The sequence below is a fragment of the Shewanella fidelis ATCC BAA-318 genome (genome assembly GCF_000518605.1).
GTDB lineage: Bacteria > Pseudomonadota > Gammaproteobacteria > Enterobacterales > Shewanellaceae > Shewanella > Shewanella fidelis.
The window spans coordinates 230,686-284,874 of the sequence record NZ_JADX01000004.1 but is presented as its reverse complement, the minus strand read 5'-3'; the positions used below and the strand labels follow the sequence as shown (position 1 = coordinate 284,874).

Annotated in this window: 39 protein-coding genes and 1 pseudogene (1 of these 40 only partly in view); 18 read left to right on the top strand and 22 right to left on the bottom strand. The window is 42.8% G+C overall.

Features of this window, described 5'->3' with window-relative positions; genetic code table 11:
- Positions 1-409: 409 nt before the first annotated feature.
- On the top strand, positions 410-853 hold the full coding sequence (locus L884_RS0101140) for a SufE family protein (protein ID WP_028765758.1): 444 nt from the start codon (positions 410-412) through the stop codon (positions 851-853).
- A gap of 6 nt (positions 854-859) precedes the next feature.
- On the opposite strand, the gene L884_RS22555 is transcribed toward L884_RS0101140, so the two are convergent.
- Positions 860-1,297 (bottom strand): HNH endonuclease, encoded by a 438-nt coding sequence (locus tag L884_RS22555; RefSeq protein ID WP_051435482.1) that lies wholly within the window; start codon positions 1,295-1,297, stop codon positions 860-862.
- A gap of 205 nt (positions 1,298-1,502) precedes the next feature.
- On the opposite strand from L884_RS22555, the gene L884_RS0101130 reads away from it, so the two are divergent.
- On the top strand, positions 1,503-2,696 hold the full coding sequence (locus L884_RS0101130) for an AAA family ATPase (protein WP_028765757.1): 1,194 nt from the start codon (positions 1,503-1,505) through the stop codon (positions 2,694-2,696).
- A gap of 45 nt (positions 2,697-2,741) precedes the next feature.
- Here L884_RS0101130 and L884_RS21530 read toward each other — a convergent pair.
- The 4 genes and pseudogenes from L884_RS21530 to norR all read right to left on the bottom strand — a co-directional run.
- Positions 2,742-3,032 (bottom strand): annotated as a pseudogene (locus L884_RS21530) (PH domain-containing protein); the annotation flags it as partial.
- Positions 3,033-3,495: 463 nt separating this feature from the next.
- On the bottom strand, positions 3,496-5,445 hold the full coding sequence (locus tag L884_RS0101115; protein WP_084221378.1) for a peptidase U32 family protein: 1,950 nt from the start codon (positions 5,443-5,445) through the stop codon (positions 3,496-3,498).
- Between the two features lie 124 nt (positions 5,446-5,569).
- On the bottom strand, positions 5,570-5,887 hold the full coding sequence (locus tag L884_RS0101110) for a cupin domain-containing protein (RefSeq protein WP_028765755.1): 318 nt from the start codon (positions 5,885-5,887) through the stop codon (positions 5,570-5,572).
- A gap of 24 nt (positions 5,888-5,911) precedes the next feature.
- Positions 5,912-7,513, bottom strand: coding sequence for a nitric oxide reductase transcriptional regulator NorR (gene norR / locus L884_RS0101105; RefSeq protein ID WP_028765754.1), 1,602 nt, complete (start codon positions 7,511-7,513; stop codon positions 5,912-5,914).
- 257 nt (positions 7,514-7,770) lie between these two features.
- Here norR and hmpA point away from each other — a divergent pair, with 257 nt between their 5' ends.
- Entirely contained in the window at positions 7,771-8,973 is a 1,203-nt protein-coding gene (hmpA, locus tag L884_RS0101100; protein WP_028765753.1) for an NO-inducible flavohemoprotein, read from the top strand.
- 95 nt (positions 8,974-9,068) lie between these two features.
- Here hmpA and L884_RS0101095 read toward each other — a convergent pair whose 3' ends face one another.
- The 3 genes from L884_RS0101095 to nagB all read right to left on the bottom strand — a co-directional run bounded on the left by L884_RS0101095 (position 9,069) and on the right by nagB (position 11,317).
- The gene (locus tag L884_RS0101095) at positions 9,069-9,740 is read right to left on the bottom strand and encodes a nitroreductase family protein (protein ID WP_028765752.1); all 672 of its coding nucleotides are present in this window, start codon (positions 9,738-9,740) and stop codon (positions 9,069-9,071) included.
- 62 nt (positions 9,741-9,802) lie between these two features.
- A complete protein-coding gene (locus L884_RS0101090; protein ID WP_037410138.1) occupies positions 9,803-10,339 on the bottom strand; it encodes an SRPBCC family protein in 537 nt (178 codons plus the stop codon).
- A 186-nt stretch (positions 10,340-10,525) separates the two neighbouring features.
- Positions 10,526-11,317 carry a glucosamine-6-phosphate deaminase gene (gene nagB, locus L884_RS0101085; protein ID WP_028765750.1) on the bottom strand — a complete coding sequence of 264 codons (792 nt, stop codon included), beginning with the start codon at positions 11,315-11,317 and terminating at the stop codon, positions 10,526-10,528.
- 252 nt (positions 11,318-11,569) lie between these two features.
- On the opposite strand from nagB, the gene L884_RS0101080 reads away from it, so the two are divergent.
- Positions 11,570-12,154, top strand: a complete 585-nt coding sequence (locus tag L884_RS0101080) for a pseudouridine synthase (RefSeq protein WP_037410137.1) — start codon at positions 11,570-11,572, stop codon at positions 12,152-12,154.
- Between the two features lie 320 nt (positions 12,155-12,474).
- Here L884_RS0101080 and L884_RS0101075 read toward each other — a convergent pair whose 3' ends face one another.
- From L884_RS0101075 to prfB, 4 genes are all read right to left on the bottom strand, one after another.
- Positions 12,475-14,922, bottom strand: coding sequence for a putative bifunctional diguanylate cyclase/phosphodiesterase (locus tag L884_RS0101075; protein ID WP_028765748.1), 2,448 nt, complete (start codon positions 14,920-14,922; stop codon positions 12,475-12,477).
- Between the two features lie 450 nt (positions 14,923-15,372).
- Positions 15,373-17,277, bottom strand: a complete 1,905-nt coding sequence (locus L884_RS0101070; RefSeq protein ID WP_028765747.1) for a hypothetical protein — start codon at positions 17,275-17,277, stop codon at positions 15,373-15,375.
- 374 nt (positions 17,278-17,651) lie between these two features.
- Positions 17,652-19,157, bottom strand: coding sequence for a lysine--tRNA ligase (gene lysS, locus L884_RS0101065; RefSeq protein ID WP_028765746.1), 1,506 nt, complete (start codon positions 19,155-19,157; stop codon positions 17,652-17,654).
- A 12-nt stretch (positions 19,158-19,169) separates the two neighbouring features.
- Positions 19,170-20,268 (bottom strand): peptide chain release factor 2 gene (gene prfB / locus L884_RS0101060; protein WP_169731767.1). Its coding sequence is split into 2 segments (ribosomal slippage): positions 19,170-20,192 and positions 20,194-20,268, totalling 1,098 coding nucleotides; the frame shifts between segments, so codons are not numbered across the junction.
- An 866-nt stretch (positions 20,269-21,134) separates the two neighbouring features.
- Between prfB and fdhF the strand changes: the two genes are divergently transcribed.
- Positions 21,135-25,430, top strand: a complete 4,296-nt coding sequence (gene fdhF / locus L884_RS0101055) for a formate dehydrogenase subunit alpha (RefSeq protein ID WP_028765744.1) — start codon at positions 21,135-21,137, stop codon at positions 25,428-25,430.
- Positions 25,431-25,508: 78 nt separating this feature from the next.
- On the opposite strand, the gene chrA is transcribed toward fdhF, so the two are convergent.
- Entirely contained in the window at positions 25,509-26,699 is a 1,191-nt protein-coding gene (gene chrA / locus L884_RS0101050; RefSeq protein WP_028765743.1) for a chromate efflux transporter, read from the bottom strand.
- 209 nt (positions 26,700-26,908) lie between these two features.
- Positions 26,909-32,011 (bottom strand): S8 family serine peptidase, encoded by a 5,103-nt coding sequence (locus L884_RS23360; protein ID WP_028765742.1) that lies wholly within the window; start codon positions 32,009-32,011, stop codon positions 26,909-26,911.
- 209 nt (positions 32,012-32,220) lie between these two features.
- Here L884_RS23360 and L884_RS0101040 point away from each other — a divergent pair, with 209 nt between their 5' ends.
- The 4 genes from L884_RS0101040 to L884_RS0101025 are packed head-to-tail and all read left to right on the top strand — an operon-like array spanning position 32,221 to position 35,426.
- On the top strand, positions 32,221-33,057 hold the full coding sequence (locus L884_RS0101040; RefSeq protein ID WP_028765741.1) for a MipA/OmpV family protein: 837 nt from the start codon (positions 32,221-32,223) through the stop codon (positions 33,055-33,057).
- Complete coding sequence (locus tag L884_RS0101035) at positions 33,047-33,508, top strand: DUF3019 domain-containing protein (RefSeq protein WP_028765740.1); 462 nt, start codon at positions 33,047-33,049, stop codon at positions 33,506-33,508. The genes L884_RS0101040 and L884_RS0101035 overlap by 11 nt, the downstream gene beginning before the upstream one ends.
- On the top strand, positions 33,508-34,215 hold the full coding sequence (locus L884_RS0101030) for a response regulator transcription factor (protein ID WP_028765739.1): 708 nt from the start codon (positions 33,508-33,510) through the stop codon (positions 34,213-34,215). Before L884_RS0101035 ends, L884_RS0101030 begins: the two co-directional genes overlap by 1 nt.
- Positions 34,212-35,426: an ATP-binding protein gene (locus tag L884_RS0101025; protein WP_028765738.1), complete on the top strand. Its 1,215-nt coding sequence runs from the start codon at positions 34,212-34,214 to the stop codon at positions 35,424-35,426. The genes L884_RS0101030 and L884_RS0101025 overlap by 4 nt, the downstream gene beginning before the upstream one ends.
- Here L884_RS0101025 and L884_RS0101020 read toward each other — a convergent pair.
- On the bottom strand, positions 35,423-36,610 hold the full coding sequence (locus L884_RS0101020; protein WP_028765737.1) for a glycerol-3-phosphate dehydrogenase/oxidase: 1,188 nt from the start codon (positions 36,608-36,610) through the stop codon (positions 35,423-35,425). The genes L884_RS0101025 and L884_RS0101020 overlap by 4 nt on opposite strands.
- Positions 36,611-37,165: 555 nt before the next feature.
- On the opposite strand from L884_RS0101020, the gene L884_RS0101015 reads away from it, so the two are divergent.
- The 3 genes from L884_RS0101015 (at position 37,166) to L884_RS0101005 (ending at position 39,977) form a co-directional block, all read left to right on the top strand.
- On the top strand, positions 37,166-37,582 hold the full coding sequence (locus L884_RS0101015) for a hypothetical protein (RefSeq protein WP_028765736.1): 417 nt from the start codon (positions 37,166-37,168) through the stop codon (positions 37,580-37,582).
- Positions 37,583-38,018: 436 nt separating this feature from the next.
- Entirely contained in the window at positions 38,019-39,446 is a 1,428-nt protein-coding gene (locus tag L884_RS0101010) for a TlpA family protein disulfide reductase (RefSeq protein WP_028765735.1), read from the top strand.
- Positions 39,447-39,779: 333 nt separating this feature from the next.
- Positions 39,780-39,977 (top strand): hypothetical protein, encoded by a 198-nt coding sequence (locus L884_RS0101005; RefSeq protein ID WP_028765734.1) that lies wholly within the window; start codon positions 39,780-39,782, stop codon positions 39,975-39,977.
- Here the strand turns inward: L884_RS0101005 and L884_RS21525 are convergent.
- The 4 genes from L884_RS21525 to L884_RS0100985 all read right to left on the bottom strand — a co-directional run bounded on the left by L884_RS21525 (position 39,974) and on the right by L884_RS0100985 (position 44,773).
- The gene (locus tag L884_RS21525; RefSeq protein WP_051435480.1) at positions 39,974-41,128 is read right to left on the bottom strand and encodes a GGDEF domain-containing protein; all 1,155 of its coding nucleotides are present in this window, start codon (positions 41,126-41,128) and stop codon (positions 39,974-39,976) included. The genes L884_RS0101005 and L884_RS21525 overlap by 4 nt on opposite strands.
- A 95-nt stretch (positions 41,129-41,223) precedes the next feature.
- Entirely contained in the window at positions 41,224-42,798 is a 1,575-nt protein-coding gene (gene ahpF / locus L884_RS0100995) for an alkyl hydroperoxide reductase subunit F (RefSeq protein WP_028765733.1), read from the bottom strand.
- 277 nt (positions 42,799-43,075) lie between these two features.
- Complete coding sequence (gene ahpC / locus L884_RS0100990; protein WP_028765732.1) at positions 43,076-43,645, bottom strand: alkyl hydroperoxide reductase subunit C; 570 nt, start codon at positions 43,643-43,645, stop codon at positions 43,076-43,078.
- 384 nt (positions 43,646-44,029) lie between these two features.
- Positions 44,030-44,773 carry a spermidine synthase gene (locus tag L884_RS0100985; RefSeq protein ID WP_028765731.1) on the bottom strand — a complete coding sequence of 248 codons (744 nt, stop codon included), beginning with the start codon at positions 44,771-44,773 and terminating at the stop codon, positions 44,030-44,032.
- A gap of 286 nt (positions 44,774-45,059) precedes the next feature.
- Here L884_RS0100985 and L884_RS0100980 point away from each other — a divergent pair, with 286 nt between their 5' ends.
- Positions 45,060-45,584, top strand: coding sequence for a DUF3332 domain-containing protein (locus L884_RS0100980; protein ID WP_028765730.1), 525 nt, complete (start codon positions 45,060-45,062; stop codon positions 45,582-45,584).
- A gap of 65 nt (positions 45,585-45,649) precedes the next feature.
- On the opposite strand, the gene L884_RS0100975 is transcribed toward L884_RS0100980, so the two are convergent.
- Positions 45,650-46,387, bottom strand: coding sequence for a dienelactone hydrolase family protein (locus L884_RS0100975; protein WP_028765729.1), 738 nt, complete (start codon positions 46,385-46,387; stop codon positions 45,650-45,652).
- Between the two features lie 139 nt (positions 46,388-46,526).
- Complete coding sequence (locus L884_RS0100970) at positions 46,527-47,513, bottom strand: 2-hydroxyacid dehydrogenase (RefSeq protein ID WP_028765728.1); 987 nt, start codon at positions 47,511-47,513, stop codon at positions 46,527-46,529.
- A 443-nt stretch (positions 47,514-47,956) separates the two neighbouring features.
- On the opposite strand from L884_RS0100970, the gene L884_RS0100965 reads away from it, so the two are divergent.
- The 5 genes from L884_RS0100965 (at position 47,957) to asnC (ending at position 50,666) form a co-directional block, all read left to right on the top strand.
- Positions 47,957-48,367 (top strand): hypothetical protein, encoded by a 411-nt coding sequence (locus L884_RS0100965; protein WP_028765727.1) that lies wholly within the window; start codon positions 47,957-47,959, stop codon positions 48,365-48,367.
- Between the two features lie 4 nt (positions 48,368-48,371).
- On the top strand, positions 48,372-48,893 hold the full coding sequence (locus L884_RS0100960; RefSeq protein ID WP_028765726.1) for a class I SAM-dependent methyltransferase: 522 nt from the start codon (positions 48,372-48,374) through the stop codon (positions 48,891-48,893).
- A 50-nt stretch (positions 48,894-48,943) separates the two neighbouring features.
- Complete coding sequence (locus L884_RS0100955) at positions 48,944-49,234, top strand: hypothetical protein (RefSeq protein WP_028765725.1); 291 nt, start codon at positions 48,944-48,946, stop codon at positions 49,232-49,234.
- An 88-nt stretch (positions 49,235-49,322) separates the two neighbouring features.
- Positions 49,323-50,000, top strand: a complete 678-nt coding sequence (rluA, locus tag L884_RS0100950; protein WP_028765724.1) for a bifunctional tRNA pseudouridine(32) synthase/23S rRNA pseudouridine(746) synthase RluA — start codon at positions 49,323-49,325, stop codon at positions 49,998-50,000.
- Positions 50,001-50,204: 204 nt separating this feature from the next.
- Positions 50,205-50,666, top strand: a complete 462-nt coding sequence (asnC, locus tag L884_RS0100945) for a transcriptional regulator AsnC (protein ID WP_012275918.1) — start codon at positions 50,205-50,207, stop codon at positions 50,664-50,666.
- 64 nt (positions 50,667-50,730) lie between these two features.
- Here the strand turns inward: asnC and L884_RS23355 are convergent, their stop codons facing one another.
- Positions 50,731-54,189 carry the 3' portion of a S8 family serine peptidase gene (locus tag L884_RS23355; RefSeq protein WP_028765723.1) on the bottom strand. The gene runs 351 nt beyond the window's last position, so 3,459 of the gene's 3,810 nt are visible here — the last part of the coding sequence; the start codon falls outside the window, past its right edge — the gene reads right to left on this strand; it ends in the stop codon at positions 50,731-50,733.

Genomic DNA, 54,189 nt, shown 5'->3' with positions numbered 1-54,189 from the left:
CTAGGTCCTACTTAATGCAGGTTCTAGGAAAAGCAGGTTCTAGGAAAAGCAGGTCCTAGGTAGAGCAAAGATAACAGCCTGAGGCTTTTGGCTTTGGCTTTTAGATTTTCCTAGCAGGGCTTTAGCCCGCCCTCTAAGCGAAGCGCCCTAGGGCCTAGGTCCTACTAAATGCAGGTCCTAGGCAGAGCAAAGATAACAGCCTGAGTTTTTAGCTTTTGGCTTTTGCCTTTTGGCTTTTAGCTTTTGGCTTTTGCCTTTTGGCTTTTGGCTTTTGCCTTTTGGCTTTTAGCTTTGGCTTATCCTAGCAGGGCTTTAGCCCGCCCTCTGAGCGAAGCGCCCTAGGGCCTAGGACCTTGTAGAAAGCTAAACACGTTTTTATTTATTTAATTAATTCAATTTAGGTCATTTAATGAGTCAGCCAGTTCAACCCGCTAATGAACAGTTTTTAACTGCAACCCTTGATAACGATCTACAAGCGACATTAACGCTATTTGAGCAAGCTGGAAACTGGCAAGAACGTTACCGCCAGATCATGTTACTCGGTAAAACACTGCCTAAACTTGATGAGCAGCTGCGTGTCGAAAGCGCTCAAGTGCGCGGCTGCGAGAGCAACGCTTGGCTATATCACGCAGAAATTGATGGCTTACATTACTTTATCGCCGATAGTGATGCTCGCATTGTAAAAGGCTTAATCACACTGCTATTAATTGCGTGTAATGGTAAAACCAGCGCAGAGATTAGTGAGTTTGAACCTAATGAGTTTTTCGCAAAATTAGGTCTTGCCGGCCAGCTGAGCCCTTCTCGCACCAATGGTTTGCTGGCATTGGCTGATGCGATAAAGGCCGTGGCTTAACCTGCTTTAGTTACGCCACTTGGTCTCAGAATAATTGGATTTCCCCTTATTACATGCCTCACATAAAATCTGCAGATTCTGAATATCCAAAGCTAACTGTGGATATTTAGAGCGCGGTTTTATGTGATCAACGTGCATTGTGGCACCTTGCGCCGGCGTAATGCCGCAACAGGCACAGCGGTTTCCATATAACTCAAACGCCTGTACCCTTAACTTTAACCACTTGCCAGACTGATAAAAATCTTGTTTTGACTCAGTAAAAGGTAACGCCTGCCAATCATCATAACGCTCAGGCGCATTACCGGGAGCAATCAAAATTGCATGACTGTCGATACCTTGATGCTGATTAGACTTCAGCCATTTCCATATCGCTTTCAATGCGCCATTTTCTGTCTTATAAGACTTACTTCGCCTTGTTTCTGCTTGAAACGTTACCGACCACATAACCAATTCCTTTTATGTTTTAACCATCTTTGCTTGCGAACAAGTCACCACAGTAAACTCATTCAGCCGCTCATCCTCGAAAACTCTATGTTGCTCAGGTAAGATAAGCGCGTTATCAACATTAAGCTTTTATCTTGTAGCCAGCAACAGATCATACGGCAGGCAACTATTAGCGACTGCAATCACTAACAGAAATGAGCTCATTATGCTGACCACTTTAGCCATTCAAAATTATCGTTCTCTCCGCGAGATAGTGATCCCTCTATCACGGCTAAATTTAGTCACTGGCGCCAACGGCAGTGGTAAATCTAACCTCTATAAAGCGCTGCGTTTGCTGGCACAGACTGCTCAAGGTGGTGTGGTAAATGCACTTGCTCAAGAAGGCGGCCTAGATTCAAGTTTTTGGGCTGGGCCTGAACATATCTCTAAGCGCATGCTTACAGGAGAAGTCGAGGTCGAACCAACGGTACGCCAACAAGTTAAACGCCTAAAACTGGGATTTGCCAGCGATGAGTTTAGCTATTTAATTGAGCTAGGGTTACCTAAACCTGACTCCACCACCCTATTTGGTTTAGATCCACAAATTAAGCGCGAAGCGATATGGGTTGGAGAGCTTTACCGCCCTGCAACGGTATTACTCGAGCGCCGCAGTGCTTTAGTCAAAACGCGAGCCGATAGCGATCCAAGCAGTAATAGTCCTGCTGGCTGGCACACCCTGAATGTACAGATGCAACATAGCGACAGTATTTTTACTGAGCTTGCTGATCCTCAGCGTACCCCCGAAGTGATCCGCTTACGAGACAGTATCCGAGCTTGGCGTTTTTACGATCATTTTAGAAGTGATAGTGATGCGCCAGCACGTAAGTCACAGCTCGGCACCCAAACGCCTGTATTGCACCACGATGGCAGAGATCTCGCCTCAGCGATTCAAACAATTTTTGAAATAGGTGATAGAGAAGGTTTTGATAATGCCATTAGTGACGCATTCCCTGGCGCTCATGTGGTGATAGCCTATGAGTCTAATGGCAGCTTAAGTATTCAGTTTCATCAACATGGGCTACTAAGGCCATTATCCGCATCTGAGTTATCTGATGGCACCTTAAGGTATCTGTTATTAGTTGCTGCGCTATTAACCCCTAGACCTCCAGAGCTAATGGTACTCAATGAGCCAGAAACCAGCTTACACCCAGATCTACTGCCGGCACTTTCACGCTTAATCATAAAAGCTTCAAGCCATTGCCAGCTTTGGATTGTTTCCCATGCCAATCGACTGATTAACGCCTTAAGTCAGTTTGAAGATTGCAATATGATTGAGCTAGATAAGCAGTTAGGCCAAACAGAAATTGTGGGCCAAGATATATTGAGTAAGCCCAGCTGGCACTGGCAAAATCGCAGCTAATGCATTTGCAGCATCACTGCGATTGGTTATAAGTTTGTGGAGCGCTTATAACGACATATTTGCGATGGTCTTTTGGATCCCCACCACATCTGTACCACGCTTAAGCTCTTTAATTAATGGATCTTTCTGACCTGAGATCCATATCTTCAACTCGGCATCCATATCAAAGGTGCCTGCTGTTTCCACCTCAAAGTGGGTAATCGACTTATAAGGCACTGAGTGGTAGCTGACCTTTTTACCTGTCACACCTTGCTTATCAATTAAGATAAGGCGCTTATTGGTAAACACGAACATATCGCGAATAACCTTATAAGCCAAGGCTAACGACTCATCATCTGCCATAACATACCAATTAGCATAAAGATTTGATCGCTCAGCGAGAATTTAGCGGCACTGAGACAAGGTCATTAAGTGCTCCTGCTTAAATGACATTCGCTGCATCCATGCAGCTTGCAACGAGTGAAGAGCATAGTAGAACTAGGTTCAAGCTTCCTCTTTATAATCAAGAGTCGCAGGATCAGCGCCGCTAAAACTCGCCATTCTGGAGCGTTTTTGGCTGCCTACTTCTGCGTTGAATAACTTCACAAGGGAACAACCATTCTTTCAATTATTCGCCTTGAATTAGTTTGCCAAAAACGCTCTGAGTAGATCAACTTCTTATACTAATTGGTATTTACTCTTGGGTTAACTCATCTAGGTTAACCTCAGATGCATTACCCATCAGCGAATCTAATAATCCCATTGCTATTTTCCTTAATAGTTTGAGAGCGTTAAATTAGCTCGCTGATGTTAAGCGAAGCTAATCGGCTGTACGAACTTGTCGGTTTTCACCTACCACCATCATTTCACATTTCGGACAGTCAAACACTAACTTAAGTACGTCTTTACCTATTTCTAATATCATAGGCTCGGCTTTAATCCCCGGCACCTCTTTTGGACAAAGGTTAAAGTTAAAACGTAAACAGTGCTTAGTCACCATTAACGGCACATCTTCACTAATACCGTTCTTCTCATAGGTATCTTGAATTTCAATGACACCATGACGCTGATAAAACGCTTTCGCCTGCTCGTTGGCAACATTGCCTAAGTAGCTTAAATGCTTAACCGGATAAACCGCATCTTGGTTATACTTCCATGCTTTAGGACGCACATAATCATTAACACGTGCTTGTTCTAGCGCGGTAACTGTATCTCGGCGAAGGCCATTTAATAGTGAGGTAGGAATAAACCAAGTCTCACTGGTTGCAATTGAAATGTTATGGGCTTTAAAGTCTGTGCTACCCAACTTTGCTAACTGCTTACGTAAACCTTGTTGTGCTTTTTCAACATCAGTCGCTGCGGTTTTCTCTATGACTAATGACTGAGTTGCTGTGTGGCCATAAACGTCTGTCATGGTCAGCGACACACCGTCATCAGTATCAGCTAGCACCAAATCAACCCCAATAACCCGCTTAGCAGACTCTTTAGCCAATATGGTTTCAAAGGCTTGATTGTGGTTACGATAAATTGTCATCCCCACTTTCAGCTCTTTAGGCATACGGGTAACAAACAACTTTAGACCTTCAGCGCGGTTTACACGCAAGCCTTTTAGCTTGTCATCAGATTGTTTCGCCTCAGCATAATCGCTTGGGAAGAAACATAGACCGTCACCGTTGTTGAAGGTTTCTGTTGAACTGACTTCGATGAAGTCTTTACCAATCCGTTTAACCGTTGCCACCTCTTCACCAATATACTTTGGAGAGCGGAAGTCATTCATCCCTTGACTACGTTCATGCACGAAGTAATCTGTTTTGCCGCGGTTAAAAGTCTTTTCAGGATCTGGGGTAAAAGTATGTTCACAACGGCCATGAGATGAAGCGACAAATTCAGGGCGACGGGCAATAATGGCATCGAGTTGTTGCCGATAATGCGCAGTCACGTTTTTAACGTAGCTGAGATCTTTTAAACGTCCTTCAATTTTAAACGAGCGCACGCCCGCATCAATCAAGGCTTCTAAATTGTCAGTTTGGTTATTATCTTTAAGGGAGAGTAAATGCTCATTTTGTGCTAAGACATCACCTTGGCGGGTCTTTAAATCCGCAGGCAAACGGCACATCTGCGAGCACTCGCCACGATTAGCGCTGCGATTGCTAAATGAGTGACTTAAGTTACATAAGCCGCTAAAGGCTACACATAATGCGCCGTGGATAAAGAACTCAATCTGCATGTTAGTTTTTGCGGCAACATCGCGAATTTGGCTTAAACCTAACTCACGAGCAAGTACCACTTGCGAAAAACCAACTTGCTCTAAGAAAGCCACCTTTTCAGGGCTACGATTATCCATTTGTGTACTGGCATGCAAGGCAATTGGTGGTAAATCGAGTTGCAATATCCCCATATCTTGCACAATAAGTGCATCTGCGCCGGCTTCATATACTTCCCAGATAAGCTTCTGCGCCGCTTCTAATTCGTCGTCCATCAAAATGGTATTGATAGCAACAAATACTTGGGCATGATATTGATGAGCAAAGCGACAGAGACGCGCGATATCCTCGACGCTGTTACCCGCTGTGGCACGTGCGCCAAATGCAGGACCACCTATGTATACTGCATCAGCACCATGGCGGATCGCTTCTATACCGTAGTCGGCATTTTTAGCCGGAGCCAACAGTTCTAAACGGTTATTTTGCATCTCTAGTGGAGGTTGCACCGTATCTGCAGACTTGCCGCCGAGCTTATCGCTAGGAGTATAGATGCCAACATTGCTCATAAAAATCACTCAAAAAGGGTTAACACAAATATTTTGGGCGAAGATTATAGCAAAAGCAGTCAGCTTTGGCGTTAGCTAATATAAAATCAATTTTTAACCAACTCATGATTACTCTTAATCGCGGTTAATAGTGAACCGCTAACCAAATAGTCTCAACTTCTTCGCTGGTCCACGCCACTCGATGTTTAACGTGAGCGGGGATATTTAGATGCTCTCCCACTTGCAGAACAACGCATTTGCCATCAATAAATTCAAGTCTGGCCGCCCCTTGCATAACCATCACCCACTCACTTCGTTTTTGGTCGTACCATTGTCCTTGTGGTGTAACATGGGCTTTTGAGACAATTCGCTCAATCAATAACTGCTCTGTTTTAACCAAAGGCTCAAACACCTCCAGGGTTAAATCCACAGGTAAATCAGTTAACAGATTATTTTTTTGCATCAGCTCCTCCCAACGCTAAGTACACTATGATAGTTCGATGCGTTTGCTGATCCTAATTCCCAAACGTTTGGCTAAACGATTTAAGTTTGCTCTATCTATTTGTAAACGTTTAGCCGTGGCGGACCAATTGCCATTTTGCTGGGTTAAGATCTGCAAAATCAGTTGCCGCTGAAAATCCTCAGTTTGCTGCTTTAAATTAATCTCCCCTTGAAGCTGAGCATGGTCGCAAACAGTCAGTTGTGAATTATCAACTGAGGTGCTATTTGGCGCTTGTGAACTGTTATCGCTAGCTAGCATTAACGCCAAATGAGCTAAGCCTATGCGGATAATCGGTGAACGGCTATCGTTTCTAGCCCGCAAAGCCGCGCGGCTTATCACATGCTCTAACTCACGCACATTACCCGGCCAGTCGTAATCATTTAGCACTTTCATTGCATTATTAGCTAACGTCAGTTGCTGCATACCTAACTTGCGCCGCGTAGTTTCAATAAAGTAACCGCATAGCAAACTAATATCGCCATCACGCTCCCTAAGGGGCGGCACAATAACCGGGTATACACTTAAACGATGGTAAAGATCGGCACGGAAAGTTCCTCGCTCAACTTCATCACGTAACTGCCTGTTGGTCGCTGCAATAATCCTTACATCAACATATTCCACATCATCCTTACCGACGACTTGGATCTCTTGATTTTGTAATACCCTTAACAACTTACTTTGCGCCGCCAATGGCAACTCGCCAATTTCATCTAAAAAAATAGTGCCGCCACTGGCGAGGTTAAACTTGCCGGTTCTTGTGCGCTCGGCCCCCGTAAACGCACCTTTGACGTGGCCAAATAGCTCACTTTCAATTAAATTCTCTGGCAAGGCCGCACAATTAACATAAACAAGGGGTCCTTGGCTGCGTCTAGACTGGCGGTGCAATGTACGAGCAACCAGCTCTTTACCTACACCGGTTTCCCCTTCAATCAATATTGAAAAGTTAGACGTTGCTACCATCTCAATTTCTTGTTTGAGTTTAAGCATACTAGGGCTCTCGCCTATTAGCTCACCACCATCCTTAATTAGCGCTTCATGAGTTAATTCGGCAACCACTTGTTGATTGTGTTTGGAGTGTTGTTCGAGCTGCTGCAGCAACATGGCGGTTTTTAGGGTCGCAGCAGACATAGCTGCTATCATGTCTAAAGTGCGGTTGGGGATGTCATCAAAAACGTTGGGCACCATGCTATCAAGGGTTAACACCCCTATTAGTTTACCGTCTGACAGCAGAGGTAGCCCCATACAAGCATGTACCGGTAAATCTCCCTCATGTGCCAACAATAAGCCATCATAGGGATCTCCAAGTGGACAGTCTGCGGCAAAGCGCAGTGGCGTCGTGGAATGACAGATCTGTTGAAAACGGCCATGTGCAGCAATCTCAAATCGTCGACCTAAGGTTTCTTTCGTTAGTCCCTGCAACGCCAATGGCTTTAAATAGTCACCTTGAACATGCAGCAGTACCACTGCATCACACGCAACAGCTTGACGCACTGTACTGAGCAAGCGTTCAAACCTATCTCCATCCGTTAAGCTGTTTGTTAAATTTAATGCCAGCTCAATTAAAGCTGTAGAAGATATTTCGCTCACTGGCGCCAACCTTATTTCTCTATGCTAAACCGCTCGTTTACTTGAGCTTAGCATAGCCACTCTAGAAACAACAAAAACGACCAAAAGAGTCTTTATGACTACATGACAAAAGAGTCATTTTGACTACACAATAAAGATTAACCCCTTAAAAAACCCGTATAAATAACTTTTTATAACTTGGCACACTTCTGGCTATATAAGGTCAAGACCTACGCGTTCGCAGCCGCGAAGATACATAATCAATAAAGGATATTTAGATGTTATCTGCAAAACATATCAGCACAGTAAAAAGCACTATTCCACTACTTGAGTCAGCAGGCACTGCGATTACCGAGCACTTCTATAAGCGCATGTTTAAGCACAATCCTGAGCTTAAACATATTTTCAACTTAAGCCACCAACACTCTGGCGGCCAACCCGCTGCACTTTTCAATGCCGTTGCTGCCTATGCCAAAAATATCGATAATCTAGGGGCGCTAAGCGGTGCTGTAGAGCGCATTGCTCATAAGCATACTAGCTTTAACATTCAAGCTGAGCATTACCCTATTGTTGGTCACCACTTATTAGAAACACTGCGCGAATTAGCTCCCGATGCCTTTACCGCTGAAGTTGAAGAAGCTTGGGCTGCAGCATACGGCGTGCTTGCCGGGATCTTTATTGACCGAGAAGCCACGCTATACCATAGAAATGAAAATACACTTGGTGGTTGGAAAGGAGCACGTCAATTTGAGGTTGTCGCAAAAACAAAAGAGTCTGATCTGGTAACCAGTTTTACGCTTGCCCCAACAGATAAACAAGCTGTTATCGACTTTGAGTCAGGACAATATCTCGGCATTAGTGTGGCGCCCATTAATCATGACTATCAAGAAATTCGCCAATATTCATTATCAGATAAACCGAACGGTAAACAATACCGTATCTCCGTCAAGAAAGAAGCTGTTGGCGTACCCGGCGTAGTGTCGAATTATCTACATGAACAGGTAAATATCGGCGATAAAATTGACGTTTATCCGCCAGCAGGAGACTTCCACTATGAAGAGCGTGAAGCACCAGTAGTGCTTATCTCTGCAGGCGTTGGCGTCACTCCAATGCAGTCAATGTTAGAGATGCTTGCCGCTAAATCTTTTGCCAAACCTGTGTTCTATCTTCACGCCTGCGAAAGTGTTGAGCAGCATTCATTTAATCAAAGAGTTGAGCAATTAGGATTGCAACTAAACTTACAACAGCATACTTGGTATCGCGACATAGCCAATGCTGATGAAGCTATCGCAGCAGCCAACATACATCAAGGTTTTATGAATCTTGCCGCGCTTAAAGACTCATTGCCGCTAACTGATGGCGACTATTACCTATGTGGTCCTGTGGCTTTCATGCAGTTCGCTAAGCAGCAGTTACTAGAGCTCGGTGTTAGTAATGAGCGCATTCACTATGAAGTGTTTGGCCCACACGCTGATTTATAATTAACATCTAAAGATAATATCGACAATCTAAAAACGGACGTCAATTGGCGTCCGTTTTGTTGTATATCGACTATCGCATTGACGATAAAACTCAGTTAAATAAAGTCACAGATCTCGGCTAGCGACTTTTTCTGTAGGGCGTGCTCTGGCACAGTGGCATCTTCACTCGGATAACCGGCAATGATTAGCATATACGGTCGCTCATTCGCATTATCACGACCACACACCTTACTTAAAAACGACATAGGTTTAGGTGTATGAGTTAAGGTACCGAGTCCTGCATTGTGCAACGCTTGAATTAAAAAGCCAGTCGCAATACCAACTGATTCATGTACATAATAATTGGTCTTTTGCTCACCCTCTTCCTCTGAACGCTTTTTGCTAAAAATAGCGATTAGCCAAGGAGCATGCTCAAGGTAAGGTTTGTCGGCATTAGTCCCTAACGGTTTGAGAGCATCAAGCCACTCTTCACCAGCTCTTCCCGCGTAGAAAGCTTGCTCTAACGCCTCCGCCTCATGACGAATTTGTGCTTTTATCTCAGGGCTGTTAATCGCAACAAAATGCCAAGGTTGATGATTGGCACCATTTGGGGCTGTACCTGCTGCTAAAATACATTTTTCGATGATTTCACGGGGCACGGCTCTATCGGAAAACTTTCGTATAGAGTGGCGACGCTGTACTTGTTGATAATTTAGCTTGGCACGCTCAAGCATTTCATCTTGCGGGTATTCAATAAAATCATTCAGTGGGTGATGAGCTTCTGTCATGGTTTACCTTCAATTTATTGTCGCATTGCTATTCCAACGTTCGCATGGCAATTAATCACTAATTACTGCGTCTCTAGTACTGTTTTTAATTGGTTTAATCCTTGATTTAAGTCGTTACTTATCATGCCTTCAAAATCCATAAACAGGAACATCAAATTCATCGGATAATCAAGATGACCATCAAAACCCCAGATCACTTGTGTTTGGTTCGCTGATAACGCTTGAGTTTCCATAAAGGCTAAATCTGTTGACTCGAACGGTCTGAAAAACCTCAGTTCATAATCAATACGCTTACCTTCATCAATTCGCATAATTTCTTGCTCGCCAGCCCCGACATCCTCTTTGTCACTCTGCCAACCAGCAACAAAGCCAACGGTTCCATCTGTGCCACGATAGTGTTTCTCCATGGCTGGATCCATCTGCGCCCAAACGCTAAAGTTATCTTGATTTTTAAGCTGTTTTACATAGGCAAACACTTGTGCAACCGGTTTATCGATAATAACTTGGGTTGTAACTGAATAAGTTTTATCGACAATTAGTGCTACTACAAAGGGGAGTGCAATAATCACTAGAACGAATAGTAGAAGCTTCTTTAGCATAATAATTACTCTTAATTTCAAGCCTGCATAACCTAATTAGGTTATGCAGAAGGTAAGTTAAGAATAAACATATTATTAACATAATGACAGTCTGCATCATAAGAGCTGGAATGAATGCTTTTATAAAAAAAAAAAAAGACAAGCAATGCTTGTCTTCTATTTGGTAGGAGTAACAGATACTCGCGGTTATAGGCCTAGTCTAGCCATCAACTTTTGATTCTCTGCTTCAATGTGCTTGTAGAAGTCACTATCGGTAAGTTTTGAAGCTGCTGCTTCATCAATCACTAATACCGCGTCTTGATGTAACTGCAAAGCAGATGCTGGGCATGCTGCAGTTAATGCGCCTTCGACAGTCGCTTTAATCGCATCCGCTTTAGCCTCACCAGTTGCTAACAAGACCACTTTTTTTGCATCTAAAATCGTGCCAATACCCATGGTAATTGAAAGGTGTGGTTGATATTCCCCTGCTTCAAAGAAACGTGCATTGTCATCAATAGTAGCTTTAGTTAGAGTTTTAACTCGCGTGCGTGACATTAAGCCTGATGAAGGCTCATTAAAGCCGATGTGACCGTTGCGACCAATACCTAACAATTGAATATCAATACCGCCAGCAGCCTTAATCTGATCTTCATAACCTTGGCATGCTGCAATAGGGTTCTCTGCATCTCCTGGTGGTACGAAAGTTTGCGCTTTATCGATATCGACATGATCAAAAAGCTGCTCATTCATAAAGTAGCGATAGCTTTGTGGGTGTGTCCCCTCTAAGCCAAGATATTCATCGAGATTAAATGTCGTGACCTGATTAAAAGAGATCTGCTTTGCCTTATTAGCCGCGATTAAGCCTTGGTAAAGTGATACTGGTGTCGATCCTGTTGCTAAGCCTAATACTGAATCAGCCTTCTTTTGCAGCTGCTTAATAAAAATATTTGCGCCATATTCTGCCACTGACGCACTGTCTTTTAATATTACGATTTGCATAAATTTGATCCAATATCTGTGACGCTACCAACCACAGTAAGCTAACTTCGCTTTACTGTTCAGTAAACCTATTCCTGCCGCCAGATTTAACTAAATTCAACTAAAAACAGCGGTAACCATTTAACAATTAACATAACTATAACCTTAAATGACAACGCTGTCATTAGCTATTAAATGATCAATCTATAGTGAATGTTCATATATAAGGCTAAAAGGTATAATCAACTTCACCATTAACTAGGTATAACCTACATGCCCGAAGCCACCTCTGTACAACATAGCCATTTTGTTATTTATAAACCTTACGGTTATTTAAGCCAGTTTGTGCCTGAAACGCGTAAAAGCAAACCTGTGCTGGCACAGCTATATCACTTTCCTGATAAAACCATGGCAATTGGTCGGCTTGATCACGACTCTGAAGGTCTATTACTGTTAACCACCGATGGCATGCAAAGCCACCTTATTCGCAGTAAAAACGTTGAAAAAGAATACTATGTTCAAGTTGATGGCAAGGTAAGTTCTGCTCAGTTATCGCAACTGCAACAAGGAGTTGAAATTGGTGTTAAAGGCGAGAAATATCAAACCCTCCCCTGTCGAGTTAACGTGTTAACAACTGAGCCAAATCTGCCTGCTCGTGGTAAAAAGATCCGCGATCCGCGCCATGGTCCCACCAGTTGGTTATCTATCACCATTAGTGAAGGCAAGAACCGCCAAATTAGGAAAATGACTGCAGCAGTGGGCTTACCAACCCTTAGGCTGGTTAGAGTGAGAATTGCGCATATACAACTTGGCACAATGCAACCTGGTGATGTAATACCAATCAGTATAAGAATTTGATCTACTCAGAGCGATTTTTGGCAAACTAATTCAAGGCGAATAGCTGCAATAATGGTTATTCCCTTATAAAGCTAATCAACGCAGAAGTAGGCAGCCAAAAACGCTCCAGAATGGCGAGTTTTAGCGATTCTGATGCTGTGTTAACGAGCTTAACCGTAGAACAACTATGCTCTTCACTCGTTGCCTTGCCTCAAAACCGCTAAACTCTCGCTGAGTGACTAAATGTTTATACTGATTGGTATAATTACTGGGTTTAACATTGGCAACGATTAGCGTTTTATCGCTGCCAACCTATTGAACTAAAATAAACTAATCAACCACTAATGCTGCAGCAAAAACTCGCTTAAGTTTTCAGGCAATTGTGGCCGGCTGTAGAAATAGCCTTGCACTTCATCACAGCCACAACCTTTTAGGAAATCCACTTGCGCCTGAGTTTCGACGCCTTCAGCGACCACCCGCAAATTTAAAGCATGCCCCATGGCAATAATCGCTTTCGCTATCGCGGTATTGTGAGTATCCAACGGCAAGCCAGCAACGAAAGACTGGTCGATTTTGAGCTTATGGATCGGCAGTTTTTTTAGATAGCTCAGTGACGAATACCCGGTACCAAAATCATCAATTGAAAGCTCAATCCCCATGTGACCTAGTTTTGCAAGATACTGACTGACAAGCAATTGATCAGACATCATGCCGCTTTCAGTAACCTCAAGCTCTAAGCAATTAGCTGGCAAACCTGTTTGCTCAAGTATGTCAGCTACTTCAGCAACAAAGCTTCGGCGCTGCAATTGCTGACTTGCGACATTAACTGCTACACGTCCGAAATGAACACCTTGCTCCCGCCAGCTTTGAGCCTGCTTGCAGGCGGTTTTCAATACCCAGTTACCAATATCTTGAATTAAACCTATCTTTTCTGCCAAAGGAATAAAAACCGCTGGTGAAATGCTACCAAGCACAGGATCATTCCAGCGCAGTAATGCTTCAAAGGCAACTGGTTTTCCTGTTTTAAAGCTAATCTTTGGCTGATATACCAGATGAAAGGCATTGATAGATAAAGCATCATGTAATGCACTTTGTAACTTGAGTTTAGCTGCCGACTCTTGCGTCAATGACTCAGTATAAAAAGCATAATTATTGCGGCCATCATGCTTAGCTCTATGCATGGCAATTTCGGCGTTAACCATCAAACTACTAGGGGTTTGCCCATCATCGGGACAGATAGCAACACCCATACTCGCGGTTAGTCGAGCTTGTCCATGTTCGCCTAGCGTGAATGGTTTATCAAAGACTTGTCTGAGTTTATTAACACTCAATAGCATCATGTCGCTATTATTTATATTAGACAATGTCACAGCAAACTCATCACTGCCTAGTCTGGCGATGGTGGCTGAGTTATCAAGCTCACGTAAAAAACGCTGGCTTAGCTCTAGCAGCACTTTATCCCCGACAGGATAACCATAACTTTCATTGATCTGTTTAAAGAGATCGACATCAATATAAACTAGACCCAGTCGAGTATGGGTCTGTCGTGCCTGTTTTAGTTCTTGAGCTAAGCGTGTGCTGAGACCCATTCGATTAGGTAACTTAGTCAAAGGATCATGGAATGCGACCTCTTCTAATTCAGCTTCATTTTGTTTCTGCACCGAAATATCATTAAAGACGGCTACAAAAAAGCGGATCTTTTTATCGTCGTCATAAACTGAGCTGATATTGAGAATTTGCGGAAAAATCGCGCCATTTTTACGCCGATTCCAAATTTCACCATGCCACTTACCTTCGGTAAGCAAATCACTCCACATCTTGCTAAAAAACGCCTTACTATGGCGACCAGAATTGAGTAGTCGTGGATTTTGGCCAAGTAATTCATCTTTGCTGTAGCCTGTGATCTCCTGAAATGCACCATGAGCATTAATAATCGTGCCCTCGATGTCAGTAATAATCACACCTTCAACTGCGTTTTCAAACACTCTAGATGCCAGCTCTAGTTGATCTTGCGCGGCCTTATGTGAGGAGATATTACGTGATACTCCAATCACCCCAGCTAGCTCACCATTGGCTTCAAAAATCGGTAATTTAGTCGTTTCTAACCAGGACTCAACATTACCGATATCTAAGCCTTCACATTGACCAGCAGAGATCTCAATGCCTTTAATAATCGCTTCTTCATCTGTAGTAACAAAATGATTAGCTAATCTAGGTTCGAAAAGCTCATGATCTGTGCGGTTTAGAATATGCTCTCTACTGCGGCTCCACGCCAGTTCCACACTGTGATTAACCAAAACATAGCGCCCGCTAGCATCTTTCATCCACACATGTTCTTTGATGCAATCTATAAACTGCTGCAAACTGACGGGGGCTTCAACAGCATCAAGCTTTCTGGTTTCACTTTGCTTAAGTCGAAATACACGATAGCTATCAGCCAAGTCACGCTCAAAACTCTTTTTAAATGCAGTTAATAGACGTTGATTATCTAGGGTTAGCTCAGGTGAGCATAAATATAGATAGCCATATAATGCGCCGCCTGGCCAACATATCGCTGCAATACTTTGATTATTTATACCAACTTGCCAGTTAGCATTTTTAAATACTTTACGCTTGGAGCTTAAACAATCTCGTGTTTGCTTAGATAACTGACACCCTACAACGAGCTCCAGCGTATCGACTTGATTAACTCTCCATAATCCGGCCCCGCAGCTGGCTATTCGTGCCAGCGTATCAATAGATAGCTGCCAGTCATCCCGTTGCGTTTGCGTTATTTCAATATTAATCAAGTTCGTGTCCTAAAACTGCATGATAAAGCTAAATAGTATCAAGCGAGTAAAGCGTCCTTACTCACTGAACTCTGTAAAGAGGAGAATGGAAAAAGTGTTTAATCCGACGACACACTAGTGTTTTTAGGTATAAAAATAAAGTTAAAGTTCGAAAACTGTTATATAGAATGAGTTGTGAGCCCAGATGCATGACTAACAAAACCCCTTTTTATTTCACAACTAATTTCCCCATACCCATTAGTAGCGACTCATTTTTGTAATTACTTAAAAAACCTATCAGGACAAACTGACAAGCAGACAACAATACGCAGCTACTAACCTAATATTACAAACAAAAACCAGTTAAAAAATGGAGCCTGTTCTCAATACAAAACAAAATAATTCTGTGTAAAAAAAGGAGCACGTTAGTGCTCCTTATTAACTTCAGTTCAATTTCACATCACTCTATACTTAAGCCGGAGTTGGCGCCTTAGTATCTTCTTCAGCTTGTTGACGCAACAGAGCCGCTGCCTGCTCTTCTTGCTCTGTGATAGCCAACTTATCTTGAGATTGCATCGGTATGGCTCGAGACTGCTCGTTGATCTCATGGATCTGAGAAGCATTACGCAGATCGCGCTCACTGGTAATTGCTGCAATCGACTCACGGTCTTTAATAAAGCTCACTACATCGCGACGAATACTGTCTAACGATTGCTCATCCTTATGCATCTCCAAAATATAACGTGGATGCTCTAAGTTTCTCATCCCTGTTGCCGCAAAAGTACTCGATACCGCTTGAGTCACAACAACCCATGGCGTGATACTTGAGCGCACTAGTGTGTTTTCTGAGCGAGTAGAATCGTGTATTCCCGTACCTGTTGAAATGCGAGACTCAGTGAAGGTACCTTCTACTTTCATATAGATAAGCTGACTTACGAACTGCATTTCAGCAAAAAACAGATGGGCACCATTCGCAAGCATATGCGCAAAAGCACGCAGTAAAATGCCCACCAAGGTTAGATGAATAATCGTACCTGACATGTCGCTTAGGCTATTAATTTGTTCAGGTGTAGACTGCTCAATAATCACATCCAGCGGCACACCACCAACAAAGTTATATAAATCGACAACACCAAAAGCCAGCCAAACTGTGAGTACTGATGCACAGACAAATAAGGCATTACCTAAAATAAGACTCAGCATACGCACAGAAGTAAACGCAGCCCCTAATTCCATAGCCTTAAACTTAGGTTGGATCTCTTGTAACATCTCACCGAAGAAATTGCCTTTACCTTCAACTTGCTCATTAAGCTTAGGCTCTAGTTCTTGGTAAACTCGGTTTGGTACTTCCTTATAACGGCGGTTAGCCATCACTAAGTTATCAAGGTTAATGAAAATCTCATTCGGATGAATTGATTCCTGCCAATTATCTCTAAGCTCTGATACTTCAACTTTTGGATCAGTCAATGCCATACGCTTAAAGATCATCATACTGATCAGCGCCGAGCTAATAATGGCCGCTACAACGATTGTGATGAAATACGCCCAAGCGTGAAAGTCAGGCAAAAATTGCAGCATTTGCTGTAATTGAGCCATGCTAACGCTTGTTACTTGCATAAAGTAAGCAAGCCCTGCTGCTAACACCACTGGCAATACAATAGCAGTAGCAATCACCTTAGCTAACTCTTTGGTACCCATTGATGGAATGTTACGATCGGCACTACGAGCAAGAGCACGGCCAGCTGAACGCCAAACACCTATCAGATAAAGTGTCAGTAAAATCGAGTAAATTGGGAAGGCAAACTCACCAATTTCGCCGGCAAACCCTGCCAAAGAAACAAATGCCGTTAACGCATAAGCGACCAACGCCAAAACAGTTTTTACCCAAGCGCCAAATAAACGCTGCGCCATATTACGCACCGGATAAGGCATAAAGGTTAACTTAGGAAAAATAGTATGCACTAAACGAGCAAGGAAACCCTGCGGCTCAACAAATGTGGCATTTTTACGACCAACAAGCATCTCGATTAAGCGCTGTTTAGTATATGCTACATATCCTGACTCTTGCTCGGCAGATGTCGTTTCAGAGCGACTATGGTTATACGCTAGCGACGTTGGGTGATTACGCCCAACAAAGTAACGCAACATCGCAATAATACCCTGGGTGGTAATTTTAAGGCCACTGCCCAACAAAAATAGGCCAAATACCACTAAAATCCAGCCAACAGCAGCGCTGTCTCTAACGACTGCAGCCGCTTCAATAAGTAAGTAGACACCAAGTACTGTGGTGACTAAGCCACGAAGACTTGTAACGGCCCCCTCTTTTTTAAACGGGTTTTTGAGCCCTATGTCGATCGATCCATAATCAAATGCCATCGTCTTACTAACTCCAATATCACATTAACAATAGTAATACTAAAGTTTACAAAACACATCGACAAGAATAAACCCCATTAATAAAAGGTTTACAATTTTATCAATAAAACCAATCAATATGAGAAGTTGATCGACTCAAAACGATTTTGGCAAGTTATACCAATCAGTAAAAAATTTGCTCTACTTCGAGCAATTTTTGGCGAACCAATTCAAAGGGAATAACTGCAATTTATTCCAATCACCCCAGAAGTAACGCGTCAGCATAGCGGTCATATTTTTATACTAAGGATGGCGGTTTAGAGCTGAAAATAAAAAACCAGCCGATTGGCTGGTTTTTATTAGCGATACCGTTTAACGGTATCAGTCCTGCAAAATTAGTTCGCTTGTGGGCGCATTGCTGGGAATAGGATCACGTCACGGATTGTGTGCGTGTTAGTAAATAGCATCACTAAACGGTCGATACCAATACCTTGACCCGCTGTTGGTGGTAAGCCGTGCTCTAGTGCAGTAATGTAGTCTGCATCGTAGAACATTGCTTCGTCATCACCCGCATCTTTAGCATCAACTTGAGCTTTGAAACGGCTATCTTGATCTTCAGCATCGTTAAGCTCAGAGAAACCGTTTGCCACTTCACGGCCACCGATGAAGAACTCGAAACGGTCTGTAATGAAATGATTTTCATCATTACGACGCGCCAATGGAGAGATATCCGCTGGGTAGCCAGTAATGAATGTCGGTTGCATTAGCTTAGGCTCTGCAGTTTCACCGAAGATCTCTTCAAGTAATTGACCACAAGTCCAGAACTTCTCAATTGTCATACCTAGGCTCTTAGCCAAGTCACGCATAAACTCAACGTCTTTAACTTCTTCATAAGTCATAGACTGAATAGTTGCGTTGTCTGGGTTGTACTTCTTGATCGCATCCAACATGCTTAGACGAGCATATGGGCCGCCAAAGTCAACAGTGTGCTCACCGTATGGAAGTAGCGGAGAACCACAAAGCTCAGTAGCGATAGAGCTTAGCATCTCTTCTGTTAGATCCATTAGATCTTCGTAATCAGCATACGCCATATAGAATTCCATCATAGTGAATTCTGGGTTATGACGTGGCGATAAACCTTCGTTACGGAAGTTACGGTTAATTTCGAACACACGCTCAAAACCACCAACCACTAGACGCTTAAGGTATAGCTCAGGTGCAATACGTAGATACATTTCGATATCTAGTGCGTTGTGGTGAGTGATAAATGGACGCGCTGAAGCGCCACCTGGGATGCTGTGCATCATAGGTGTTTCAACTTCCATGAACTCTTTTTTCACCATGAAGTTACGGATAGCGGTAACCACTTTCGAGCGCATTACGAATGCTGCACGAGAGTCTTCGTTAACGATAAGATCAACGTAACGTTGACGGTAACGCGTTTCTTGGTCAGTTAGACCGTGGAACTTTTCTGGTAGCGGACGCAATGCTTTAGTTAGCAATTGGTACTGCTCCATGTTCACATATAGATCGCCTTTACCTGAAAGGTGTAGCTGACCAGTCACACCGATGATGTCACCGATATCTAGACCTTGGAATTTTTCTTTCAGATCTTTTTGAACGTCTTTACCTGCGTATGCTTGGATACGACCGCTCACATCTTGGATAACCAAGAATGGACCACGCTTAGCCATTACACGACCAGCGATTGAACGCTCGATGCCCATGCCTTCAAGCTCTTCTTTGGTGTGATGACCAAACTCAGCTTGAATGTCTGCCGCTTTATGTTTTCGATCGAAGTTGTTCGGGTGACCGTTTGCTGGGCAGTTCGTACGGATGTGCTCTAATTTAGCACGACGTTCTGCAATTAACTTGTTCTCGTCTTGGATTTGTTCAGTCATCTTCTTCTCTCGTTAAAGGCCAGATTTCAGGCTAGCTTCAATAAACTTGTCCAGATCGCCATCTAACACGCTCTGGGTATTTCGGTTTTCAACGCCGGTACGTAGATCTTTAATACGCGCATCATCAAGCACGTACGAACGGATCTGACTGCCCCAGCCAATATCTGACTTGGCATCTTCTGCGGCTTGCTTATCAGCATTCTGTTTCAGCATTTCTAGCTCATACAGCTTTGCTTTTAACTGTTTCATTGCCGAATCACGGTTCTTATGTTGTGAACGGTCATTCTGACATTGCACAACTGTGTTAGTCGGTAAATGGGTAATACGAATTGCCGACTCAGTTTTGTTAACGTGCTGACCACCCGCGCCTGAAGCACGGTAGGTATCAATTCTTAAATCCGCTGGATTGATATCAATCTCAATCGAATCATCAATTTCTGGGTAAACGAATACCGAACAGAAAGACGTGTGACGCTTACCAGAAGAGTCAAATGGCGATTTACGCACTAAACGGTGAACACCGGTTTCAGTACGCAGTGAACCAAAGGCATACTCACCAGTAAACTTAATAGTGGCACCTTTTATACCCGCTACGTCACCCGCAGTCACTTCAATCAGTTCTGGTTTGTAGTCATGGGCTTCGCCCCAACGTAAAAACATACGCAGCACCATGTTAGCCCAGTCTTGAGCCTCTGTACCGCCTGAACCTGATTGAATATCTAAATAACAATCTGATGCATCATGTGGCTTTGAGAACATACGACGGAACTCAAGTTCCTCAAGGCGTTTCTCTAAACCTTGTAATTCAGTGGTGGCGTCATTGAAGGTTTCTTCATCATTTTCTTCAACGGCAAGCTCGAGTAGTCCCTCGATATCTTCTAGACCACTGTCCATATCGTCGATAGTTTTAACTACCGCTTCAAGTGCTGCACGCTCTTTACCTAAAGCTTGAGCGTTATCTGGATCGTTCCAAACTTCAGAGCTTTCAAGCTCTCGGCTAACTTCTTCTAGACGCTCACTTTTAGCATCGTAGTCAAAGATACCCCCGAAGAAGGTCGGTACGTTCAGCGAGCTCCTTGATTTTGAATTTTACTGGATTTACTTCAAACATGATTTTATCAACTTTTAATTGCTAAGTTATTTACTAAGAATTCGCTTATAGCCCACAGCCTAAACCGTGACGACTATGTGGAAAACCCGCTATTTTAACCCATGCTGAGATTGAAACCTAGCGGCAAAAGCGCATAAAACAGCAAATTTATTCAACAATGGTATCTTGCACAAGAAAAAGCTAATCATCTTACGCAAATAACGGCAAAGCATAGCTAAAAAACCTTTATTAACTGTTACTTGTAGTAGCACATTTGCAGAGGCCGTATTGTTTACAGCAATGGATCATTGCAATATTCAACCTGCCGAGAGCAACACTAAATTCATTGCTTTAAGCTGCTTAGATCAATTTCTGTCTATTTTACAATGTTAAGCGATTAACTTTGGCAGTTTTAGCGAAACAAGCAACGCTTTACCACAAGCAGTAGTGCGTCAGATCACACCTAAAACCACAAAAAAACCTAGTTAGCAAAAAAGCAATTATATCAATAACATTAGTCAACTAACATGCTATAGATTTGCAATTTAACGCTCCACTTAGCACTAAACACTCGTAAAAAAGATACCAAGCAGATTAACCGTCAATGACTTACAGCCTCACAGTACCAGCAAAAACAATAACCAGATCACACCAACACCACACAATATCAACCAAGTACGCAATTTAGCGGCATTTGTGAAGCAAGCTGCAATTACCGCCAAAACTTAAGCTGCATTTTCTGCGTAAAAAAAGGCCACAGGTATACTGCAAAATATAACTATTTCGCCAAGTCCATTTCTCTGCAAATGCTGATCTTACCGCCAAAGCTTACCAAGCAACTGAGCGGCAATAATCAAGCTGCGACCCTATAATTAAAGGCCCATGCGATGAAACAAATAATAATTGATGGCAAAATCCTTTTAGCTAATCAACAAGACACACTGCTCGATGTCGCACTTAATGCGGATATCGCCATTCCCAATCTTTGTAAAAGCCCTGCAAGCTCGCTGGTGCACGATAGCAAACAGCATTGTAACCTGTGTCATGTAGAGCTGATTGACGCTGATAACAACATCACCAATGTACGCGCATGCGATACTCGGATCAGCGACATCAGCGCACAAAATATTGAGGTTATTACTCAGTCGGCTGCATTAAGTAAACAGCGTAAAGCCGCGCTACACAATATTTTGTCGGATCACTTTGCAGACTGCGAAGCCCCATGCCAAACGGCCTGTCCTGCTGGGGTTGATGTACAATCTTATCTGTACCATATTGCTCAAGGCGACCACACAGAAGCGGTTAAAGTTATTAAGCAGACCTTACCTCTGCCACTGTCAATTGGCCGTGTCTGCCCTGCTTTTTGTGAAACTGAATGCCGCCGAGGTCTGGTTGACGAGCCTGTGGCTATCCGCCAGTTAAAGCGCCACGCCGCCGACTTAGATCTTGAAGATGCCAATCCGTACGTACCGCCTAAAGCGCCAGCGAGCGGCAAGAAAGTCGCCATTATTGGTAGTGGCCCAGCTGGTATATCTGCAGGTTACTACCTATCGAACGGCGGCCATGACGTCACCATTTTTGAATCCATGCCACAAGCGGGCGGCTGGTTACGTTACGGTATCCCTGAATACAGACTACCTAAAGCCATCCTTGATAAAGAAATTGATTTGCTTTGCAAAAACGGCCTGAATATCGCGACTAATACTCGTCTAGGTCGAGACATTCACCTCAATGGGTTACTCAACGATTTTGATGCCGTTTGCTTAGCGATTGGTGCGCAAAAAGCCGTACCGATGAACTATCCGGGTATTGAGCTTGAAGGCTGCTATTTAGGTGTGGATTACCTAAAAGATTACTGCACTGAAAAACAATTTAGCACAGGCAAAAAAGTCGCTGTTATTGGTGGTGGTAACACAGCTATTGACTGTGCTCGCACAGCCAAACGCGATGGCGCAGATGTAACATTGGTTTATCGTCGAACTCGCGATGAAATGCCAGCAGAGCCTTATGAGATCCACGAAGCTGAGCAGGAAGGAATTAAGTTTCACTTCCTAACCAATCCAATTGAAAACCACAGCGATGGCAACGGCCGAGTTGCTATGGTGACTTTTGAAATAATGGCACTTGGTGAGCCTGACAGCTCTGGCCGTCGTAGCCCAACACCGACTGGAGAAACCTTCACTGAAGCTTTCGATACGGTGATCCCAGCTGTATCACAAACCCCTGATATGGACTTCTTAGATCATCCACAAAGCCAGCTTGCCACTGGTGAAGTTGCGCTCACACGCTGGAATACCTTTGAAGGTTGTGAACACACTATGTCAGCGGGACAATCTGCTGGCCTTGATAAATTGTTTGTGATTGGTGACTCACGCACCGGCCCAGCCACAGCTGTTGCTGCGGTTGCCGATGGCCGTAAAGCGGCAGATGCGATTGAAAAGCTACTAAGCCAAGGCTTAACTTGTGAGCTAGTGAAACAGCCTTTCAACTCGACTAAAGCCAATAAAACAAGCAACTTAAAAGCAATTAAAGCCGATACGCTTTACCCAGACACTAAAGCACAAGCACGCAGTGTTATGCCAGAGCTTGATAAATTACAGCGAGCACTTAACTTCAGTGAAGTAGAGCTTGGTTTTGCCGCCGATGAGGCCATGAAGGAAGCCGCACGTTGCCTTGAATGCGCCTGCCAAGCAAACACAGATTGTAAACTACGCGATTATGCTACTGAGTATAAAGTCAAAGCCAGCGAGCTGGATCTTAGTCAAGCACAACAATTTAGCGTTGACACTAGTGCACCATTTATCACCTTTGATGCTAACCGTTGCATTAGCTGCGGTGCTTGCGTTGAAACCTGTAAAGGTGCCAGCGGCCACAATGCGATTTCATTTGCTAAAGATCATTACCAAGCACTACCCACTTCTGGTGACGGCTTAGCTGCAACTGATGAACGCAAAGCACCACGTGTAGGCTTTAGCGTCAGTATGAATGATAGTGACTGTGTGCAATGTGGTAACTGTGTGCAAGTATGCCCTACAGGCGCATTGGTTGACTCAAGAGATAAGACCCAAGGCTTAACCGCTGCGCAGAAAGCGCCGCTTAAAACCGTATCGAGCATTTGTACCTATTGCGGTATTGGTTGTCGCATCAACCTGCATGTTGATGAGCAAAAAAACAAAATCCGTCATGTTAGCGGTGATGTGTCCTCACCAGTTAACCAAGGTATGCTATGTGTTAAAGGTCGCTTTGGTTTTGACTTTGTTGGCAGTGACAAACGCTTAACCACACCGCTCATTCGTAAAAATGGTGAGCTAGTTCCAGCGAGTTGGGATGAAGCGATTGCCGTTGTTGCGCAGCGTTTTGCACAAATCAGGCAAGTATACGGTAATAAATCAATTGCCGGTCTTTCGTCAGCAAAAGCCACTAACGAAGATAACTATGTTTTCCAAAAGTTCTTCCGTAGTGTGATTGGCAATAATAACGTCGATCACTGTGCGCGCTTATGTCACGCTTCGACGGTAACCGCGCTACGTGAAAGCTTAGGTAGCGGCGCAATGACCAACGATATCCCAAGTATCAAAGATAGCGACCTTATCTTTATTCTTGGCTCAGATACGGAAAGCGCCCATCCGATTATTGCCTCGCGTATCAAACATGCTATTAAAGAATACGGTGCAAGATTAATCGTTGCCGATCCTAAACGGGTATCCATTGCTGATAAGGCAGAGCTTTATGTTGCTCAACGTCCCGGTTCAGATGTGATGCTCATCAATGCCATTATGCAGCAGATCATTAAAAACGATTGGCATGATCTCGATTATATTCAGGCACGGGTTGAAGGCTTTAGTCAGCTTTATGATGAGGTCATGAGCCCAGATTACAGCCCTAAAAATGCAGAGTTAATCACAGGTGTCAGTGCCAGCGACATTATCAAAATGGCGAAAATGATTGGTACCGCAGAAAAAACCGCGGTCTACTATGCCATGGGCGTGACTCAGCATACTTCAGGTCACGATAATGTTACCGCTATCTCTAACCTGCAATTACTGTGTGGCAACATTGGCGTAAAAGGCGCGGGGATCAACCCACTGCGTGGCCAAAGTAACGTACAAGGCGCTTGCGATATGGGCGCATTGCCAAACTACTTTAGCGGTTACCAGAAACTTGACGATCCGTTAGTGCAAATGCGCTTCCGTGAAGCCTGGGGTAAAGAAGATCTTTGTGCTGATATTGGCTTATCTGCTACAGAAATGATGCATGCACTAAGTCATGGCGAATTAAAAGGTCTATATGTAATGGGTGAAAACCCAGTACTCAGTGATCCAGACCAAAAACACGTACTACAAGGCTTAGCTGCGGCGGAATTTGTCGTAGTACAAGATATCTTCTTAACTGAAACAGCAGAGCTTGCCGATGTTGTGTTACCTGCAGCCGCCTTTGCTGAAAAGCTAGGTCACTTCACCAATACTGAGCGCCGTGTACAACAGCTCCTGCCTGCAGTAACGCCGCCGGGACAGGCAAAAAATGATTGGCAGATTGTTCAGCTGATTGCTAACCAAATGGGTGAAGATTGGCACTACCAATCTGAAAAGCAAATTTGGCATGAGATCACCGATGTGACACCGCAATACCGTGGTATTACTTGGGCTGTTATCAACAGTGAAACCGAAAATGGTCGTCAGGGTTTACAATGGCCATGCCCTGCTGAAGGGCATCCGGGTACACCCATTCTACATACTAGCCAGTTCACTCATGGTAAAGGCAAAATGCGCGCGGTGCATTATCGACTCCCAGCAGAAATGCCTTGTGATGAGTACCCATTAATCCTTTCAACGGGCCGCCTACTTGAGCAGTTCCATACAGGCACTATGACCCGTAAAACAGAAGGGCTTAATCAACTTGGCGAAGCTAAGGTAATGATTTCGGTATTTGATGCCGAAAAGCTAGGGATCAATAATGGCGATATGCTCAAACTCAGTACTCGTCGTGGTGAGATTGAGATAAAAGCCTTCGTCACTAAACGCGCTCAAGCTGGCGTATTGTTTTTGCCGTTCCACTTTGCTGAGTCAGCCGCTAATAAGTTGACCAACAATGCACTTGATCCTGTGGCGAAAATCCCAGAGTTTAAGGTCTGTGCAGTTAAAGCGGAAAAGGCCGAAGTAGCACAAGAAGCGGTCACAAGCTAAGGCTTACTTAAAACTTAAAAAAGGCCGTAAGAGCATACTCTTACGGCCTTTTTATATCTCTCTATTTTATAAAGAAGGTTAGCTAACAAACGCCCCGATTAACGCACCTGTGACGCCAAAGCCTGCGACCAAGAAAAAGATATTTGGCTTAAAGGTTTTAAATATGCCAAAACCTAATACTACTAGCGCCATATCAATTGGCGATAACACTGCACTGGTAAAAATAGGCGTGTAAAGCGCGGCTAACAAAAAGCCCACCACACAAGCATTAACCCCGGCTATGGCTCCAGTCACTTGCGGCTTAGCACTTATTGCATGCCAGCTTTTTAGGGCCACCAGCATCAATAAAAATCCTGGAAGAAAAATGGCTAATGTCGCGACTAACGCGCCAATTAACGGCTGTTCAATCCAGATCTCAGCACCCAAAAAAGCCGCCAATGCAAACATTGGCCCAGGTACCGCTTGGGCTAAGGCGTAACCCGTTAAGAACTGATCATGACTAATACTGTCACCAACACTTTGCTGCAATAGGGGTAGTACAACATGGCCACCACCAAATACCATGCTTCCCACTTGGTAAAATTGGCTAAATAGTTGCGTAAGGTTAGTAATGTTACTTTGGCTTGATAAACTGATTGCCACCAATGACGCTATCAGTAAACCAGCAAATAAACTTAACCAAAAGAAATTCAGCTTAACTGGCTGTGATAATGGAGGAGCACTGGCATCAACTTCTGAACCCGCCGCTGATGACAAATAGTGGCGACCAACCAAAGCCGCCGCTATCAGCAAGCCAAACTGCATCAGCATAGATGGTTGCAGCAAAATGATGACACAGCTGAACATCATTAATAATTTAGCCTGTTTTCGCTGGCAAAACTGCTTAAACATAATCCAAATCGCATCGGCGACCACCACTACCGCAAGTAACTTCAAACCGTGAATAATACCTTGGGTAAATGAGTAATCTAGCCACTGACTACTGGTTACAGCCAATAAAAACAATAAGATGAATGAAGGTAGGGTAAAACCTAAAAACGCCGCAATACCGCCAAGTAGGCCACCACGGTGATAACCAATCGCAAAGCCAACCTGACTCGAGCCCGGCCCGGGCATAAACTGACTTAGGGCAACTAAACTGCCGTAGTGTTTATCGTCTAACCAATTGAGTTCTTGGACAAAGGTTTGCCTAAAATAACCTATGTGCGCAGCAGGGCCACCAAAAGAGACTAAACCGAGGGAGAAGAAACGTAGAAATATCTGCAGCATACCAACACCTTATGGGAAAACGGGTTAAGTATATTACCGATATATGACAGAAAAATGAAAACGCAATAAATGATACCAACAACTTTAATACCAATTAGTATAAAGATTTGGTCGCTCAGCGAGAATTTAGCGGCTCTGAGACAAAGCAATGAGTAAAGCCCCTCAAGTAAGGTAAACCAGCCTAAAAGCTGGCTTACCTTTTCCTTAGTCTATTGTACGCTCAGTTTTCTTCTTACTAATAGTGGTACAGCTAGCAACAGTAAAAATACTCCTATCGCACCACCTTTGTTAGAGGCTGGTTTTTCGGGCTCAATTTCAGCCCCTGTATTTTCATCAATGCCATCACTCAATACCGTCAGCATAAAACTCTGACTCGCTGCATCACTTGGATTATCAATATCAGCAACTGTAATAGTGACCAGTGTTTCTCCGTCAAAGTCCTTTACCGGCGACAATGTCAATATTGCACCAGCTTCATGACCATTAACGGTAAACTCAACATTTTCGCCAGTAGCCGTGATCTTATTCGCTGTATTTTTCTCATCAACAAATAAAATTTGGATGTCGATAGAACCATCTTCGTCAACTATCATGTCATCAAAAGCACCTAAGGTTATATTACTGCTTACCTCTAATGCATGAGACATCTCAATATCAGCCATTCCTTCAACTTTCGAGATTGCATTGACGGTCAAATCTTGTCCAGCCGTTGCAGCGCCTAATTGAATCCAAGCTGTTACTTCAAATTGAGAAGACTCCGGGCCAACATAGTCATAGCAAACCACAAGATCTTCCGTTAATTGAGTGTCTAGATTTTCAAAGGCGTACTCTGTACCTAAGTAGCCTCCGATTAACGGGCCATAGGTAGAGTTAGGCCCTTTAAAGCCTTTTAAGCCCACGACTCCTCTTCCATCCCTCGTGCCCCAATCGATATCTTTATAGGCCATAAACAGTTCATACTCACCTTGAACAAAGCTAGTATTTACATTAAATATCACTTGGTAATCGATATTATTATCTAATGGCTCAAAACTACGAGACGCCATTGAATATTGGTAGTCTTTCGCATTGCCAAAATCAATAATACCAACACCACTTGCTGTAGAAGCAAGTGATACACCTGTGTCATGGTTTAAGCCCACTGAAAATACTGAACTACGATCTGCACCATCGTAACTCCAGCCACGCCATATCGGTGCAATAATGCTATGAGGGAAACCTTCAAATGGTAAACGATAATATTGAGGGAAAAAGGTACCTCCCCCCTGCAAATCGATCCAACCATTACCGTGAATACTGAGTAAACTCTGATTCAAACCACTGGTTTCATTATTATTGTATAGCTGGTAATTACTATAATTACCGTTAAACATGACACTCGTTGGGATCACTGTCCCTTTACGATAAGTGACATTCCCTCGCTCATCAAAGCCACTAAACAAAGGGGAAATACCAAACTCTTTAAGTGAAATGTATCCGCCGGGATTAGCGTTACCAACATCTGGAGTTCGACACATTAGATCGTCAACATTGGTCGTAATATTATAATCTGGAGCAGTCATTGAGGTATCAGGCTGAACACCTGAGATCATCAGTTTATCCCCCTCAACGACTATACTTTCCACATTGTCACTCGATGCAAAAATATTTTCATCGGATAATTTAATCGACTCAGGGAAAGTTGCTTCGATTACAAACTCACGGTCCGCACCTGAGTTATTAGCCAAAACCTGGAATGTATACGGAATAATATCGCCACTCTTGGCAGCGGTTTGCGGCACATCAAGACTAACCTTATCTTCTCCGCGCTCAATTCTTAGAGGAATATGACCAATATTACCTTGGTTTACGGCAGAGCTTCCGATATCCAGCATGCTATAGAAAATATCACCTTTTTCCATAGGCAACTCCCAAGCGAAATCAACATCAATAGGCGTAACACCGTCACTACTCGGAATATTAACTGAAATGCCAGTATCAACGTCGTTTAATACCACACCATAACTTGCAGCAAAAGTCTCTTCTGTACCTGTAGCCTTGGCATTATAACTATCATAAAAAATTGCCCAGTATTTCCCAGGTTCAGGATCGGTAAAGTCACAATAGTTATTTAATGCTATATGGTTTGAAACACATAAAATTTCCTCATAAGGATCTGCTACACCATTACCGTTATAGTCTTTACCGACATAAAGGCTTGTATTACCGGCATCAAAGGTTCCCTCAAACTCAGAAGCGATCAGGCCTTCACTATGCATAATAAAGCGCTTGGCATTTTCAGGAACATCTACCCAAATAACGTGAGTGGCTTCATCTAAAATATCGGAATCTGCATCTTCCCCTTTTCCACTTTTCTTCCAAGGAAAAACTCGATCATCATCTCGAATCACTGTAAATGTTTCATAATTAGCTTTAACTGCAGTATAAGTTGTGCCGATCGGCGCTTCCGCTTCGGGCATCACCATCTGTTGTAACCTATAGGAATCCCTATTTTCATGGGCAACTATATTTAAGTTTCGTGGTAAATCCCCATTATCATTTTGAAAAACAATCGGCCAATGAGCCAATGGGATATCTTGGTCATCCGCTTCGAACAAGATATTAGCGTGAAACTCTGCCTCTCCATTACTGAAAATATCTTTAGTCTCATCAACCGATGCTTTCACAACTATGGTTTGAGTCTCACCCGCTTTTAACGTAAATTCGCTTGGGATAACCTCAATATTAATGCCACCATTTTGCTCTAACTGACCGTTCATGTCGTAAGACCAAACCTTTGCTTTAGTACTTGAAGCAGACCATGTCGCATCCTTAGTCGCCTTAATAGTACGGATCCATTGACACTGAGGCTTACACTCAAAATCAACTAAATTTGGCATATTCAACTTATGGGGAACACCTCCATTATTGGGATCTGCCGCCATGAAGTTTTCGACGTTCTCATCCATAACAAAGCCTGCTTTTAACGCTTTAGCGACATTAATACGTCCACTACCAGCACGATAAACCTCTGCCAAGCCCTCCTTATCTGTTGGGTTATTGAGACGATGATACTTAACAACGTTATCAGCAGTCATAGATAAAGCAGACTGCACCTCAGTAGCACTCCACTCTGGGTGCCCCTGCCTCAGCAAAGCCAATGCTCCTGCGACGTGAGGCGATGCCATTGATGTACCACTCATCAAAATAAAGTCAGCAGCAAAAGGAGATGATGTGAAAGGCTTTTCATCTGAATAAGCCGCATAGATATCTACACCGGGTGCAGCCATTGCTGGCGCTAAAACCTCACGATTAGAAAATGAAGGTCCTCTTGAAGAGAAATCAGCAAGCCAATCAGCATCTTCTTCATTCAGATTCCTTTCTACTACGGTCGATTTTATCGTAATCATATGACCTAGCTCTGACGCTGAATCTATCCAATCAGCAAGACCATCTGTATTATTCGGATCATTCGCTCCAAAGTAACTGCCATTCCATTGCTCATTGGTGAAATGAACACTAGGTAACTCATATTGAGTTACTGGTGTATTTTGAGACTGCACTCGATTAAACATAACAAAACCATCGGCGCCGCCTGCTTTGATATTTGCCACTTTCGCGGTTCGAGCATTGGCTTCAGGATCATCTGGTGCATGGCGCTGACACACAACAAATACATTAGTGTCTCCATTTTCAGCTCCTGGAATTGGCGTGCCATCTTTGAAAAAATCAAAGCTACCTGCTGGGTAAGGCGTCTCACAGTAACCGTTATAATCTTTGTTGCCATTTTCATCGGCATAGTCTTTTGCCCAAACAACAACTCCGGTTATTTCAGCAATATTCATCGAACCACCACTAACACCGGAATCAATCCAGCTTGGCTGTTCAGAACCCAACGCAGGGTCTATAAAACCGGCATACTCAACTTTTGTATCAATCGCAACTTCACGGCTATGGGTCGTTGCTGCAACCTGTGCTAACCATGGCGAAGCGTTATCCAGATACCCAAAGCATTCTGAGGCTCCACAAACCTTAGTTCCATCGTTACCTGCTGCCGCAGCTACATTTATTCCAGCTTCTCTAGCAGAAAGAAATGCCAGCTGTACCGGATCTCCCCAAACATTTGAGTCAGCACCACCAATAGAAAAGTTAATCACATCAACACCATCAGTGATGGCATCTTCAATTCCCGCTACTAGTGCTTCACCGGGGCAACCTGTAAACCCTTGATCATTATCAGCATTACAAACTTGATATGAAATTATGTTGGAGTGGGGCGCAACGCCAGATAAAAGCGGAAATAGGTCATTCTTTACAATTTCACCATCTGAATTTTCTCCTGCAGCAGGCACCACAAAGGGGACATTATGTAATACATTTCCTGCAGCTGTTGAAGCGACATGGGAGCCATGACCATTATAGTCCTCTCCTATCTCCGGCCAACCTGGGCGCATAATCGCAAAATTTTCAGTGATATCAGGATATGAACGAATACCTATTAACTTATCGTTACAGGTGACCAAGTCTCGTTCTTCAACACAATCTCCTACATACACTCCACTGCCAAATGGGTTTTCATGATCATAGCCATCATCTCCAATATCAGAAAATGATCGGTGATCACTATTAATTCCTGTATCTATAATTCCGACAATCTGGCCTTCGCCTTTATATCCAACGCCTGAGTCAGAAGCAGCACCATTCCAAACTTTATCTGCATCAATTTGTTGAGGCCCTTGATCAGATAACAGCTTGTATTCCTTTAATCGCATAACTTGTGCAACAGAAGCCAAACCCGCGATTGTTTGTGCTTCATCTTGCGTTAATGAAATAGAAAAACCATTAAGCGCACGGGTAAACTGTTTGCGAGCCTGACCTTTAACACCTAAACTCGATATTTCGTTAATCACTGCACGCTGCGTCAGTTTCAACGCTTCTTCATAACGAGTAATCTCATTAACACTTGCTCGGCCATTTACGAACAATTTATTACTGTTTTTAGATGTCAAAGCATGCGCAATAATAGAATTCTTATTATTCGCAACCACTGTGACAGGTTGCTCCATTAGCCGAACCAAATAAATATGCTCACCGACTAAATCATCTTCAGCATTAAACTTATTTGCCTGAGGATTAATTTGGACATTTAACCCATCATTTTGAAGCATGCTTTTAATTTCAAGCAGCTCATTATTGTATTTATGGATCTCTTCAGTTGTCACTTTCAACGGTTGTAGCTGATGACTAACTGATTTGTGATTAACGGCTGCTTGAACTAAGCCTGCACTATAAAGTGCTGCGGCAACAGCAGTGACTATGACTTTCACCTTCATGAAAACCTCCATTATATTGTTATTATGTTTAATGGCTGCTACCAACTGAATAGATATTCACCATCGGGGTAACATATAATCATTTCCATAAAGACAAGATGCAGTGGTTTTATGTAGCATTTTGTACGTTTGTTATTTTTTATAACAAATATCACGTTTTAACTGATAGAGTGAATATATCCAGTCAGACATCTATAACTAAAGCAATAATGACAATCAAAACGTTAATTATAATATTGATTATTATAATCTTATCTACAAAAATACAGGCTGACGAACTAGATCAAGTTCATTCGGGCGACTGGCAATTCTCGGTTGCAGTCGGTTATGGGATATTAGAAAACCCTCGGGTAAAAGTTGACAACGTAACAACTTATGTACTTCCAACATGGTATTACTATGGTGAGAATTTTTATGTAGAAAACTTTACGTTAGGTTATAGCTTATATGAGCAAAACTCTTTTGTATTAGACATACAGAGCCAACTCAATGATGACGGATTATTCTTTGAGCTCGATGGCATAGAAAAGCTCTTTTTATCTGATGTACTTGGCTATACCAGTATAAAGCAGCCTATTAGACCGGGAAAGAAAATAGACTATAAATCCATTGAACGCTCAATTTCCTACCTCGCAGGCATATCAGCAACTTGGTATAACCCTATTGCTGATTTAACAGCAGGTTATTTTCATGATTTAACCAATGTACATAATGGGAATGAGTTACAACTTAATCTAAGAAAAAAGTTCATTTTAAACTCTTTTGCTTTTGGACTTGAATTGGGGGCAACAAGAAAAAGCGCTAACTTGATTAGCTATTATTACTCATTAACAAAAGAAGAACTTGCAGGTAATTTCTCCCCCTACCCCCCTGAGGCTGCAACCAACTTACACATAAAAGCAGTTTTTAACCTGCCTATTAGTAATTCATTAATGCTAGTTGCTTCACTTAAGCAAACCTATCTTGACGATACCATTCAGCAAAGCTTCTTAATCAATAAGCCAACATACTTTGCAGGCTTTGTCGGGCTCAATTATGCCTTTTAGCATTATTGTTTCAAGAAAGGTGATAGGTATATTTAAGACTGCGTTAATAGTAAAGTCTCTTTTAATTATTGGAACTTCTTGCTCTTTCGCGCAAGACACACAACATAATAAGTTCCAAACATCAAAGGTTAGTAATCAGTTAAGCCTTCATCCGTTAACTTGTGCGGTTATGAAAAAAGACATTTTTTGCAAAACAGAGTTACAGATCGAGTTTATTAGTAGTCACCCACAAAATATCTGTGTCTGGTTAAGTAACTCATCAACGCCCAAAAAATGTTACCTAAAAACTCATAAATTTAAGCTTAGCTTCCCTATAAAAATGAAAAGTGACGTAATTGTTTTTATTAAAGATATGCATGGAAAGATCATCGCCAGTTCAGAATTAAAATTTGCCATATTTCAACCAGCAAAAGTACGAAAAAGACGTGGGCTAAACTGGGATATTTTCTAATGACGATAAAAATACTGCTTATTGAAGATGATTTACCGCTCGCAAATCTCATCATTACCTATCTAGAGCTACATGAGATGAGCGTTATTCATTATGAATCAGCTGAACTTGCGCTTTCTTTAAAAACAAAATCCAACATAGAGTTAATTATTTGCGATATCATGTTGCCCGGCTTAGATGGTTTTAGTGTCGCCCCCGAGCTATCCAATCAATTTGAATGCCCGCTGATATTTTTAACTGCATTAGATACCCATGAGGATCAAATTAAAGGTTTAGAAATAGGCGCAAGTGATTACATTGTAAAGCCCGTTGTTCCCCCACTACTTCTAGCCAGAATAAAGGCAAACCTGCGCAAACATCACCACTTGGGTACGCCAACTCAACTTAACTTATCTGATTTAAAGTTAGATCTATCTACTCAACAGGTGTATTTAGCAAATACAGCATTAGAGTTTACGACACAAGAGTTTCAGCTTTTATGGATCTTTGCTCAACAAGCGGGAAGTATCATTTCAAGAGAGTATCTTTTTGAACAACTGGTAAATAGAGAATACAACGGATTAGACCGCGCTGTGGATTTAAAGGTTTGCCGCTTAAGAAAAAAATTAGATGATCTTTCAATACCCGGTTTAATGATAAAAACCGTACATGGTAAAGGTTATTTATTTCACTATCAGCCCCACACTCATTTAGATAAACCTCTATGAAATATCAATTCTTAAGGCTTTACCTGTTACTCATATTATCAGCCACAATCGTTATCTGGTCTTTCAACGAACTCTATGAATTTTTGCAGCTTGATACTCCTAGCTATCAAATTAATGTTGAGAATATTATTGAACGTGCAGAGCAAGGGCGAGATGCTCCTACAACCACAACGATCAAAGCTTCAGCTTTATCATTACCGCAGCCTTTAAAAGGACGATTACTTTCCGGTGAAGTGATTGCGCTATCCCTAACAGATAACAGCCGATACTACTATCGATTAAACCCAAAATCAGGTGATATAACATCGTTTGGTCCCGTCAATCCTGATGACAGACATGAGCAATCAACTTCATTTATTATCCCCCTCCTTTACGGATCTCTTGCCTTGGTTGTCCTATTGCTTATCAAACCAATATTTAGAGATTTATCTCAGCTACAAACTTCAGCTCTAAGTTTTGGATCCAATCCTAGAAAAATGGAAAATACCATCTCAAGTCATTCAGCTATATATCCATTAGCGAGTGTTTTTCATCGTGTTACCGCCCAGATTGTCGACTTTTTACGAGTCCATAAAGAATTATCCAATACGATTTCCCATGAAGTACGCACTCCACTAGCTAGAATGAGATTTGTTATTGAAATAATTAAAAATGATATCCCTGATATCTACAAAGATAGACTGAATGCCGACATAGATGAAATCGAACAGTTAGCTAGAAACTACCTCTCTTTTGCAAGACTTGAACACAAAGAGCAGCAACTAAATAAAACCAGACTTAACCCAGAAGTATTAACTCAAGAGCTAGCGGAAAAGTTTGATCTTTACCAACACAAAGTCGCCATAACCTTTCAGAGTAGTGGAGCTAAAGCCTCTATGGATGAAGCCCTCATTAGCATTGCAAGCCAAAACCTCATCATGAACGCACTTAGATTTGCTAAGAAACGAATTATCTTCGACTTCAGTTGCACTGAGGATTGTTGCACGATTACTGTTGAAGATGATGGCCCAGGTTTTGGTAATAAAGGTGAAGAACTGTTTTTAGCCTTTGCTAGAGATCAAAAGCAAAGTAATAACTCAGGCTATGGGCTTGGCTTGTATATCGTAAGGAAAGTTGCAATATGGCACCAAGGGACACTTCATTTAGAGCGTTCAAAAACACTAAAGGGAGCATCACTAAGTATCAGTTGGCAAAATAACTTAGAGGATTAACCTAAGAATAACTTATCAAAATCCGCTAAGCTTTGCCGCTCACCTATCGTCTGCTCAAGCCAGTCTAAGGCTTCTGTGGCTGTGGTTCTATAGGTTGTCAGCTTACCACCATACAAGCTCAACAAATTAGGATGACTCGCTTGGCTTTTTTGTAAGGTGTCTCTCGGCCTATCAAAAGCATTACCTGTCTGCTTCGGTAACACCCTAACGCCGCAAAAACTGTCCACCACTTTTGTCTTTAATGTGTCGACATCACCAAACTCACTAAAATAGTGCAGGTATATTCCAAGTAAGTAATCGATTTCAGCTGCGGTAATTTCTGGCTTGCCAACCAATTCTTCAAGTACGATTTCGGTGGTGCCTATTAAGGTTTGTTCGTTCCACGGCATCACAAAAATTACCCGCTGATCAAAACAGGATTCTAAATATAAGATGCCGTCATTAGCCGGAATATCTAACAGCAGGTGACTGCCTTGTACCCACTCAATGGCTTCAGCTGCAATTTGCGGTTGCACCTTATCTAGCACATCATTGACCCATGGACCTGCAGCGTTAACTACAGCAAGCGCTTCAACCTCTACCACTTCACTATTGGCATCATCAACTAACTGGTAATGCACTTTACAATGACCGTTTAAGTGCTCTATTGATGTGCATTTGGCATGTTCAATGACCTGCGCGCCAAGAGTTCGCGCGTTTTTTACTACCGCTTGTGTCAGCTGTTTATCGTCCGTTTGTGCATCCCAGTATTGATACAGTGCTTTTAATCCTTGTAATTTCAAGCCTTTAATTTTCGACCAATGCACTGAAGGTATCGACTTAAATTGCCCCAAGGCATCAAATTCACTTAATAAAGCGTACAAACTCAATCCGGCCCTAATCGTCCATGGACTACGACGGCTGTTTTCATAAACTGGAATATAAAATGGGATGGGGTTAACAAGCGATGGCGCAAGATTAAGCAGCGCTTTGCGCTCAGCAAGGGACTTTCTCACGAGTGGTAACTGCCCAGACTCTAGATAACGTAACCCTCCATGGATAAGCTTGCTGGAGTTGGCAGATGTCTGCCCTGCGATTGTGCCTTTCTCAAGCAAAAGCACACTGTAACCTGCAGCTGCTGCACATTGAGCTATTCCGGCGCCATTAATACCACCGCCTATAACAACAAGATCTACAGCTTCCATTCACACTCCTTACAGCGTCATTAATCACTTATAGCCTAATTGACTATGCAATTAGCTGAACCTAAAACAACCTCAACTAACTGTAACAGCTCAAGTTTAACTTGCTATCAATGACTAAATCTTTAGTCACAACGACACGATAGTCAAACCGTGATGTGTTTTTCAACCATCAAGCCAAGTCCTGTAGCTAATCTTACGTAGCACTTAAGATAAACGATCGATTTATCTCGCTCTGCAATCATTTATGCACTCAATAAGCTAGTGCCGCTAACTATTTACATGTAAAAATTTTATCGTTCCATCGTTGCTGTTTAAAAAGTCAACATTCTGTCATTTACAGGCTAACTTACTATGAATATTGATGATTATCAGCGCCTATATAATGACGCATTTAATAAAGGAACGCTGTAAGCAGCCCTAGTTAAGCTAATGAATATAAACAATATTGCAATTGTGTTACCAATAGCTTAACTTGCCCGTAATTTCTAGAATTCTGCAACGATAAAATGCAGACGCTTTTATAAAAAGATTTTGATGTTATCAAGGATGTATAAGATGAAATCTCTCGCAGCTTTTTTGCTGCTATTGTCAGCAAATGCAATGGCGCAATGCGATAACGCAAACCATGTGTTTGATATTCCTTATGCGAAAAATAGCTCTTATTTCGCCGGCCAATATGCCAAGCAACTCGACTCATTTAGCCAAACTTCGGCATCAGACCAAGGTTACTTGTTACTTGAGTTTAGGGTTGATCCCTCGCAACTTTCAACCGAGGCACAACAGTACAACAAATGGCTGGCAGAAAGACGTATTGATCGGGTAAAGAGTTACCTCAATAGAGCGGAATATCCCGCGCCAGTTATTACCCGTATACTCACAGCTAGCACTAATGTTGATCGCAGTGTATCTCTGACTTGGTGCCCAGACGAGGCAGAAGAAGTGACGATGCAAGTTGCCAGTAAAGATGAATAAGGCTAGCTAAGCAAGCCACATGCGCTACCGAGTTTTTAGCAAACAATTTAAAGTCTAACACCAGCCCAAGATTCACCGCTGGCTTTAGACTTTGAATTAGCAATACCTGAATAAAGAGTAAAGAGAACCTCAATTAAACTAAGCTGTGGACAAAATATAGCTTAGCTTTTAGCATGACTACAGTTTGACAACATATCTGACTTAGATATAAGTGCCCGCCCAAGTAGATCAGCAAACCCTTAATCAAAAAAACATAATCAAGTCATTATAAATATGGCAATAAGTTTAATTTTCTTGCCTAAAACTAGTACCAGTTAACAAAAGTAAAATATTCGGGATTTCATTAGCAAATATGAAACATCTCGTCATAAACTGCCACCGCATTAAAGTAAAATACTAGCAACCAACCTGTTTCCAAACTTGTCCTGGAGATCTTATGGCTAGATCCATATTGCTATTTATCACTCTCGTCTTTGCCTGTCTCTCAATGCCAAGCGTTGCTAATGCCAACACTGGTATTGATCAAAGTCTGTGGCATTACACAAACGCTCAAGGTGAGTTAAAAGTTAAATTATATTTCTTTTGGTCGAAAACCTGCCCTCACTGCGCAGAAGCTCACCCTTTCATTGATAGCTTGCCAGAGCGTTACCCTTGGATTGAAGTTGAAGATCATATGATCACCGATGCTGATACCATGGCTACTTGGCAAAAAATAGCTAAACAAACTGGCACTGAAGCACGTTCTGTTCCCTACTTTGCTAGTGGTGAAAAAGCGGTAGTTGGCTACAGCAGTCAAGCTGTTACAGGCGAGTTTTTAGTGCAGCGTTTAAAGTCATACTACGTTTCATTGGGAGGCAAACTTGCTCCAGAAACTGAAGGCGATTACACAGTTGCAGCGCCAGCAGCAGGCGGCTTATTTGCAACCTGTAGTGAAAGTGATAGCCAAGACGGTGGCGATGGTACTTGCGATTTAGGCTTAGATACCAGCAGCGAGTTAGCAAGCTCTGATGTGCAACCAGTTGAGCTGCCACTTGTAGGTGTAGTGCACCCTGAGCAAATGTCTCTGCCATTACTTACCGTGGTACTTGCTGGCGTCGATGCATTTAACCCTTGTGCATTCTTTGTATTGCTATTTTTATTATCGATTATGGTTAACGCAAAAAGCCGAGCACGCATGCTAATCGTCGGCGGGATCTTCGTATTTTTCTCCGGCTTTATCTACTTTATCTTTATGAGTGCATGGCTCAATATCTTCCAGCTACTAGGCGCTGGTAGTGATGGTGGCTGGATTATTCTTGGTGCGGGCATGTTGGCGTTAGTCGCAGGTGCTATAAATATTAAAGATTACTTCTTTACTAAAGGTGAAGTCACCTTGTCTATGTCAGCGGAGAACCGTACAGGCTTGATTAAGCGTATGGGTAAATTAACCAGCGCGAGTAGCATGACAGCGATGATTGCCGGCACAGTGGTATTATCGATTCTAGCCAATGCTTATGAGTTACTATGCACAGCTGGCTTCCCGATGATCTACACTAGCGTGCTATCTATGCATGATCTTGAAACGTTTGAGCGCTACATGTACCTAGTCATGTACAACGTGGTGTATGTTATCCCTCTGGCAGCGATTGTGATTGCTTTCAGTGTGTCACTAGGCAAGCGTAAACTGACTGAAAAAGAGGGGCAAACCCTTAAACTGATGTCTGGCATCATGATGATGGGCTTAGGTGGTATGTTAGCGCTAGATCCTACTGCACTGCAAAATGTGGCACTAGCAATAGGCCTGATCTTTAGCTCTATTATTCTCACAGTGATCATCACGTTAGTACGTAAAAGCCTAGAAAAGGTTAACGCGAAAAAGTCATAACCCAGCAAACTAAGGCCTTAGATAACACCTTAGCTAAGGCCTTATTTTTCTAGAATAAAAACCTATCGCCTAGGAAAGCACTTCCTCGAACCTTCTTTGCCTTTCCGTAAGCGCAGCGCTCCGTTAGTGATGCAGTCACGTTCCCTAGGCTGCAGGCCATCCGACTCTTGCCGTCTTAGTTTGTAACACCTTTGCCCTTTGCTTTTCCTAGAACCTGCTCTTCCTCGAGCCTAGGACCTTCTTTAAAAAGATACACTCTGTAACACAAACAAACTTAAGTCATTGAGCAGAACGCCGATAAATAAGTAACATTTCTAATAAGTAGAGTTGAATATGGCAGTAACAATATCGAGTGCTAACCTGCAGCCCAATATGAGTCATGGTGCGGTTGGAGTAAAAGTGGCACAACTTGCAAAAGATCAGCAAAAAATTGAAGGCGATATTGCGCTGCAATTAATTAATGCAGCAGTGCCAGAAGCGGCTCCGGCACCGGTTGGTAATTCCGGTCACAATATCAATACTACGGCTTAAATTACCTGCATGGCTGACCGCGGCTGGGTTTGTGATACATAGCAGTCGCGACCATTGGCTTTTGCTTGGTAAAGTAGCTCATCTACTCTAGCCAATAAAGCACTCGCCTGCTCCAGCTCTTGCCACTGCGCCACTCCCTGAGAAACAGTCACATATTTGCCAACAGCTGAGCTTGGATGGCTCAGTTTAGCTTCGCTCAACAGTAGCTTAACTTTAGCAGCCACACAGTTTGCACCGTCTAAATCAGTATCGGGCAAGACCATAACAAACTCTTCTCCGCCGTATCTTGCAACTAAATCTCGCGGCCGCTCTAGGGCTTGATTTAATATAGCGGCAACTTGAACTAAGTATTCATCACCCACTTGATGACCTAAGCTATCATTCAATGGCTTAAAGTAGTCAATGTCTAATAAGATAATACTCAAAGGCTGTTCATTACGATTAGCCGCTTTGCACTCTTGTAACAACACTTCATCAAAGTGACGTCGATTACTCACGTTAGTTAAACCATCAATCAGCGCTAAACGCTTAAACTGACTTAATAGTTTTTTCTTTTCGATATTGCGCACTATCGCTTTAAAGAACCAACCTGAAATGATTTTTTGCCCTGAGAGAATAATCACTAGAAAACACAAAAACTTAGTTAGCGGGTACACTATCGCTTCAGAAAACTGCAATGAGTGATACATAGCGCTAAAAGCCAAAAAGGGCAAAATCACCAAGATCATAATATTGCGGTTAGGAAACAGTGCTAAGGCAAACACTAGCACTAAAATATCAGCAAGCGATTCGACTCCCGGCATATTTTGCTCAGACAATAACGCCAGCGAAATCAGCACTAAACTCCACGAACTCACCAACAAGCCTAAATAGAAATAGGTTTGATGCACGGTAACTTTGAATAGACCCTTAGTTTTTGCGGTAAATATACCTAAAGCAACAATCAAAGTTAGCGGTATAAACTTGATAATCAGGATACTCGCATCGTAATACTCTTTATCAAAATAGTAAGTATTCACTAGCACAACAAACAGCAGAGCTAAGCTGACATAGCTCGCCCATAAAATACCGCGTTTTAAAATCGTGAAAGTCTCACGCTTTAATTGCGCTTGATATCGATGTGAGTTCAGTTGTCTTTCTCCATTAAACAATTCGCGCTCCCTGCTGTTTGACTGTAGCAGATTAAATAATCATCATCTAACAAAAAAGCCAGCGTTTGCTGGCTTTATACTAACGACTAATCACTTTATGCTGCAACATTGTCACTAGCTGTATCATCAACATTGTGGCGAATTAGGTAATCAAATGCACCTAAAGAGGCGGTTGCACCGCTACCCATGGCAATAATAATCTGCTTATAAGCTGAGTTAGTGACATCACCTGCAGCAAATACACCTGGTAATGAGGTTTCACCTTTAGCGTCAACAATAACCTCGCCGCGAGCTGTCATATCAATAGTATCTTTCAGCCACTCTGAATTTGGCACTAAACCTATTTGCACAAAGATCCCTGCAAGTTCTACATGATGATTTTCACCGGTTGCGCGATCAGTGTAGTTTAAGCCGTTAACTCGCTTACCATCACCAGTCACTTCCGTGGTCATCGCTTGAGTAATAATCTCAATATTGCCCATAGACTTAGCTTTACGTTGCAATACTTCATCTGCGCGCAATGATTTATCAAATTCAAGTACTGTCACGTGCTCAACGATATTAGCCAAATCGATTGCCGCTTCTATACCTGAGTTACCGCCGCCAATCACCGCTACACGCTTACCTTTAAACAGTGGACCATCACAATGTGGGCAGTATGCCACACCACTACCGCGGTACTCTTGCTCACCAGGAACATTCATTTCGCGCCAGCGTGCCCCTGTTGCTAAAAGCACTGTTTTACTACGCAGCATCGCACCGCTTTCAAGTTCAAGCTCAAACAACTCGCCGGATTTTAAGCTTAGTGCGCGTTGGTTATCCATAATATCTACGTCATATTCATGTACGTGTGCTTCAAGATTTGCCACCAACTTAGGGCCTTCTGTCGCTTTTACCGAGATAAAGTTCTCAATACCAACAGTTTCAGCAACTTGACCACCAAACTTGTCTGCAACAATACCTGTACGTAAACCTTTTCGTGCGGCGTAAATTGCTGCCGATGCACCCGCAGGGCCACCGCCTACAACCAATACATCAAAGGCCTCTTTTTGATTCAGTTGCTCAGCTTTTCTACCTGCAGCATTAACGTCTAGCTTGTTTAAGATCTCAACCGTGCTGATTGCGCCCATAGAGAACTGCTCACCGTTTAAATAAACAGATGGCACCGCCATAATATTGCGCTCATTTACTTCATCTTGGAATAAAGAGCCATCAATCATCACGTTAGTAATGTTAGGGTTAATCGCTGCCATCATGTTCAGCGCTTGCACAACCTCAGGGCAAGTCTGGCAACTTAGCGACACATAGGTTTCAAAGCGGTACTCACCTGGTAGCTGGCGGATTTGCTCGATAATATCGCTATCAAGTTTAATTGGATGACCACCGCTATGTAGTAGCGCAAGCACTAAAGACGTGAACTCATGTCCCATAGGCAGGCCAGCAAAAGTAATTTGTGAACCTAATGCTGGGTTAACGACTGTCATTGATGGCGTACGCTCACCTTGCTGCTCTGTTACAGAAATAAGCGCTGACAAACTATCAATATCTGCTGCCAGTGACTTAAGCTCTTGCGCTTTTTTGCTGTCATCTGCCGATACAAGCAGCTCAACTGGATGCTTGAGGTTTTGCAAATAAGTATTCAGTTGGTTCTTTACGTTTGCATCTAACATGATGACTCCTAAATAATCCGATTCAGTTGTTCAATACTTGTTCTAGAGGCAGCCGATATCGCAAGCAGCGCCTAGAAGTAACAAAAATAAAAAGTGATAAAAATAAAAAAGTATTGCTGTGGTTAGGGTTAACAGTAAAAGTTGTTCAGCCTCAACATCAGGGGGGAAGCAAGGCTGAACAAAATATTAAGGAGATGAAATCAGTTAATGGTTAAAGCTTGCGTTAGTAAGGGTGGGGCTTACTAACGCGACCATTAAATACCTTAATCTTTTACCCTTAAATCTTACCTACTAGGTCGATTGATGGTGCAAGAGTTTCTTCACCTGGCTGCCATGCTGCTGGGCAAACTTCACCGTCGTGAGTAGCTACATACTGAGCCGCTTGGATTTTGCGAACAAGTTCAGCTGCGCTGCGGCCGATACCTAGGTCATGTACTTCAGCGACTTTGATTTCACCTTCTGGGTTGATAACAAATGTACCGCGAAGTGCTAGACCGTCTTCTTCAATCATCACACCAAAGTTGCGTGTGATAGTACCTGTTGGGTCACCAATCATTGGGTACTTGATTTTACCGATTGTGTCAGAGCTTGCATGCCATGCTTTATGAGTGAAGTGAGTGTCAGTTGATACTGAGTAAACTTCAACGCCCATAGATTGTAACTTCTCGTAGTGGTCAGCCATGTCACCTAGTTCAGTAGGACATACAAAGGTAAAGTCTGCTGGGTAGAAGAAAACAACTGACCACTTACCTAGTAAATCTTGCTCAGTCACAGGGTGGAAATCACCGTTGTGGAATGCTGTTGCTGAAAATGGCTTAATTGTAGAGTTGATGATTGACTGATGCATGTAATGCTCCATTTTAATAATAAAAAATAAAAATACTTTTTCTTTAAATTCAACAAACTGAGATGAGTGATGATGAGTCTCTTAAAGCCAGTTCGTTTTCGATGTAAGCATAGTAGTCGAGAAAACCGATTTGTCATAACGAGTAAAAGCTATCATCCTAATCGATAATTCCGAATAAGATTAACAACTCAATGATATTAGGTAGTTAGCTGTGATTTGAACGAAAAAACAGTTGGACAATCTGCGCTTTTTAGGGGGAACTGTAGAAAAATCGATTAACAGTGTTAATCATGACCCACTAGCGCCTGATACGGCTAGTGGGATTGATTCAATCAAGCAGGTAAGGCTGTGCTAATCATGAACAATAAGCTTGAGCAACTAACCTTACTCCCATATATCAAACCGGGTCAACGAGCGGCCAAGTTGGAAGTCCAACTGCTGTGATAACGCTTGCGCTTTGCTCTTTAAGCCGCTAGCGCTGATCTCATGTTTAGCCTTACCAGCAAGCACCACCCAGTTGCCGCTACCGGTCAAACAAGCGCGCACCTCAGCAAAGTGCATATTGAGATACCCTAAAAGTTCACGATTTTGACTATGCTCCTTCCAACAATTCAGTACCAAGTAACCATCGGCTTTTATCAGAGCTGCACACTGGGCAATAAAGGTTTCAGATACCTGCGCGGCATCGACGCCATCGGCGCTGTATATATCAGTAAACACCACATCAACTCGTTTATGTTCTGCTGCCGCTAAAAAATGTTTGGCATCTTGGTGAACAACTTTAAGCTTTTTACTGAGTGGTAATTGAAAGTAGCGCTTTGCCAGTTCGATCACTTCAGCTCTTAGTTCTACAGCTGTAAGTTTGATCCCGGCATCGAAATGGCGCAGTGCGTGAATAAGACCACCGCCACCAAGTCCTAGTACAATTGCGCTTTTAGGTTGGCTATATAGCAGTACCAATAACATAGCTTGCACATAAGTGTGCTGCGGAATATGCGGCGTAGCCTTGAGTAATTTACTTTGCTCATCATTTTCACCAAAAGCTAAGATCCGCGTTTGTTTATCTTCTAAAACGATAAGTGGACCGTATTCATCTTGGGTTTGATGTAAAACTTGATAATCTGACATGCGCTCTCCAGTAATAGGCGCGCTATTATGCGGTCAATTTACCCATGAGTAAAATGCCTCGTTGTTAGCTGAGGGTAAAACGGCACAGCCAACAAATAACTCCAATTTCACCAAAAAACGATACAGTCAAACAAACTAATGAACACGGCTCACAGCTAACAAACAAACCCCAGCAAAACAACCACAATCACAACAAATTACCAACCCAGAATTGCGAGCTTGGTCGCATTTCATTTTTTACTGTTACATACAATCAGCGCCAATCTCAATTCACTCAAATATACCAATGAAAAAGACAATTTCAGCTATCGTGCTAACAGCAGTATTAAGCACTCAATTAACCGGCTGTATGGGCCAAATGGGTCTAAGCGCTATGGTAACTAAAGCTAACTTAAGCGCTGTTGATAACCGTTACGGCCGTGCTGGCCTATTTATGCTACTTAGCCCGATCTATGGCTTCGCTGCAACTGGCGATCTATTTATCGTTAACAGCATTGAATTCTGGACGGGTACTAACCCAATCACTGGTCGTTCACCTGCAGTTGTTGATATGCCAGTTGAAGCGATCTTCAAAGTAAACCAGCACATTGATGGTGATTTGACTACTGCTCCACTAAAAAACGTTAAGTTAACTAGCGCATCAATGGTTGCAACTGACGAAAACACTTTGGCTATGACTCTTGTGTATGAAGATGGCAGCCAACAAATCATGTCTGGTGTTAAAGATAACGACCACGTTAACTTCTACTTAGACAATGCGTTTATTGCACGTGTAAGCACTGCAGAGCTAGCTGCTTACCAACAAGGTTAATAACCAACTGCATATAAAAAGGGGCGAGTCAGTGATGACTCGCCCCTTTTTTTTGCTAATAGCAACTACTTTAGGGTGCGCTGAAAAAATGCCACCGCCTGCAAATACATTTGCAAAGCTAAAGCGGGATCATATCTGTCGCCCTCATCACGCATAAAAGCATGCTGAGCATTGACTTCTAACCAGTTAAACTTGCGATCAGTCGCCTCAAGTTTGTCATAAATCAGTTTACGCCCTTCTCCTGATACATGTGGGTCTTGCTTACCAAACACCAATACTAACTCTGCTGCAATTTCCCCTGTACGACTCAATGAATCATTGCCTTGGTTACAAGGTAAAGTATTTGAGTGAATATCGGTTGGATATAAGCAAAATGCCCCTTGAATATCAGGGTTCAGTGCCGCTCGGTAAGCCAAATGCCCACCAATACATACCCCCATGCTACCAATATTACTGCTACAAAAGCTCATGCTGCGGGCAAAATCAACCAAAGCCTCAGTATCTGTATCATGTTGCTCTAACGGCTTAGTAAACTTATCAGCGTTACCTTTATCTTTACCGACATCATCATATTCAAGCACGGTACCGATTGGGTTTAGCTCGTGAAAAACTTCAGGAACCAACACCACAAAGCCGTGACCAGCTAATATTGCGGCAGCACGAGCAATTGGCGCCGTCTGTTGAAAAATCTCTGAATAGAAAATAATCGTCGCAAACTGGCCTTCACTATCGGGACGATAAAGATAGGTGCGCATAGGGCCTGTCGCGGTATCAATATCATGGACTTCTTGGGTAATGATCATCGGCTTTCCTTAGTCGCTTTTCTTATGTTGAAGTTGTTGACAGTTCGAGGGGGTCCGCTCAAACCTAGCTTAGATAATGCAATCTATTATAAATAAACTGATGTTGGCAGCTCAGCGCGCTGCCAACTCGCAGTCATAATTACAATTGGTTCGGGCACGCTTCTCCAGCAAGAAGCTGCTTAACATTACTTAACGTTGTATGAGCTATCGCCCCCAGTGCTTCTTCGGTTAAAAAAGCTTGGTGACCAGTAAAAATCACGTTGTGGCAGGCTGATAAGCGTCTAAACACATCGTCTTGAATAATTTCACTCGACTTATCTTCAAAAAACAGTTCTTTTTCATTTTCATAAACGTCTAAGCCTAAAGAGCCTAGCTGACCCGTTTTTAACGCTTCCATAGCATCGAGTGCGTTAAGTAATCCACCACGGCTAGTGTTAATGACCATTACACCAGGTTTCATTTGACTAAAGCTTTGCTCGCTGAGTAAATGATGGTTTTCAGCTGTTAACGGGCAATGCAAACTGATGACATCACACAAAGGGTACAGCTCGGCTAATGGCAGATAATCAACACCTAAGTCAATTACGGCTTGATTCGGATAGGGATCATGGGCAATGACTTTACAGCCAAAGCCAAGCAACACCTTGATAGTTGCCAATCCAATTTTTCCCGTTCCGATAACTCCTACAGTACGGCCATGCATATTAAAGCCCACTAAGCCTTCAAGGGAGAAATTTGCGTCACGAGTACGCTGGTAAGCTTTATGGATTTTACGGTTTAAGGTCAGCATTAGCGCAACAGTGTGTTCAGCAACCGACTCTGGAGAATATGCAGGTACGTTAACCACTTTAATACCTAAACGGGCTGCAGCAGCTAAATCAACGTTATTAAACCCAGCGCAGCGCATTGCAATAATTTTGGTGCCACCAGCGGCCAATTCAATCAAGACTTCTTCACACAAAGAATCATTCACAAACGCACAAATAACCTCAAAGCCTTCGGCAAGCTTGACGGTTTGCATACAAAGACGGTAATCAAAATACTCAATAGCAGCCCCAAAAGCTGAGTTGGTACGATCAAAATGCTGCATGTCGTAATGCTTGGCGCTAAAAAAGCCTATTTTCATAGTAGATACCTTAGCTAAAAGAGGAAGTAAACTTGAACAGTCTATGCGATATAGGCAGATTTGTCTTGATAAGGCTCAAGCGTGGCGAAATTGCGAAAGTGAATGTCGACAAAATAAAAAGCGAGCCCTGACAGCTCGCTTTTCAGCTTAATATAAATAAACCTTTTTAGAGCGAGGATACTCTCTGAGGCTCATTTAAATCTGTGCTGCTAATGGTTGAGCATGGAAAAACGGTCGCAGCACGGAGTAAGCATATGTTTATTAGCATAACAGTATCTATAAAGTGGTATAGATAACTGCTTCACAATATTAGGTTAAATCGAGCTCGAGCTTATTAACTGTAGATAATTTAAGCCTAAGGTCTGGCTGTGATCACTGCGCACTTTTTAATTAGCCAATACCTGATAATATTTACTGACAAGACATTGTCAAAAAACATCAAAATGGCTAGAAAAGAACTCTCTGAAAAGCAATTTATCGTACATCGCCTTTCAAAAACGGCTCTGCGTGCGTTACATATCCTCGGGGTCACGGGCGCTGGCGGCGGAATATTACTCAACGTGCCTCAAGAGCAGTGGTCAACCTACTGGATTATGGCAATGGCAACAGGCTCAACGCTAATGATTTGGGAAATTGTTCGCGATTGGCGTTGGCTAATTCAACTAAAAGGCGTGCTGACTTTAGTCAAAATCGGCTTACTACTGTTGTTTATTCCGCTGGCAAATTACAAACCAGAACTATTAATTACAGTCGTACTGCTCTCCGTCGTTGTCTCTCATGGGCCGTCTGGACTACGCCACTTCTCTATCGTTCATGGACGCCGTATTGGTGGCAAAAAAGAAATAAAAGGCTAACCCAATGAATAATGCTGAACTCATCGACCAATTTGCTCAACTGTTAGGTAAAGTGCCAAGCAATTTAAGAGTTCTCGATCTGGCCTGTGGCAGTGGCCGCAACGGCGTTTGGTTTAGCAATAATGGCTGCAGCGTTAGCTACCTTGACCGAGATTTATCAAGGTTGGACCTGCCTAAAACCACTATAAATGCAGAGCAGCTAGAGTGGGATCTTGAAGATGGTAGCGCGCCACCACTGCCGCTACAGCAATATGACATAGTATTAGTCTTCAATTACCTACACCGGCCTATACTGCCGCAAATCATTGATACTATTAAGCCCGGCGGCTATATCATTTATGAAACTTTCACGACCAAACAGGCTGAGATTGGTAGGCCAAGAAACCCAAACTTTTTACTGAAACTGGGTGAATTACAAGCAATATTTGCTAACTGGAACTGCCTGCATTACGCTGAAGATCTATTCGGTGATTTACCTACGGCAAGTTATAAGGCGCAGATCATTGCTCAAAAGCCAAAAGTATAGCGCCCATTAGATGATGTAGTTATTACTCAGCATAAATGTAGAGGCCTAGTATGTTTCCATATCCAGAACAATATCGAGTCGCACTCCCACCGATAATCACTGGCTTAATGGTCGTCTGGGCTCTGGTTAGCCGCTTCGTCTTTGGTGATGCTAGTGTGCTGAGTTTATATCCGCTATTAACGCTATTTCCAATTGTTATCTTATTGCACGGCCTACTCATTTGGGATGCAAAAAGTATGGGACGCCTTGACCAGTCTTTTTATGCGCTAATCCACTGTGCACTCGCCTTCGTAGTGTGGACCTTTGCTATCATGCACGTTAACGGTAACAGCTTTTCATAGATCCGATAGACTATTAATCTTAAATCTACTTGCATGGATAAGTCGCAAAGAGGTATCTTTGCCGCCGCATTATTAATAGGGCTGCCTCATGACTGATTTTGTCTACTCTCCACCGACTTCACCTTGGCTTGAAATCCTCCATCAAGATAAAGACATCATGGTGGTAAATAAGCCGTCAGGTTTGCTATCTGTTCCTGGGCGCGATCCAGCCCATGCAGACAGTACATACACTCGAGTGCTTGCAGAGTTCCCTCACGCCAAAATTGTGCATCGCTTAGATATGGCAACCTCAGGTGTTATTGTAGTGGCATTAATCCGCAGTGCTGAATCTGAACTAAAACGCCAATTTAGAGATAGAGAAACCAAGAAAACCTACTACGCTCGCGTAGCGGGTCATGTAAAGCAGTCTCATGGTACGATTAATTTACCGCTAATTTGTGACTGGCCAAACCGACCTAAACAAAAAGTTGATCATAAAATAGGTAAAGCATCGGAAACCCACTATGAAGTGATTAGCTATGGCAAACGTTCAACCTTAGTTAAGCTAACCCCAATTACTGGTCGCTCACACCAGCTTCGAGTACATATGATGGCTTTAGGTCACCCAATCTTAGGTGATAACTTTTATGCCGATCCGTTAGCCAAACGTTTAGCACCGAGATTATTGCTACACGCCCAATCACTAACAATTAGTCATCCATACACTAAAGAGCCGATGACTTTTAGCTGTGATGCCCCCTTTATGCATGCTGAAGGTGAACAATAGTCTCCCCTTACTGTATGTAAGACAAACAAAAGCATCAGCCATTTTTGGTGCTTTTGTTGCCTCACTCGTTATATGCCCGCCACCTTTAAAGCAAATAAGCTAGCAATATCACCTTATCATTACGTTAATCGATAAATCAGTAGAATATTGTGCACAAAATACGTAAATTACTTAACTAACCTCTAAGCAATTAACGTATTTATTATGGAAGCTCCATTTCAAAGAGATTCACTCGATAACCAAATTTTATCTGCCTTAATGAAAGAGGCAAGAACCCCTTTTGCCGAGCTTGCCAAACGCTTTGGTGTGAGTGCGGGTACCATCCATGTTCGCGTCGAAAAAATGAAACAAGCTGGGATCATTACTGGCGCACAGATCACCGTAAATCCCAAAGCACTAGGCTACGACGTATGTTGTTTCATTGGTATTAATCTAAAAAGTGCTGGTGATTACCCTGCGGCAATCTCAAAATTGAACGCATTAGAAGAAGTGGTGGAAGCTTATTACACCACAGGTAACTACAGTGTATTTGTAAAGGTAATGTGCCAATCTATCGATGGTTTGCAGCATGTTTTGATTAATCGCATCCAGTCAATTGATGAAATCCAATCAACAGAAACCTTGATTAGCCTACAAAACCCGATTGTACGGGCGGTTAAGCCGTAGTTTGCGATACCATTAAGCAAAAAAAAGGCTAACAATTGTTAGCCTTTTTCAGTTAAGTTAAATATTAAGATTTCTTTTTTCTTCTTAACCAAGCAAGCGGTAATAACAAAGTTGTAAACCAACCTAGACTACCACCATCACTTGATTCGTAAGGCCTCTGGTACTCAACAGGGAAGCTTGCGCTTGTAGAATCTGAATTACCATTTGCATCTGAAACCGTTAGTTCAAACGATAATGTATCTCCAGAAACTTTTACATCAGGAGCCAAGAAGCTAAATGAAGCTGATGATGCATTAAATTCAACTGGAGTACCGCTAAGCTGAACCCACTTGTAAGTCAATTCGTCATCATTACCATCAAATGAGCCAGAACCATCCATAGTTACACTGCGTCTAGCGATTGCAACTTTAGGTGCATCTAAAACTGCCACAGGTGCTACTTCAGATACCCCAAACTTAACCGTTTCCTCTACCATGTCATCACCAAACGAGTTGGTAAGTTTCATCGCATATGCAGAACCTGCTTTTGTTGGGATCAAATCGAAGCCAACAACCATTGCCTCACCTGAAGACGCTTCCTGTACAACAGTCCAAGTAATGGTATTGCCTTCTTGTACACCACCATTTGAAATATTGGCAACTTTATGGCCTGCAGACATTTGTGCAGAGAATGAATACTCTTTGTCTTCATCACTAAAGTTTGGCGCCACGTTAAAACCAACACGACTTGCAACACCAGCAGTCATCGCATCAGCTAAACTATGGAAGTGAGTGACATCATTCTTACGAGTGATATTTAATGGCACTTGCACTTCGCTGCTTTGATCGCCTGATGTCAAAATCAAAATACCTGAAGTATTAGTATCGGTATTCCAATCGAAAGTCAGACTGAACTCGCCTTCAGCTTCATCTACCGCTACATTGATGTTATCACTCAGTGATTCATCGGTAGGTAGAATTGATGAAATATTCATAGTGACTTCATCGGTACCACCTGGAGTCGATGCTGTATAACCATCAACCACTAGGTAATATGTACCTGCAGGTAGATTTGTAAAGGCAACCGACTCGTTTGAATCAGGGCCAGCACTGCTACCAATTTTAGTGAATGTGGCATCTAAAATGCGCAAATCAACATCTGGTGCAGTCTCTGAAGAGATAGAAATAACCACGTTGGCTAATGCAGGGAAGTTCATTGCTACATAATCCAAACCATCTTCAGGTACGTTCAATGTAACTGGATCGATAAGATTAGTAGACTTATCATATACTCCGGCTTTGATGTCAGTAAGCTCTGTCGATGTGAAACCACTGTAGGTGATGCTACCAGTAGTTCTGCCCGCTGTAATATCAAGGCTGGCTGGCAAGTTGTTAGAGTCACCTTTTACGGCTACAGGTAACTTAACCTCAGGCATATCTTCAGCCATCAACTTGATATTAGCAAAATTCCAACCTGCACTTGCTGCAGAAATATCAGCAGTAACAGTAAGCTCCTGCGTTTCACCAGCTTTTAACTCAAATGACTCAGGCATAACTGATAGCACTAATCCATCAGTAACCCCCATAGTACTAGCAGTCCATGAACCATCTTTAGTTGCTTTAACAGTTCTAGTCCAAGTGCATTCGCCCACACATTTAGCATTAGCAATAGTCGCTAAGTTAATTTGCGATGGCTGACCACCTAATGCAGGGTCGGCTTTAACATAATCGACATAGCTTTCATCCATTACTAGACCAGTTTTAGCCGCCGCTTCTACGTTGGCATAACCTGCGCCCATATCAAAGAAATCAGATGGCGTTACACCATCGTCTTTTAAGGTGTTTTGATCAGCAGTTAGCATTAATGCCGACTGAACTTCTGCAGGCGTCCATTCAGGATGAAGGCTGGCCAGCAATGTCAGTGCGCCGGCAACATGCGGACTTGCCATAGAAGTGCCGCTTAAGAAACCATAATCACTAGGATCTGGATTTTCCTTAAAGCCAGCAGATTGTTGATCTGCGTATGCAGCAAAAATACTCACTCCTGGCGCCGCAATCGATGGGGCAATGACATCAGGTACAGACTTGTTAGGTCCACGAGAAGTAAAACCTGCAGCAATGCGTGCTAGCTTTTCATCTTGAACCACTTCTGTGCCTGTAATTGTTGCCTTATGGTCGGCACCAGTAGCAAGCCAAGCTTTAAGCGCATCACCTTTATCTGCATCGATATGAATCGCCGGTAACACATGGGCATCGGCTACAACACTCTCTGCGCCACCTTGTAGGTTAGCAAGTACTAGGCCTGATGCACCACCAGCCAGTACGTTACGGCCTTTATCTACACGAGCAATCGCACCGCGATCACATACTACAATAGTGTCATCAGCAAAAGTATCTGCCGGGAATGGTTCTAAACATTGCGCAGGATCATTATCTGGATCGTTGGCATTTTCAAAGTCACCAGCATAAACCACAGAGCCTGTGAATTCGCCAGTCATTGCCTTACCTGTTAACGCCTCTGGAGCTGCGGTATCGCCGCCACTGAACGAACCGATGTTCTTTTCAGAAAAATCACGGTCATGAGTATAAGCCGCAACTGTTGTTAACCATGGCGCATCACCCGGTGAACCAACTGTTTCAGGGCCTGGACCTGAGTTACCTGCAGATGTCGCAACGTGAATACCTGCTTTACGTGCCGATAAGAACGCGAGTGCGTCGGCATCATTCCAAGGGTTACTAGAACCGCCGCCAATTGAATAGTTAAGTGCATCAACGCCATTTTCAATTGCATGCTCTACTGCAAGTACCGTTAATGAAGGGAAACAGCCAGCAAAACCAATTTCATCATTTTCACCCGGTAGACAAACTTGGTATGAAACAATATTGGCGTGAGGCGCTACACCAGAGATAGTATCAAATACTACACCTGTATCTTCGCCATCAACATTGGGTACGTTAGTATCAATTAATACGTTACCTGCCGTTGTACCAGCGGTATGCGAGCCGTGGCCGTTATAATCTTCACCATTGGCAGGCACATCAATGTCATAATCTAAATATTGATCGGTGATCGCTGGCCAACTATGAACACCGATCAGCTTATCGTTACAAAGCTCAGGGAAGTCAGCTGAACAATCACCAGAATAAACGCCTGGGCCCCAAGGGTTAGTATGATCATAACCATCACCGCCAACGTCAGCGAAAGAAGGATGATCGGTATTGATACCAGTATCAATAATACCGACAATCATGCCTTCACCTTTGCTTTCTGTGCCTGTCGCTTCACCACTCCACACCGAAGGTGCTTTAATGATTGCAGGGCCTGAGTCAGTCATTGGCTTACGTAAAATTTCACGTTGGATATTGGCAATACCAGCGACTGTAGCTAATTTAGTAGCTTGTGCTTGAGTCATTTCAACGACAAGACCGTTATAGGCCAGTGTTGTTCTTTGCTTGACGTCTAGTTCACCAAGTACTGCGTTAGCCTTTTGAATCACACGATCTTGCTTTGAAGATAGGAATGAACGGTAAGATTTTACCGCTGC

Coding starts and splice junctions, on each gene's coding strand:
- ahpF (WP_028765733.1), bottom strand. CDS start 42,798: ATGTTAGATGCAAACGTAAAGAACCAACTGAATACTTATTTGCAAAAC.
- asnC (WP_012275918.1), top strand. CDS start 50,205: ATGGAAGCTCCATTTCAAAGAGATTCACTCGATAACCAAATTTTATCT.
- L884_RS0100970 (WP_028765728.1), bottom strand. CDS start 47,513: ATGAAAATAGGCTTTTTTAGCGCCAAGCATTACGACATGCAGCATTTT.
- L884_RS0100980 (WP_028765730.1), top strand. CDS start 45,060: ATGAAAAAGACAATTTCAGCTATCGTGCTAACAGCAGTATTAAGCACT.
- ahpC (WP_028765732.1), bottom strand. CDS start 43,645: ATGCATCAGTCAATCATCAACTCTACAATTAAGCCATTTTCAGCAACA.
- L884_RS0100975 (WP_028765729.1), bottom strand. CDS start 46,387: ATGATCATTACCCAAGAAGTCCATGATATTGATACCGCGACAGGCCCT.
- L884_RS0101110 (WP_028765755.1), bottom strand. CDS start 5,887: ATGCAAAAAAATAATCTGTTAACTGATTTACCTGTGGATTTAACCCTG.
- L884_RS0101005 (WP_028765734.1), top strand. CDS start 39,780: ATGGCAGTAACAATATCGAGTGCTAACCTGCAGCCCAATATGAGTCAT.
- nagB (WP_028765750.1), bottom strand. CDS start 11,317: ATGCAAATCGTAATATTAAAAGACAGTGCGTCAGTGGCAGAATATGGC.
- L884_RS0101095 (WP_028765752.1), bottom strand. CDS start 9,740: ATGACAGAAGCTCATCACCCACTGAATGATTTTATTGAATACCCGCAA.
- L884_RS22555 (WP_051435482.1), bottom strand. CDS start 1,297: ATGTGGTCGGTAACGTTTCAAGCAGAAACAAGGCGAAGTAAGTCTTAT.
- hmpA (WP_028765753.1), top strand. CDS start 7,771: ATGTTATCTGCAAAACATATCAGCACAGTAAAAAGCACTATTCCACTA.
- L884_RS0101115 (WP_084221378.1), bottom strand. CDS start 5,445: ATGAGCAATGTTGGCATCTATACTCCTAGCGATAAGCTCGGCGGCAAG.
- L884_RS0101090 (WP_037410138.1), bottom strand. CDS start 10,339: ATGCTAAAGAAGCTTCTACTATTCGTTCTAGTGATTATTGCACTCCCC.
- L884_RS0100955 (WP_028765725.1), top strand. CDS start 48,944: ATGTTTCCATATCCAGAACAATATCGAGTCGCACTCCCACCGATAATC.
- L884_RS23360 (WP_028765742.1), bottom strand. CDS start 32,011: ATGAAGGTGAAAGTCATAGTCACTGCTGTTGCCGCAGCACTTTATAGT.
- L884_RS0101070 (WP_028765747.1), bottom strand. CDS start 17,277: ATGGCATTTGATTATGGATCGATCGACATAGGGCTCAAAAACCCGTTT.
- L884_RS0101015 (WP_028765736.1), top strand. CDS start 37,166: ATGAAATCTCTCGCAGCTTTTTTGCTGCTATTGTCAGCAAATGCAATG.
- L884_RS0101130 (WP_028765757.1), top strand. CDS start 1,503: ATGCTGACCACTTTAGCCATTCAAAATTATCGTTCTCTCCGCGAGATA.
- L884_RS0101010 (WP_028765735.1), top strand. CDS start 38,019: ATGGCTAGATCCATATTGCTATTTATCACTCTCGTCTTTGCCTGTCTC.
- lysS (WP_028765746.1), bottom strand. CDS start 19,157: ATGACTGAACAAATCCAAGACGAGAACAAGTTAATTGCAGAACGTCGT.
- L884_RS0101020 (WP_028765737.1), bottom strand. CDS start 36,610: ATGGAAGCTGTAGATCTTGTTGTTATAGGCGGTGGTATTAATGGCGCC.
- L884_RS0101080 (WP_037410137.1), top strand. CDS start 11,570: ATGCCCGAAGCCACCTCTGTACAACATAGCCATTTTGTTATTTATAAA.
- L884_RS0101040 (WP_028765741.1), top strand. CDS start 32,221: ATGACAATCAAAACGTTAATTATAATATTGATTATTATAATCTTATCT.
- L884_RS0100960 (WP_028765726.1), top strand. CDS start 48,372: ATGAATAATGCTGAACTCATCGACCAATTTGCTCAACTGTTAGGTAAA.
- L884_RS0100965 (WP_028765727.1), top strand. CDS start 47,957: ATGGCTAGAAAAGAACTCTCTGAAAAGCAATTTATCGTACATCGCCTT.
- L884_RS0101025 (WP_028765738.1), top strand. CDS start 34,212: ATGAAATATCAATTCTTAAGGCTTTACCTGTTACTCATATTATCAGCC.
- L884_RS0101030 (WP_028765739.1), top strand. CDS start 33,508: ATGACGATAAAAATACTGCTTATTGAAGATGATTTACCGCTCGCAAAT.
- fdhF (WP_028765744.1), top strand. CDS start 21,135: ATGAAACAAATAATAATTGATGGCAAAATCCTTTTAGCTAATCAACAA.
- L884_RS0101035 (WP_028765740.1), top strand. CDS start 33,047: ATGCCTTTTAGCATTATTGTTTCAAGAAAGGTGATAGGTATATTTAAG.
- rluA (WP_028765724.1), top strand. CDS start 49,323: ATGACTGATTTTGTCTACTCTCCACCGACTTCACCTTGGCTTGAAATC.
- chrA (WP_028765743.1), bottom strand. CDS start 26,699: ATGCTGCAGATATTTCTACGTTTCTTCTCCCTCGGTTTAGTCTCTTTT.
- L884_RS0100985 (WP_028765731.1), bottom strand. CDS start 44,773: ATGTCAGATTATCAAGTTTTACATCAAACCCAAGATGAATACGGTCCA.
- L884_RS0101140 (WP_028765758.1), top strand. CDS start 410: ATGAGTCAGCCAGTTCAACCCGCTAATGAACAGTTTTTAACTGCAACC.